This window comes from Nonomuraea sp. NPDC003727 (assembly GCF_053586935.1).
Map to the genome: position 1 here is coordinate 54,947 of NZ_JBSFNE010000005.1, position 57,432 is coordinate 112,378.

At 71.2% G+C, this 57,432-nt stretch carries 49 protein-coding genes (2 of these 49 only partly in view); 25 read left to right on the forward strand and 24 right to left on the reverse strand.

Annotation, left to right across the window (positions count from 1 at the left end):
• Position 1, forward strand: a 1-nt sliver of a protein-coding gene (gene tsaD, locus ACWDLG_RS14505; protein WP_449919825.1) for a tRNA (adenosine(37)-N6)-threonylcarbamoyltransferase complex transferase subunit TsaD. Its footprint begins 1,031 nt before the window's first position; only 1 of the gene's 1,032 nt is visible here; its start codon lies beyond the left edge, outside the window; only part of the stop codon is in view: it crosses the left edge, with 1 base visible at position 1.
• A 540-nt stretch (positions 2-541) separates the two neighbouring features.
• Here tsaD and ACWDLG_RS14510 read toward each other — a convergent pair.
• The 3 genes from ACWDLG_RS14510 to ACWDLG_RS14520 are packed head-to-tail and all read right to left on the reverse strand — an operon-like array spanning position 542 to position 5,376.
• A complete protein-coding gene (locus ACWDLG_RS14510) occupies positions 542-3,067 on the reverse strand; it encodes an endo-beta-N-acetylglucosaminidase (protein ID WP_449919828.1) in 2,526 nt (841 codons plus the stop codon).
• A 14-nt stretch (positions 3,068-3,081) separates the two neighbouring features.
• A complete protein-coding gene (locus ACWDLG_RS14515) occupies positions 3,082-4,299 on the reverse strand; it encodes a glycoside hydrolase 5 family protein (protein WP_449919830.1) in 1,218 nt (405 codons plus the stop codon).
• A 45-nt stretch (positions 4,300-4,344) separates the two neighbouring features.
• Positions 4,345-5,376: a LacI family DNA-binding transcriptional regulator gene (locus ACWDLG_RS14520; protein WP_449919833.1), complete on the reverse strand. Its 1,032-nt coding sequence runs from the start codon at positions 5,374-5,376 to the stop codon at positions 4,345-4,347.
• Between the two features lie 100 nt (positions 5,377-5,476).
• Here ACWDLG_RS14520 and ACWDLG_RS14525 point away from each other — a divergent pair, with 100 nt between their 5' ends.
• Genes ACWDLG_RS14525 through ACWDLG_RS14540 form a run of 4 tightly spaced genes read left to right on the forward strand, consistent with a single transcriptional unit; the run spans position 5,477 to position 11,538 of the window.
• Positions 5,477-6,754, forward strand: coding sequence for an ABC transporter substrate-binding protein (locus ACWDLG_RS14525; RefSeq protein ID WP_449919835.1), 1,278 nt, complete (start codon positions 5,477-5,479; stop codon positions 6,752-6,754).
• Positions 6,755-6,758: 4 nt separating this feature from the next.
• Positions 6,759-7,631, forward strand: coding sequence for a carbohydrate ABC transporter permease (locus tag ACWDLG_RS14530; protein ID WP_354906415.1), 873 nt, complete (start codon positions 6,759-6,761; stop codon positions 7,629-7,631).
• 1 nt (position 7,632) lies between these two features.
• The gene (locus ACWDLG_RS14535; protein WP_449919837.1) at positions 7,633-8,499 is read left to right on the forward strand and encodes a carbohydrate ABC transporter permease; all 867 of its coding nucleotides are present in this window, start codon (positions 7,633-7,635) and stop codon (positions 8,497-8,499) included.
• A gap of 27 nt (positions 8,500-8,526) precedes the next feature.
• On the forward strand, positions 8,527-11,538 hold the full coding sequence (locus tag ACWDLG_RS14540) for an alpha-mannosidase (RefSeq protein WP_449919839.1): 3,012 nt from the start codon (positions 8,527-8,529) through the stop codon (positions 11,536-11,538).
• Between the two features lie 19 nt (positions 11,539-11,557).
• On the opposite strand, the gene ACWDLG_RS14545 is transcribed toward ACWDLG_RS14540, so the two are convergent.
• The 3 genes from ACWDLG_RS14545 to ACWDLG_RS14555 all read right to left on the reverse strand — a co-directional run bounded on the left by ACWDLG_RS14545 (position 11,558) and on the right by ACWDLG_RS14555 (position 15,307).
• A complete protein-coding gene (locus tag ACWDLG_RS14545; RefSeq protein WP_449919842.1) occupies positions 11,558-13,138 on the reverse strand; it encodes a hypothetical protein in 1,581 nt (526 codons plus the stop codon).
• 148 nt (positions 13,139-13,286) lie between these two features.
• Complete coding sequence (locus tag ACWDLG_RS14550) at positions 13,287-14,672, reverse strand: class I SAM-dependent methyltransferase (protein ID WP_449919845.1); 1,386 nt, start codon at positions 14,670-14,672, stop codon at positions 13,287-13,289.
• Positions 14,673-14,683: 11 nt separating this feature from the next.
• Entirely contained in the window at positions 14,684-15,307 is a 624-nt protein-coding gene (locus ACWDLG_RS14555; RefSeq protein WP_449920565.1) for a Uma2 family endonuclease, read from the reverse strand.
• Positions 15,308-15,590: 283 nt separating this feature from the next.
• Between ACWDLG_RS14555 and groES the strand changes: the two genes are divergently transcribed.
• From groES to ACWDLG_RS14570, 3 genes are all read left to right on the forward strand, one after another.
• On the forward strand, positions 15,591-15,902 hold the full coding sequence (gene groES, locus ACWDLG_RS14560) for a co-chaperone GroES (RefSeq protein ID WP_148036826.1): 312 nt from the start codon (positions 15,591-15,593) through the stop codon (positions 15,900-15,902).
• A 151-nt stretch (positions 15,903-16,053) separates the two neighbouring features.
• Entirely contained in the window at positions 16,054-17,676 is a 1,623-nt protein-coding gene (gene groL / locus ACWDLG_RS14565) for a chaperonin GroEL (protein ID WP_449919847.1), read from the forward strand.
• 625 nt (positions 17,677-18,301) lie between these two features.
• Complete coding sequence (locus ACWDLG_RS14570) at positions 18,302-18,940, forward strand: sigma-70 family RNA polymerase sigma factor (RefSeq protein WP_354906501.1); 639 nt, start codon at positions 18,302-18,304, stop codon at positions 18,938-18,940.
• A 106-nt stretch (positions 18,941-19,046) separates the two neighbouring features.
• Here the strand turns inward: ACWDLG_RS14570 and ACWDLG_RS14575 are convergent, their stop codons facing one another.
• Entirely contained in the window at positions 19,047-19,424 is a 378-nt protein-coding gene (locus ACWDLG_RS14575) for a DUF5319 domain-containing protein (protein ID WP_354906407.1), read from the reverse strand.
• 28 nt (positions 19,425-19,452) lie between these two features.
• Entirely contained in the window at positions 19,453-20,463 is a 1,011-nt protein-coding gene (locus tag ACWDLG_RS14580; RefSeq protein WP_354906406.1) for a helix-turn-helix transcriptional regulator, read from the reverse strand.
• Between the two features lie 419 nt (positions 20,464-20,882).
• Between ACWDLG_RS14580 and guaB the strand changes: the two genes are divergently transcribed.
• Both guaB and ACWDLG_RS14590 read left to right on the forward strand, forming a co-directional pair.
• Positions 20,883-22,367 (forward strand): IMP dehydrogenase, encoded by a 1,485-nt coding sequence (gene guaB / locus ACWDLG_RS14585; RefSeq protein WP_449919850.1) that lies wholly within the window; start codon positions 20,883-20,885, stop codon positions 22,365-22,367.
• A 9-nt stretch (positions 22,368-22,376) separates the two neighbouring features.
• Positions 22,377-23,495 carry a GuaB3 family IMP dehydrogenase-related protein gene (locus ACWDLG_RS14590; RefSeq protein WP_449919853.1) on the forward strand — a complete coding sequence of 373 codons (1,119 nt, stop codon included), beginning with the start codon at positions 22,377-22,379 and terminating at the stop codon, positions 23,493-23,495.
• A 123-nt stretch (positions 23,496-23,618) separates the two neighbouring features.
• Here ACWDLG_RS14590 and ACWDLG_RS14595 read toward each other — a convergent pair whose 3' ends face one another.
• A complete protein-coding gene (locus tag ACWDLG_RS14595) occupies positions 23,619-24,188 on the reverse strand; it encodes a dihydrofolate reductase family protein (RefSeq protein WP_449919855.1) in 570 nt (189 codons plus the stop codon).
• Positions 24,189-24,260: 72 nt separating this feature from the next.
• Between ACWDLG_RS14595 and ACWDLG_RS14600 the strand changes: the two genes are divergently transcribed.
• Both ACWDLG_RS14600 and ACWDLG_RS14605 read left to right on the forward strand, forming a co-directional pair.
• Positions 24,261-24,833 carry a TetR/AcrR family transcriptional regulator gene (locus tag ACWDLG_RS14600; protein WP_449919856.1) on the forward strand — a complete coding sequence of 191 codons (573 nt, stop codon included), beginning with the start codon at positions 24,261-24,263 and terminating at the stop codon, positions 24,831-24,833.
• Positions 24,834-24,889: 56 nt separating this feature from the next.
• Entirely contained in the window at positions 24,890-25,669 is a 780-nt protein-coding gene (locus tag ACWDLG_RS14605) for a phosphotransferase family protein (RefSeq protein ID WP_449919859.1), read from the forward strand.
• A gap of 62 nt (positions 25,670-25,731) precedes the next feature.
• On the opposite strand, the gene ACWDLG_RS14610 is transcribed toward ACWDLG_RS14605, so the two are convergent.
• From ACWDLG_RS14610 to ACWDLG_RS14630, 5 genes are read right to left on the reverse strand one after another with little or no spacing between them, the layout of a single operon-like run.
• The gene (locus ACWDLG_RS14610; RefSeq protein ID WP_449919861.1) at positions 25,732-26,436 is read right to left on the reverse strand and encodes a hypothetical protein; all 705 of its coding nucleotides are present in this window, start codon (positions 26,434-26,436) and stop codon (positions 25,732-25,734) included.
• Positions 26,437-26,468: 32 nt separating this feature from the next.
• On the reverse strand, positions 26,469-27,290 hold the full coding sequence (locus tag ACWDLG_RS14615; RefSeq protein WP_449919863.1) for a class II fructose-bisphosphate aldolase: 822 nt from the start codon (positions 27,288-27,290) through the stop codon (positions 26,469-26,471).
• A 10-nt stretch (positions 27,291-27,300) separates the two neighbouring features.
• Positions 27,301-28,179, reverse strand: coding sequence for a 1-phosphofructokinase family hexose kinase (locus tag ACWDLG_RS14620; protein WP_449919865.1), 879 nt, complete (start codon positions 28,177-28,179; stop codon positions 27,301-27,303).
• Positions 28,179-29,312, reverse strand: coding sequence for an N-acetylglucosamine-6-phosphate deacetylase (gene nagA / locus ACWDLG_RS14625; RefSeq protein WP_449919868.1), 1,134 nt, complete (start codon positions 29,310-29,312; stop codon positions 28,179-28,181). Before nagA ends, ACWDLG_RS14620 begins: the two co-directional genes overlap by 1 nt.
• A complete protein-coding gene (locus ACWDLG_RS14630; protein ID WP_449919870.1) occupies positions 29,309-30,181 on the reverse strand; it encodes an SIS domain-containing protein in 873 nt (290 codons plus the stop codon). Before ACWDLG_RS14630 ends, nagA begins: the two co-directional genes overlap by 4 nt.
• A 103-nt stretch (positions 30,182-30,284) precedes the next feature.
• Between ACWDLG_RS14630 and ACWDLG_RS14635 the strand changes: the two genes are divergently transcribed.
• Complete coding sequence (locus ACWDLG_RS14635; RefSeq protein WP_449919872.1) at positions 30,285-31,055, forward strand: DeoR/GlpR family DNA-binding transcription regulator; 771 nt, start codon at positions 30,285-30,287, stop codon at positions 31,053-31,055.
• Between the two features lie 65 nt (positions 31,056-31,120).
• Positions 31,121-32,857, forward strand: a complete 1,737-nt coding sequence (locus ACWDLG_RS14640; protein WP_354906388.1) for a glycerol-3-phosphate dehydrogenase/oxidase — start codon at positions 31,121-31,123, stop codon at positions 32,855-32,857.
• Positions 32,858-32,983: 126 nt separating this feature from the next.
• Here the strand turns inward: ACWDLG_RS14640 and ACWDLG_RS14645 are convergent, their stop codons facing one another.
• From ACWDLG_RS14645 to ACWDLG_RS14655, 3 genes are all read right to left on the reverse strand, one after another.
• Entirely contained in the window at positions 32,984-35,050 is a 2,067-nt protein-coding gene (locus ACWDLG_RS14645) for a beta-propeller domain-containing protein (protein WP_449919874.1), read from the reverse strand.
• Positions 35,051-35,232: 182 nt separating this feature from the next.
• Positions 35,233-37,413 (reverse strand): protein kinase domain-containing protein, encoded by a 2,181-nt coding sequence (locus tag ACWDLG_RS14650; protein WP_449919877.1) that lies wholly within the window; start codon positions 37,411-37,413, stop codon positions 35,233-35,235.
• A gap of 66 nt (positions 37,414-37,479) precedes the next feature.
• Entirely contained in the window at positions 37,480-39,537 is a 2,058-nt protein-coding gene (locus tag ACWDLG_RS14655) for a serine/threonine protein kinase (protein WP_449919879.1), read from the reverse strand.
• Positions 39,538-39,593: 56 nt separating this feature from the next.
• Between ACWDLG_RS14655 and ACWDLG_RS14660 the strand changes: the two genes are divergently transcribed.
• The 4 genes from ACWDLG_RS14660 to ACWDLG_RS14675 all read left to right on the forward strand — a co-directional run bounded on the left by ACWDLG_RS14660 (position 39,594) and on the right by ACWDLG_RS14675 (position 43,741).
• A complete protein-coding gene (locus ACWDLG_RS14660) occupies positions 39,594-41,114 on the forward strand; it encodes a succinic semialdehyde dehydrogenase (protein ID WP_449919881.1) in 1,521 nt (506 codons plus the stop codon).
• On the forward strand, positions 41,111-42,757 hold the full coding sequence (locus tag ACWDLG_RS14665) for an FAD-dependent oxidoreductase (RefSeq protein WP_449919884.1): 1,647 nt from the start codon (positions 41,111-41,113) through the stop codon (positions 42,755-42,757). The genes ACWDLG_RS14660 and ACWDLG_RS14665 overlap by 4 nt, the downstream gene beginning before the upstream one ends.
• Positions 42,758-42,859: 102 nt before the next feature.
• Entirely contained in the window at positions 42,860-42,982 is a 123-nt protein-coding gene (locus tag ACWDLG_RS14670) for a hypothetical protein (protein ID WP_449919886.1), read from the forward strand.
• A 15-nt stretch (positions 42,983-42,997) separates the two neighbouring features.
• Positions 42,998-43,741: an MBL fold metallo-hydrolase gene (locus ACWDLG_RS14675; protein WP_449919888.1), complete on the forward strand. Its 744-nt coding sequence runs from the start codon at positions 42,998-43,000 to the stop codon at positions 43,739-43,741.
• Here the strand turns inward: ACWDLG_RS14675 and ACWDLG_RS14680 are convergent.
• Together ACWDLG_RS14680 and ACWDLG_RS14685 are read right to left on the reverse strand one after the other, a co-directional pair.
• A complete protein-coding gene (locus ACWDLG_RS14680) occupies positions 43,725-44,465 on the reverse strand; it encodes an N-acetyltransferase (protein WP_354906375.1) in 741 nt (246 codons plus the stop codon). The genes ACWDLG_RS14675 and ACWDLG_RS14680 overlap by 17 nt on opposite strands.
• Before the next feature lie 11 nt (positions 44,466-44,476).
• Positions 44,477-44,944 carry an Lrp/AsnC family transcriptional regulator gene (locus ACWDLG_RS14685; protein WP_449919891.1) on the reverse strand — a complete coding sequence of 156 codons (468 nt, stop codon included), beginning with the start codon at positions 44,942-44,944 and terminating at the stop codon, positions 44,477-44,479.
• A gap of 66 nt (positions 44,945-45,010) precedes the next feature.
• Here ACWDLG_RS14685 and ACWDLG_RS14690 point away from each other — a divergent pair, with 66 nt between their 5' ends.
• The gene (locus ACWDLG_RS14690) at positions 45,011-46,372 is read left to right on the forward strand and encodes a pyridoxal phosphate-dependent decarboxylase family protein (protein WP_449919894.1); all 1,362 of its coding nucleotides are present in this window, start codon (positions 45,011-45,013) and stop codon (positions 46,370-46,372) included.
• Here ACWDLG_RS14690 and ACWDLG_RS14695 read toward each other — a convergent pair.
• The gene (locus ACWDLG_RS14695) at positions 46,365-47,597 is read right to left on the reverse strand and encodes an MFS transporter (RefSeq protein ID WP_449919897.1); all 1,233 of its coding nucleotides are present in this window, start codon (positions 47,595-47,597) and stop codon (positions 46,365-46,367) included. The genes ACWDLG_RS14690 and ACWDLG_RS14695 overlap by 8 nt on opposite strands.
• Positions 47,598-47,688: 91 nt before the next feature.
• On the opposite strand from ACWDLG_RS14695, the gene ACWDLG_RS14700 reads away from it, so the two are divergent.
• The 6 genes from ACWDLG_RS14700 to ACWDLG_RS14725 all read left to right on the forward strand — a co-directional run bounded on the left by ACWDLG_RS14700 (position 47,689) and on the right by ACWDLG_RS14725 (position 53,988).
• The gene (locus ACWDLG_RS14700; RefSeq protein WP_449919900.1) at positions 47,689-48,669 is read left to right on the forward strand and encodes a LacI family DNA-binding transcriptional regulator; all 981 of its coding nucleotides are present in this window, start codon (positions 47,689-47,691) and stop codon (positions 48,667-48,669) included.
• Positions 48,666-50,159 carry a DUF885 family protein gene (locus ACWDLG_RS14705; RefSeq protein ID WP_449919902.1) on the forward strand — a complete coding sequence of 498 codons (1,494 nt, stop codon included), beginning with the start codon at positions 48,666-48,668 and terminating at the stop codon, positions 50,157-50,159. Before ACWDLG_RS14700 ends, ACWDLG_RS14705 begins: the two co-directional genes overlap by 4 nt.
• A 113-nt stretch (positions 50,160-50,272) precedes the next feature.
• Positions 50,273-51,103: an SDR family NAD(P)-dependent oxidoreductase gene (locus ACWDLG_RS14710; RefSeq protein ID WP_449919904.1), complete on the forward strand. Its 831-nt coding sequence runs from the start codon at positions 50,273-50,275 to the stop codon at positions 51,101-51,103.
• A gap of 177 nt (positions 51,104-51,280) precedes the next feature.
• Complete coding sequence (gene guaA, locus ACWDLG_RS14715; RefSeq protein WP_449919906.1) at positions 51,281-52,831, forward strand: glutamine-hydrolyzing GMP synthase; 1,551 nt, start codon at positions 51,281-51,283, stop codon at positions 52,829-52,831.
• A gap of 225 nt (positions 52,832-53,056) precedes the next feature.
• Positions 53,057-53,431 (forward strand): hypothetical protein, encoded by a 375-nt coding sequence (locus tag ACWDLG_RS14720; RefSeq protein WP_449919909.1) that lies wholly within the window; start codon positions 53,057-53,059, stop codon positions 53,429-53,431.
• Between the two features lie 251 nt (positions 53,432-53,682).
• Entirely contained in the window at positions 53,683-53,988 is a 306-nt protein-coding gene (locus ACWDLG_RS14725) for a winged helix-turn-helix transcriptional regulator (RefSeq protein ID WP_449920568.1), read from the forward strand.
• Here the strand turns inward: ACWDLG_RS14725 and ACWDLG_RS14730 are convergent.
• The 4 genes from ACWDLG_RS14730 to ACWDLG_RS14745 form a co-directional block, all read right to left on the reverse strand.
• Positions 53,975-55,129 carry an acyltransferase family protein gene (locus ACWDLG_RS14730; protein ID WP_449919911.1) on the reverse strand — a complete coding sequence of 385 codons (1,155 nt, stop codon included), beginning with the start codon at positions 55,127-55,129 and terminating at the stop codon, positions 53,975-53,977. The genes ACWDLG_RS14725 and ACWDLG_RS14730 overlap by 14 nt on opposite strands.
• Positions 55,130-55,139: 10 nt before the next feature.
• On the reverse strand, positions 55,140-56,519 hold the full coding sequence (locus ACWDLG_RS14735) for a hypothetical protein (RefSeq protein ID WP_449919912.1): 1,380 nt from the start codon (positions 56,517-56,519) through the stop codon (positions 55,140-55,142).
• A 42-nt stretch (positions 56,520-56,561) separates the two neighbouring features.
• The gene (locus tag ACWDLG_RS14740; RefSeq protein WP_449919915.1) at positions 56,562-57,290 is read right to left on the reverse strand and encodes a polysaccharide deacetylase family protein; all 729 of its coding nucleotides are present in this window, start codon (positions 57,288-57,290) and stop codon (positions 56,562-56,564) included.
• A gap of 71 nt (positions 57,291-57,361) precedes the next feature.
• Positions 57,362-57,432: the final stretch of an acyl-CoA reductase gene (locus ACWDLG_RS14745; protein WP_449919918.1), read on the reverse strand. The gene runs 1,297 nt beyond the window's last position; only the last 71 of its 1,368 coding nucleotides appear in the window; its start codon lies off the right edge, out of view — the gene reads right to left on this strand; the stop codon is at positions 57,362-57,364.

Consider the following 57,432-nt stretch of genomic DNA (forward strand, 5'->3'; position numbering starts at 1 on the left):
GACGGGATCGGGTCGCGCCGTCGGAGGTCGCTTCGTGCGGGTCGCGGACCCTGCGACGCCCTTACCTCTTGCCCGTCATGTCGTCCACGCGGACGATCCCGGTCGTGGCGTCAGGGCGCGGGCAGGGTGCGTCTTGCTCCTCCAGTAGTGCGCCATGTCGGGCAACGTCGACACGTCGTGGTGCTCCTGCTGACGGGCCGCGACAAGTCGGCGCCGCCGTGGTGGCGGTCCTGACGGGTCGTGGGGTCCGCCGGCCTGGCGCGGCGGTAGGACCGCACATGGTTGATGCGGTCGACCGGCTCACCCTTCATCGGTGGCTGCCGTGCTGCCCCGGGGGCGCCGGTCGCCAGGGCCGAGGCGCCGGGTTCCGAAGGTGCGGGGCCGGGCCCGGGGACGCGAGTGCCGTACACCGGCGTGAGCCGGGGCGCGGGGCCGGTGCGGAGGCGGGCACGCCGCCCGCGACACTGGGGCCGGGTCGCTCTCCAAGGGGCGAGGCGGGCCGCCCGGGGTGGTGGGGGCCCGCCTCAGCTGGGCGGTTCGGTCAGGGGGTGGGGCTCCAGGCTTCGAACTCGTAGATGCGGGCGGCCGGGTCGGAGGTCTGCGTGGGTTTGGTGATGGTCAGCCGGACGTAGCGGGCCGTGGTCGTGACCGGGTGGGTGGTGGTCGCGGCGGTGTTGCCGGTGACGGTCGCGACCGTGGTCCACGGGTCGGACGTGCCGGTGCGTACCTGGATGGTGAAGTCGCGGGTGTTCCAGCTCGACGACTCCCCGCCGGCCTGGGCGTGTTTGACGACGAACCGGGTGAGCGGCGTGGCGGCCCCGAGGTCGACCTCCATCCACTTGCCGGCGGTCAGCGCGCACCACTTGTCGGTGTTTCCGCCGTTCACGCTGCCGTTGACGGCCTTGGCCGGGCCTTCGTTCGCGTTGCACTGGCCGGAGGCGGTGGCGGGGCGGTTGAGCGCGACGTTGGTGTCGGTCGGCGGGGTGCCGCTCCAGGAGACCGTGGTCGTGGCGGCGGCCGACCGGCCGTACTCGGCGCCGACCGCCTCGACCTCGATCGTCGTCGTGGTCTCGGTGCCGCTCCGGTCGAGCTGGGGCACGAAGTAGGCGTCGTTCGGCGTGGCGCCCAGGTAGGTGCGGGTGCCGTCGCCGTTGCGGCGGTAGACGTCGTAGTGGTGGGCCTGGCCGGCGCCGGTCCAGGAGAGGCGGAGCGACTTGCGGGTGGCCGACACGTCGGTGGCGCCGAGCACGGTCAGGCCGGTGGGGGCGGCGACGGCGTCCACGTCACCGTCGTAGACCGCCAGCTGGCCCACCCTGATGTCGTAGGTGTCGGCGGTGCCGGCGGCCTGCAGGCCGAGCTGCGCGATCGTCTTGCCGGCGTGGGCGGACAGGTCGAGCGTCCTGCGCTCCCAGCCGGTGCCGCTGGTCGAGCCGAGGTCGAGCGTGGTGAAGGTGGTGGGCGCGTCGGTGAACGCGATCGCCGCCTTCAGCCTGGTGGCACCCGCGGCGGGGGTCTTGACCACCACGGACAGTTTGGTGTCGGCGGCGACCGGCAGGCGGGTCTGGTAGAGCCGCACCGTGTTGGTGGCGTCGAGGCGGCCGGTGAGGCGCAGCGACGAGCCGCCTTCGTAGGCGTCGCCGTAGTCGATGGAGGGCGTCAGCCTGGTGCTGGTGGAGGAGACGATCCACTGGTAGGTGGGCGGCACGTCCTGGACGGACAGGTTGTTCCAGCCGCCGTCGCGGACGCGGACGCCGCCGACGTTGTAGAAGTCGCCGTGCCCGGTGTTGAAGCCGGTCACGAACGGCTTCGCGCTGACGGCGCTCGACTCGGCGACGTAGTGGGCCAGGCCCTTCCACGCCGACGACGTGGAGGTGTCGGACGGGTCGGTGTTGGCGCCCACCCAGAAGCGCGAGTCCTTGGCCCGGAAGTCGGCCGGTCCCGTCGACGACTTCCACGTCCACTCGGGGCGGTAGATGCCGAGCGAGGTGACGTGCGGCTGCCCGGCGGGGAAGACCGCGTCCCAGGGCACGCCGGTGTTGTAGCCGTTGGCCTCGGTGTCGATGCCCGCGTACAGCTCGTGCTCGTCGCGGCCGAGCGAGCGGGCCAGGTCGCGGGAGGAGTTCTGCCTGGACGCGCTCCAGCCGAAGTCGAGGAACATGGAGTCGGACACCTTGGCGGGGTCGGACAGGAAGGCGTCGTTGGCCGTGGTGAGGCCGTCCTGCCAGCTGATCGAGCCGCTCTCGGTCATGGCGTCGTACCACATGAACTCGACCGGGCCCTTGCCTCTGGCGTACTTCATCAGCGACCGCAGCTCGGTCGCCAGGGCGGCGTCACCGCCCGCGGTCTCCTGGTTGATGAACCAGCCGTCGAAGCCGTAGTGCTGGGCGACCTGGACGAGCTTGTCGGCGACCGGGTAGGAGGAGCCGGTCTTCTTGACGAAGTCGTGGACCCACTGGATCTGCCCGCCGTACGCGGTGGGCGGGAAGAAGACGGTGCCGTAGACCTTGACGCCGTTGCGGTGGGCGGCGTCGATCACGGTGGCGTTCGGGGCCAGGATCAGCCCCTCACTGGCTGAGCCGCCCCAGAACACCAGGGTGTCGACGTACTGCCAGTGGGTGAAGGCGTAGTAGTTGGGGTCGAGGGCGCCCTGGGAGGGGTTGCCCGAGGTGGGGGCGAACGACACCAGCGAGGCGATGCGGCCCTCGCCGGCGCGGGCGTTCGGGTTCGCCTTCAGCGCCGGGTCGGAGACGCGGGGCCGCAGCGGTACCCGCGAGCGGTTGAAGCGGGCGTCGGGGTCGGTCGCGGGGTCCCAAGTGAGGATGGTGCTCGGGTGCCAGTAGGAGGCGTACGGCTGCTCGCCGCCCGCGGCGGTGGCCCGCTTGCGTACGGCCCGCCCGGCGTCGGCGGGGGCGGACGCGGACGGTGTGGGGGTGGCCGGCGCGGTGCCGGCTTCGGCGGAGTCGGCCGACACGGAAGGGGCAGGGGTGGGGTCGGCTTGTGCGGGGGGCGTGACCAGGGCGGTCGCGGCGAGGACCCCGCACAGCAGGGGTAATAATCTCCGACGCATCTGATCTCCTTGTCTCACTGCTGGGTCAGGACGGTGGTGATCCCCCGAGCGTTGAGATGGTCGCTGTCGGCCGCGCGGCCGGCGGTGACGATGGCCAGCGGTCCGGCCTGGCGCAGCCGTACCCAGGCGCGGTGGAAGGCGCTGCCCGGCGCGACCTCGGCCCTGCGCTCAGGCTCGGTGCGCAGGTCGACGTCGCACAGCAGCGCGGGCCTCGCGGCGGCGGTACGGCGCTGCTCCTTGATGAAGGCCGCGAGTTCCTCGGCCGCCGGCTTGGCACGGTGGTCGACGGTGAACAGGCCGAGGTCGTACTCGCGGTCGGGGAAGTCGGCCAGGGCCCGGTCGAGATCGTGGGAGCACCACCAGGTGACGCCCCACAGCGCGGGGTTGGCCGTGACCGCTTCGAGCATCCCGCGGACGAACGCGGGAGCGTCGGCCTCGGGGATGTCGGGGCGCGGGGCGCCGACCTCCTGCAGCCAGACGGGACGGACCGGGTCGAGCGCGGTGGCGGCGGCGAGCTCGACGAGGTAGTCGGCGTGGGTGACGGTGGCGGGGCCGAGCGGGCCGTCGAGCCTGGAGACGCCGTTGAACACCCACGAGTGGACCGTCGTCAGGTCGCCGAGGTCGACGTTGTCGGCGGGATGGAACGGGTGGGCGGGGTCGTACCAGCTGGCGTCGTAGAGGGAGTGCAGGCTCAGCAGGTGGGGGGCGGCGGCGCGGACCACGTCGATCAGGTCGGCGGCCCAGCGGGTGGACGCCTCCGGGGTGGTCGGGTTGGCCGGGTAGAGGTTGTTGACCTCGTTACCGAGCGTCACGGCGAAGACGTTGGGACGGCCGGCCACGGCGCGGGTGAGCCGGTCGGCGTAGGCGGCGATGCCGTCGCGGACGTCGGTGTCGGTGAAGAGGCTGCGCTCGTGCCAGGTCAGCACCCACGACGGCAGGAAGTCGAAGCTGGACAGGTGCCCCTGCAGCAGGTCCACGGCCACGGACAGGTCGAACTCGGCGGCGATGTCGATCAGCCGCAGCAGGTCGTCGATGCCGCGCTGCCTGATCAGGGTGCGGTTCGGCTGGATCCACGGCCAGATGGGGAACACCCGGACGTGGTCGAGCCCGATCCCGGCCAGGTCCTCGAAGTCACGCCGGATGTCGTCGGGGGAGGGCTCGAGCCAGCTGTGGAACCAGCCTGCCGAAGGCACGTAGTTGGCGCCGAAACGGATGGGGTGGGGCAGGGGCACGCGTCCTCCGAACGTGAGTCGATCTCCCCGGGACCCTAAACCGATTTAGTCGCTCTGCCAAGCCCCTGGCGCCGCCGTGCTGCCCCTGACGACCAGCCGCGGGGTGGGCGTCCTGAGGTCCTGCCGCGCCTCGGGGTCGGCGATCACCGCCAGCATGACCTCGGCCACCTGGCCGCCGAGGGCGAAGGTGTCGCGCGAGAGCGCGGTGATGGCCGGGTGCGCGATGCGTGTCAGCACCGAGTCGTCGAAGGCCACGATCGACAGCTCGTCCGGGACCCGTACGCCCATCTCGCCGGCCACGCCCAGGCCCGCCAGGGCCATCACGTCGCTGTCGTAGACGATCGCGGACGGCCTGCGGGAACGCGACAGCAGCGCCCTGGTCGCCGCCGCGCCCTCGGCGTCGCTGAAGTCGGTCGCCAGCGACACCGCCTCGGCCAGTTCCAGCCGCCGGGTGGAGTCGCGCAGCGCGCGGATGCGGCGCTGGGTGTGCCGGAAGGCGGGCAGGCCGGCGACGTGGGCGACGTGCCGGTGGCCGAGCGCGGCCAGGTACTCGACGACCGACACCATCGCCTCCCTGTCGTCGGCCCAGACGCTGGACAGGGAGCCGTGCCGGCCGGGACCGCCGAGCACCACGGTGGGCACGCCGAGCTCCTCGAGCGCGCCGATCCTGGGGTCGCTGACCTTCAGGTCGACCACGATGAACCCGTCGACCCGGTGCGCGGAGGCCCAGTCGCGGTAGATCTCCATCTCGGCCGCGACGTCCTCGACGATCATCAGGTGCGTCGCCACGGACTGCGCCGACAGCCCCGCCTGCAGGCCGGACAGGAGCTGGGCGAAGAACGGCTCCACGCCCAGCGTGCTGGCCGGCCTGGCGATCACCAGGCCGACCGCCTCGGCCCTGGCGCCGCCGAGAGCCCTGGCGGCGCTGTGCGGACGCCAGTTCATCTCCTTGGCCACCTGGAGGATGCGGGCCCTGGTCGCCTCCCCGACGCCGGGGCGCCCGTTGAGCGCGAACGACACCGCGCCCTTGGACACCCCGACCCGCTTCGCGATGTCGGCGATCGTCGGACGGCCCACGACTGGCTCCTTCACGAGTTCATCTCAGCTATTGACACAGGAGTCTAGCCAGGGGGATAGTCCCGCAACTAGAGCGGTTTAGTCCCCGAAGGAGAGCGTCATGCGAAGGTACTGGGCAGGGCTGGCCGTCGTGGCCACGATGGTAGCCGGGGGCTGTGGGCTGGGCGAGGCGGGGCCGGAGGCGGCCGCGCCGAGCGCGGGGGCGACGGGGGAGGTGAAGGGCAAGGTCAGCCTGCAGACGTGGGCGCTGAAGCCCAAGTTCACCGATTACGTGCAGGGCGTCATCGACGCCTTCGAGAAGAAGTACCCGGGCGTCGAGGTCGAGTGGCTCGACCAGCCCGGCGAGGGCTACGCCGACAAGGTGCTGAGCCAGGCCGCCAGCGGCACCCTCCCCGACGTGACCAACCTGCCGCCGGACTTCGCGCTCCCGCTGGTGAAGCAGGGCATGCTGCTCGACGTCTCCCAGGTGGACCAGAAGCTGGCCGACGAGTACGTCGCCGGCGGTCTCGACGCCTACAAGTACGCCGGGGTCCAGGGCACGTACGGGTACCCGTGGTACCTCAACACCGACGTCAACTACTGGAACTCCGAGCTCATGACCCAGTACGGCCTGGACCCGAAGCGGCCGCCGACCACCTTCGACGAGCTCGTCGCCCAGGCCAGGACCGTCAAGGAGAAGTCCGGCGGCAAGGTCTACCTGATGAGCCGCAGGCCCGAGCTCGGCGACCTGGCCAACGCCGGCGTGAAGCTGATGGCCGACGACGGCAAGAGCTTCGTCTTCAACACGCCGGAGGCCGTCGCGGTGCTCGACAAGTACCGCGACGCCTTCAAGGAGGGCCTGCTGCCGCGCGACATCCTGACCGACACCTACGCGGGCAACGCCAAGCTCTTCAGCGAGAAGACCGCGGCCTGGACCACCGGCGGCGGCAACTACATCACCAGCCTGGCCACCGACAACCCGTCGCTGGCGCCCAAGGTGGTGTCCTCGACGGTGATGGGCACGCCGCCGCTGTACGTGCAGGGCCTGTCGGTCGCCAAGCAGACCAAGAACGCGCCCGCGGCGATCGCCCTGGCCCGCTGGGTGACCAGCCCGGAGAACCAGGCCGCCTTCGCCCACCTGGTGAGCATCTTCCCGAGCACCAAGGCGTCGGCCGGCGACCCGTTCTTCAGCAAGAGCGACGGCACCAACGCCGGCGACGCCAAGGTCATCGCGTTCACCTCGCTCGCGCAGGCCAAGCTGCTCCAGCCGGTCGAGGTCACCGAGGCGATGAGCAAGTTCATCCGGCAGCAGTTCGCGCTCGCGATCAGCGGTGAGACCACCTCCAAGGAGGCCCTCGACGCCGCTGTGGCCAAGTGCAACGAGCTCCTCAAGAACTGATCCGATGACCCATCGCCGCTGGTTCACGCCGTGGCTGCTGGTGGCACCCGCCGCGCTCTGGCTGTTCGTGTTCAACGTCTGGCCGTCGATCAACACGGTGGTCCTGGCGTTCACCAACGCCAAGCCGCTGGGCGGCGGGCGCTTCACCGGCCTGGAGAACTTCGCACGGGTGCTGGACGACGACCAGCTCGCCGACGCGCTGCTCAACAGCATCGTGTTCATGCTGGTCTGCCTGCCGCTGCTCACCATGCTGCCGCTGCTGATCGCGATCCTGGTGGAGAAGAAGCTGCCCGGCATCATGTTCTTCCGCACCGCCTTCTACACCCCCGTGGTCGCCTCGGCCGTCGTCGTGGCGCTGATCTGGGGCTGGGTGCTGGACGACCGGGGCCTGGTGAACGGCTTCGCGCAGTGGCTCGGCGTCGTCGCCGCGCCGGTCCCGTTCCTGACCGACCGCTGGCTGCTGCTGTTCAGCGCGATCAGCCTGACCGTCTGGAAGGGGCTCGGCTACTACATGATCATCTATCTCTCGGCCCTCGGGAACGTCAGGCGCGAGCTCCACGAGGCCGCAGCGGTCGACGGCGCCGGCCCGGTGCGCCGGTTCTGGAGCGTCACCGTGCCCGGCGTGCGCAACACGATGCTGCTGGTCTCCGTGCTCGTCTCGGTCTCCGCGCTACGCGTGTTCTCGGAGCTGTACGTGCTGTCCAACGGCACCGGCGGGCCCGGCGGGCGGGACATGTCGGTGGTCATGCTCATCCAGCTCTACAGCCGTGGCTTCACCGGCCACCTCGGCTACGCCTCCGCGCTCAGCATCGTCCTGCTCCTCATCACCATCGGGCCGATGCTCCTGCTCCTGCGGCTCAACAGGAAGGCGGCCTGACGTGGCGGCGCACGCCAAGACCGCACGGCGCGGCGGCTTCAACTCGATCGGCGTGGGCGAGAAGGTGCTGCGCTACGCGCTGCTCCTGCTCGTGCTGGCGCTCACCGTCTCCCCGTTCCTGTGGCAGCTGTCCACCTCGCTCAAGAGCCTGCAGGAGGACATCTACACCCAGACGCCGAGCTTCCTGCCCGAGCAGCCCACGCTCGACAACTACGCCCAGGTCGCCGACACGATCCCCGTCTGGTCCTACGCCGTCAACTCGCTGATCGTGGCCGCCATCGTGGTGATGGGCAACGCCGTCGGCGCCACCATCGCCGGGTACGCCCTGGCCAAGCTCCGCTTCCGGGGCGCGAAGCTGCTGCTGGGCCTGTTCCTGGCCACGCTCGTGCTGCCCGGCGAGGTGACGATCGTCTCCCAGTACGTCACCGTGCGCGGCCTCGGCCTGGCCGACACCCTTCTCGGCGTCGCGCTGCCCGGCGCCATCGGGATGCTCAACGTGCTCCTGATGCGGACCGCGTTCCAGTCGATCCCCCCGGAAATGGACGAGGCGGCCATCATCGACGGCGCGACCGCCTGGCAGCGGCTGCGCCACATCGGCCTGCCGAACGTGCGCGGCATGCTCAGCGTCATCACGATCTTCGCCTTCATCGGCGCGTGGGACGACTTCCTGTGGCCGCTCATCGTCCTGACCGACCCCGAGAACTACACCCTGACCGTCGGCCTGCAGTACCTCAACGGCACATTCAGCGCCAACCCCCGGCTCATCGCGGCCGGCACGATGATCTCCTTCCTGCCGATCGTCATCGTGTTCGCGGCACTCCAGCGCTTCTTCTTCAGAGGCGTGGAGGAAGGCGCGATCAAGGGTTGACCGTCCACATCACCAGGGAGTCCCCCGATGCATGACGACCGCGATCTGGTCGAAGCCCGTCTCAAGCGCGTCCTCGACGAGCGCATCCGCCCTGCGGTCTACCCGGAGTCGGTGCCGCTCGACGTGGCCGTCTGGCACGCGCCCGGCGAGCCGGTGCCCGTCGCCGAGGGACTGTCGGCCGTACCGGAGCCCGTCGCGGTCGGCGACCAGTGGGGTGCGCCGTGGGGCACCAGCTGGTTCACCGTCACCGGCACGGTGCCCGCCGCCTGGGCGGGCAGAAGCGTCGAAGCCGTGCTCGACCTCGGCTTCGACGAGAACATGCCCGGCTTCCAGTGCGAGGGCCTCGTCTACCGCCCCGACGGCACCCCGGTGAAGGGGCTCAACCCGCGTAACCAGTGGGTGCGCATCGGCGCGCCGGTCGAGGGCGGCGAGGAGGTGCGGCTGCACATCGAGGCCGCCGCCAACCCCGTCATCCTCGACTACCACCCGTTCCTGCCGACCACGCTCGGCGACAAGGAGACGGCCGGCAGCGACCCGCAGTACCGGCTGGCCCGGATGGACCTGGCCGTCTTCGACGAGACCGTGTGGCAGCTCGTGATGGACCTCGAGGTGCTGGGCGAGCTGATGCGGGAGCTGCCGGTCGAGGGCGCCCGCCGCTGGGAGATCCTGCGCGCCGTGGAGAAGGCGCTCGACGCGGTCGACCTGCAGGACGTGAACGGCACCGCGGCCGCGGCGCGCGAGCAGCTGGCCGGCGTACTGGCCACGCCCGCGGCGCCGTCCGCGCACCGGATCAGCGCCGTCGGCCACGCGCACATCGACTCGGCCTGGCTGTGGCCGCTGCGCGAGACCGTCCGCAAGGTGGCCAGGACGACCTCCAACATGACCGCGCTGCTGGAGGACGAGCCCGCGTTCGTCTTCGCCATGTCGCAGGCGCAGCAGTGGGCCTGGGTGAAGGAGCACCGGCCCGAGGTCTGGGCCAAGGTGACCAAGGCGGTGGCGGCCGGGCGGTTCGTCCCGACGGGCGGCATGTGGGTGGAGTCCGACACCAACATGCCGGGCTCGGAGGCCATGGCCCGGCAGTTCGTGCACGGCAAGCGGTTCTTCCTCGACGAGTTCGGCATCGAGAACGACGAGGTGTGGCTGCCCGACACGTTCGGCTTCGCGGCGGGCCTGCCCCAGATCATCAAGGCCGCCGGGTCGAAGCGGCTGCTCACCCAGAAGATCTCGTGGAGCCAGACCAACACCTTCCCGCACCACACCTTCCTGTGGGAGGGCATCGACGGCACCCGGATCTTCACCCACTTCCCGCCCGTCGACACCTACAACTGCTCGATGAAGGGCGCCGAGATCGCCCACGCGGCGCGCAACTTCAAGGACAAGGGCGTCGCGCGGCACTCCCTCGCCCCCACCGGCTGGGGCGACGGCGGCGGCGGCACCACCCGCGAGATGGTCGCCAAGGCGGCCAGGATGCGTGACCTGGAGGGCTCGGCCACCGTCACCTGGGAGACGCCCGCCGAGTTCTTCGCCAAGGCCGAGGCCGAGTATCCCAACCCGCCCGTCTGGGTCGGCGAGCTCTACCTCGAACTGCACCGCGCCACGCTCACCAGCCAGGCCAAGACCAAGCAGGGCAACCGGCGCAGCGAGTCGCTGCTGCGCGAGGCCGAGCTGTGGGCCGCCACCGCCGCGGTCAGGGCCGGGCACCCCTACCCCTACGAGCAGCTCGACCGCATCTGGAAGACGGTGCTGCTGCACCAGTTCCACGACATCCTGCCCGGCTCGTCCATCGCCTGGGTGCACCGCGAGGCGGAGCGGACCTACGCGCAGGTCGCCGCCGAGCTGGAGGCGATCATCGACGCCGCCCAGCGCGCCCTGGCCGGCGACCCCGCCGCGGGCACGTCGCTGCTGTTCAACTCCGCCCCGCACGCCCGCCGCGGCGTCGCGGCCGGTGCCGCCGGCACCCCCCTCACCGGCGCCGACACCGGCCTGCGCCCCCGGGACGCGGGCGGATACGTCCTCGACAACGGCCTGCTCCGCGTCGAGATCGACGAGCGGGGCCTGGTCCGCTCGGTCTACGACCTGACCGCCGGACGGGAGACCGTCGCGCCGGGTCAGGCGGCGAACCTGCTGCAGATCCACCCCGACTTCCCCAACATGTGGGACGCCTGGGACGTGGACGAGTTCTACCGCAACACCGTCACCGACCTGGTCGACGCCGACGAGGTGGCGCCGGGCGCCGCTCCCGGCTCGGTCGAGGTGGTCCGCTCGTTCGGCCGGTCGACGGTGCGGCAGGTGCTCAGCCTGCCGTCCGGCGCCAGGCGGCTCGACATCCACACCGAGGTCGACTGGCACGAGACCGAGAAGTTCCTCAAGCTGGCCTTCCCGCTGGACGTGCACGCCGAGCGCTACGCCTCCGAGAGCCAGTACGGCCACGCCTACCGCGCCACCCACACCAACACGAGCTGGGAGGCGGCCAAGTTCGAGGCGTGCAACCACCGCTTCGTCCACCTGGAGGAGCCCGGCTGGGGAGTGGCCGTGGTCAACGACTCCACCTACGGCCACGACGTGACCCGCACGGTGCGCGCCGCCGACTCCGGCACGACCACCACCCTCAGGGTCTCGCTGCTGCGCGCGCCACGCTTCCCCGACCCCGAGACCGACCAGGGCGTGCACCGGTTCCGTCACGCGCTCGTGCCCGGCGCGACGATCGGCGACGCGGTGCGCGAGGGCTACTTCGTCAACCTGCCCGAACGGACGGTCCCCGGCGACGCCGAGGTGGCGCCGCTGGTCGCGATCGACGACGACGCGGTCGTCGTGACCGCCGTCAAGCTGGCCGACGACGGGAGCGGCGACGTGATCGTGCGCTTCCACGAGGCGCGCGGCGGCAGGGCGCGGGCGACGCTGACCGCGGGCTTCCCTGTCACCCGCGTCACGGCGACGGACCTGCTGGAGCGGCCTCTCGCGGAACGGCAGCACGAAGGGGGCGCGGTGCCCCTGACGCTGCGGCCGTTCGAACTGGTCACCCTGCGACTGAGCCGGTAGGGCCCGTGGGCTCGATCGTCTAGTCCTTGGGGTTGCGGCTGGGCCGCAGGAGTGCCTCGGCCAGCGCGAGCATGGTCTCCTCCAGCGCGCCCAGCCGCTTGGTCAGGTCGCTCGTGGCGGGCTCGACGATGCCCGAGACGCTCTCGGCGAGCTCGGCCCGGTCGGGCCTGGCCGCGACGGCGTCGGTGAGGGCGGCGGCCGCGGTGGTCAGCCGCTCGTCGATCGCCTCCAGGCGCTTGACGTGCTCCGTCGTCTGGCTGTCGAGCAACTCGCCGACCCGCTCGCCGATGCCGAGCGTGACGGGCAGCTGGCCCACCCGCTGGTTGACCGCCTCCACCCGGTCGTCGATGGCCTCCAGGTGCTCGCCGGCCTTCTCGGCGGCGCTGGACATGCCGGTGAGCGTGGCGTCGATGCCGTCGAAGCGGCCGACGACGCGCTCCTCGACCTCGGCCAGCCGCTCGTCGAGCGTGTCGAGGTGGGAGTCGAGGTCGTTGAACCGGCCCTCGGTGCGGGTGGCGGTCTCGGCGAGGTGGTTGGCCGCGCCGGCCATGCGCTCGTCGAGCGTGGTGAACCGGCCGTCGACCCGCCCGTCGAGCCCGTCGAAGCGGTCGTCGTGGCGGCCCAGGTGGCCGTCGAGCGCGCCCAGGCGCTGGTCGACGCCGGACAGGCGGGAGTCGAGCCCGCCCAGGCGGGCGTCGACGCCGGACAGGCGGGTGTCGATGTCGGCCAGGCACTCGTCGGCGGTCTCGATGCGCCCGTCGACGGTGGTCAGCCGGTTGTCGACGGCGATGAGCCGGCCGTCGGCCCGGTCGATCCTGCTGTCGACACCGTCGAGGCGGCCCGTCAGGCGGGTCTCGGTGGCGTCGACCCTGGCGCCGACCTCCTCGATGGCGGCCGAGAGCAGCTCGGTGGAGGCGGCCAGCGACCCGTCGACCGCCTTGAGCTTCGTCTCGACCATCTCCGGCAGGCCCTTCACGCCGCTCTCGATGCGGTCGGTGCGGCTGGTGAGCTCGGCCATCGACTTGTCGAGGCGGGTGAAACGGTTGGCGGCGGCGTCCATGCTGGCGCTGAGCTGGCCGAGCTTGCCGGCGAAGTCGCCGAGGCGCTTGGCGATGCCGTCGGTGCTGGCGATGACCGACTCGATCCGCTTGAGCGCCTCGTCGAGGGTCTCGCTGACGGTGCTGATGTCGGCCCACAGGCTGGGCAGTTCCGCCACCGGCTTGACCCGCTCGCCGACGGACTCGACCCGGGCCTCGATGCCGCCCACCTGCTCGCCGACGGCGTCGACGTGGTCGCGTACCGCCTCCACGTGCTGGGCCAGGCCCTCAGCCCAGGACGGCGGCCTGGTGGTGATGTCGTCGAGGCGGCCGCTCACGGTCTCGAGCGTGCCGGTCAGCCCGCCGAGCTCGCGCTCGCGGACCTCCCGCAGCAGCCACTCCATGCCCTCAAGGCGCTGGCGGATCTCGTCGAGCACCGCGCCCTGCGTGCGCTGCTCGTAGACGTGGTCCTGCGCGGCCCGCGCGAGCAGCTCGCGCATCCTGTCGGAGATGGCGGTCTGGCTGCCTGCCTGGAGAAGGGTGGTGTGGTTGGAGTGATCCACCGAAAGCTCCTTCACTCGCCGACGTCTGCCGCGCAGCGGTGGGTAATCGTTAGGGGTGAACTCTCGCCCGGCCACCTTAGTAGCTCGATCAAGATCTTTCGGTGTCGACTTTAAAAGATCGTGATTGTCGATGTATCGCCCTGATTTGTCATTTACCCAGTTCGGGAGGGGTGCAGATAAGCACGGAAGGGCGGTCGGAGATTCGGGTCAGAATGACCACCGCGGATATGTTTCCGGACAGTCGCAAATCACTGCGCAACCGTTCGATGTCGACCGCCGAGGCGCGTTTCTTGATGGTCACGTTTCCGACATTGCGCGCGCGAAGTGCCGCTCTCAGTTTTTTCACCGAGAACGGCATCACTTCATTCACCTCGTACCTGGACGCCCAGACGGTGTCGACGAGATCGTCACCGGTGATGTAGGCGATCAACGGGTCGGCCAGGCGCCCGTTGACCATGGCGGCCACCTCGGCGACCAGGTGCGCGCGGATGGCGGCGCCGTCCGGCTCGTAGACGTAGCGCCCCACCGGGCCGACGGGGGCCTGCGCGCCCGTGGGGGTGAGCGTGCCGCCCTCGGGCAGCAACGTGGCCCTCCTGCCGAACTCCGCGCCGCCCGCCGCCGCCTCGCCGATCCGGGCTCGGGGTACGGCCCGCCCACCCGCGTCCGTCCCCGCCTGGCCCGCGTCCGTCCCCGCTTGACCCACGGACGTCCCTGCCTGGCCCGCGTCCACGGCCATGCCGGACAGGGCGCCCGTCCAGATGGCGGCCTCCTTGACCTCGCCCTTGAACGAGACCCACTCGGCCTCGGCGCCCGGCGGGACGAACTCGTAGGGGATCCCCGGCGCCACCTTCAGGCACGCCGCCGGCGCCCGCTCGAGCAGGTCGAGGATGACCGGCCAGGTGGGGGAGTAGGCGTTCGGGTCGAAGGTCCGCCCCTTCGCGGTACGGCGGGCGGGATCGGCGAACAGGACGTCGTAGGCGGCCGGGTCCACGGAGGCGGCGTCAGCCGTACGGACCGTGACCCTGTCGGACAGCCCCAGCGCGTCGGCGTTGGCCAGCGCGACGGAGACGGTCAGGGGGTCGGTGTCGACGGCGTCCACCTCGCAGCCGGCGCGCGCCAGCGCGACGAGGTCGCCGCCGATGCCGCTGCAGACGTCGACCACCCGCAGGCGCGAGCCGGGCCGGGGCGGTGCCCCCTGGGGCGTGGTGGGGATCTCGTGCGGAGACGCGGGAGCGGCGGGCCTGGCGGTGAGGAGGGCGATCCGGCGGGCACGGTGCTCGGCGACCTCGCGGCGGGTGGCCTGCTCGACCCCGTGCGGAGTGAAGTACATCAGCGCCGCGTCGTCGCCGAACTTCGCCCTGCCCCGCTCCCGCAGCTTCGCCTGGGTGAGGGCGGCGGAGGTGAGGGCGGCGTCGTAGGTCCTGCGCAGCCTGGTCGCGGCCACGACGGGGTCCCCGCTCGCCAGTTCGACGGCCTCGGCGAGGGCCTTCTGGCCGCGAGGTGTCAGGAGTGCGAGGAAGGCGTCGTGGTCCACGCCATACGACGTTAGTGCAGGGCGTCGAGCGTGATGTCGATGGGGAAGGGGACGGAGACGGCGAGCCGGTCGCGGTGGATGCCGGTGGCGACGTAGGCGCCTACGACCTCGTCGAGCTCGTAGGTGTGGATGACGGGCTTGCCGTTCTCGTCTTTCACGATCCAGAAGTGCTCGATGCCGGCCGCGGCGTAGATGCCGGGCTTGACGTGGTTGTCACGATGCTCCGACTCCGGCGAGACCACCTCCACCACCAGGTGGACCTCACGGGGTGTGTAGGCCGTGCGGTCCAGGTCGGCCGCGACCGTGGCGTCGATCACGACGAGATCGGGGCAGGGGCGCTGGCGGGGCGCGATGGTGACGTCCATCTGGGCCGCGATTCCGCGGTCCAGAGGGGCCTGGCCTTCGAGAGCCGTGGCGAGGCGGCGAATGACGAGATCGTGGAAGCGTCTCTGGGGGGACATGAGGAGGAGGGCTCCATCGACGAGTTCGACATGCTTGAAGAGATCCGGTTCGCCATGGGGCCCGTCCTCGGGGAGCAGGTCCAGGTCGTCGGCCGTCCACCCGCCCTCCGGTGGCAACGGCCAGTTGGCGAGGACGTGGCGCACGTCATCCATCGTGCTGGTCACGTCACGCATCGTAGCGTCGTCGTCACCGCCGTTTCTGGTCGTCACGTGGTCCAGTGTTCCCCTTTTCGCGGCTCTGTGTCGTCCGGGAGGGGAGTTTTCCGGCGCCCGAGTATCGCTCTGAGCTGAGCAGAGCGGTTCGTGTTGACGGGCAAGGCCTGCTTGCATACTGTTTCGTGTTGGCACTCTCCCCTTGAGAGTGCCAACGTGCGACGAGGCAGGTCTGACACCCGCGACGGCAGGCCCAGCTGGTCGCCTCTTCTAGATCATCCAAATCTGAAGGGGAGGTCCGATCGTGACGACCGCCACTAAGGTTCCCGTTAAGCCGCTCGGCGACCGCATTGTGGTCCAGCCGCTTGAGGCCGAGCAGACCACCGCTTCCGGCCTGGTCATCCCGGACACCGCGAAGGAGAAGCCGCAGGAGGGCAAGGTCCTCGCGGTGGGCCCGGGCAACTGGGACGAGGACGGCGAGAAGCGCATCCCGCTCGACGTCAGCGAGGGCGACATCGTCCTCTACAGCAAGTACGGCGGCACGGAGGTCAAGTACGGCGGCGAGGAGTACCTCGTGCTCTCCGCCCGTGACGTTCTCGCCATCATCGAGAAGTAAGCCGTGAGAAAGCCCCGGGCCCGCCAAGTGCCCGGGGCTTTCACCGCCAACGGACGTGCCTGATGGACCGCCATCTGCCCGACGCGTCGGCTGAGGCAGGCGACGGCGGCCCTCGTACGTCTCCGGATGGGACGCTGAGAGGACTTTTCCCATGCCGAAGATCCTGGAGTTCGAAGAGGACGCGCGGCGCGCGCTTGAGCGCGGCGTCAACGCCCTCGCGGACGCAGTGAAGGTGACCCTGGGCCCGCGCGGCCGCAACGTGGTCATCGACAAGAAGTTCGGGGCGCCGACCATCACCAACGACGGCGTCACCATCGCTCGCGAGGTCGAGCTCGAGGCGCCGTACGAGAACCTCGGCGCCCAGCTCGCCAAGGAAGTGGCGACCAAGACCAACGACATCGCCGGTGACGGCACCACCACGGCGACCGTCCTCGCCCAGGCGATGGTCCGCGAGGGCCTGCGCAACGTGGCCGCGGGCGCTTCCCCGCTGTCGCTCAAGCGCGGCATCGACCAGGCCGCCAAGGCCGTCAGCGACAAGCTGCTGGCCTCCGCGCGCCCTGTCGAGGACAAGAAGGAGATCGCCAATGTCGCGACGATCTCCGCTCAGGACGCCAAGATCGGCGAGCTGATCGCCGAGGCGTTCGACAAGGTGGGCAAGGACGGTGTCATCACCGTCGAAGAGTCCAACGCCATGGGCATGGAGCTCGAGTTCACCGAGGGCCTGCAGTTCGACAAGGGCTACCTGTCGGCCTACATGGTCACCGACCCCGAGCGCATGGAAGCGGTCCTCGAGGACCCGTACATCCTGATCCACCAGGGCAAGATCGCTTCGATCGCCGACTTCCTGCCGCTGCTGGAGAAGGTCGCCCAGACCAAGAAGGCGCTGCTGGTCATCGCCGAGGACGTCGAGGGCGAGGCCCTGGCCGTCCTGGTGACCAACAAGATCCGCGGCACCTTCACCTCGGTGGCCGTCAAGGCCCCCGGCTTCGGTGACCGCCGCAAGGCCATGCTGCAGGACATCGCGATCCTGACCGCCGGCCAGGTCGTCAGCGAGGAGATCGGCCTCAAGCTCGACCAGGTCGGCCTCGAGGTGCTCGGCACCGCCCGCCGTGTCGTCGTCACCAAGGACGCCACCACGATCGTGGACGGTGCCGGTGACGCGCAGGCGATCGAGGACCGCGTCAAGGAGATCAAGCTCGCCATCGAGCAGTCCGACTCCGACTGGGACCGTGAGAAGCTCCAGGAGCGCCTCGCGAAGCTGTCCGGCGGCGTCTGCGTGCTGCGCGTCGGCGCGGCCACCGAGGTGGAGCTCAAGGAGAAGAAGCACCGCCTCGAGGACGCGATCTCCGCGACCCGCGCCGCGATCGAGGAGGGCATCGTCTCCGGCGGTGGCTCCGCGCTCATCCACGTCTCCAAGGACCTGGACGACCTCGGTCTGTCCGGCGACGAGGCGACCGGTGTGGGCGTCGTCCGCCGCGCGCTGATCGAGCCGGCCCGCTGGATCGCCGAGAACGCCGGTCTCGAGGGCTACGTCGTCACCCACAAGGTCTCCGAGATGTCCGCGGGTCACGGCCTCAACGCCGCGACCGGCGAGTACGGCGACCTGGTGGCGCAGGGCGTCATCGACCCCGTGAAGGTGACGCGCTCGGCCGTCCAGAACGCCGCGTCCATCGCGGGCATGCTGCTCACCACCGAGGCTCTCGTGGTGGACAAGCCCGAGGAGGAGGCCCCGGCCGCCGGTGGTCACGGCCACGGTCACGGCCACGGCCACTGACCTGCGTCGACCTGAGGTCCGCGTCCCGTCCCGGGGCGCGGACCTTTCGCATTCCTGGGACGATCCGCCCCTGCCAGGCGACGTGACGGCCCCCGGGGCGGCAGTCCCTTCCCGCACGGTGAGGGCCGCTCCGGGGTGGCAGTCTCCCGTACGGCAAGCCCCCCACGCCCACCGTGGGCACGGGCCGGGGTCCGTCCTGCCACGCCACTCCAGCGGGACGGGGCGGGCCGCCGTTACGTCACGCCCCCTGAACCGACGTCCTGAACCGCGCACAGAAGGCGGAAGGGGCCACGCCGAGGCGGGAACGCCCGCCGCAACGACCCGTCCTCGCAGGTGGGTGGTCATGCGGTTTCGGCGGTGGGGTGGTGACGGAGAGTTCGCGGAAAGGCGATGGGTGGGCGAGTGCGAAGTTGTCCGGAAAGAGAACTATTTCGCGGTAAACCGAACACGTTCGTAAAGCGTCCCCCCGTCTGACGTGTTTCCTGCATTTCAGCTAATGGCCTGAAATATCGTCACACACCGAAACCCTTAGTGTGGCGGACCGATTACGCCGCGTTATCGTCGCTTCAATGTGACCAATCCGTAGCCGTTCGCTATGACGACAGGCACGATCAGTGCGGGCATCATGCCTAACGTGAGCGAGGGAAGCGTCGCCGACGCCAAAATTGGGGTAAGGCTTGCGTCGAGACTTCCGGCACGAGCGGACGAGTCCGACCTTCGGGAACTGACGAGCCTCGCCGTCCAGGGGGATCGCACCGCGATCGAATCTCTGCTCGGGGAGCTCCGTCCCATGGTGGTGCGCTATTGCCGTGCGCGACTGGGGAGGGTTTCCGGGCAATATCACATCGCCGATGACGTGGCGCAGGAAGTCTGCATCGCCGTGCTGTCCGCGCTGCCCCGCTACCGTGACATGGGCCGGCCGTTCGCCTCCTTCGTGTTCGGGATCGCCTCCCACAAGGTGGCCGACGCGCTGCGCAGTTCGGTGCGCTCCGCCGTACCGACGCAGGATCTGCCCGACGGGCCCGACGAGGGGCCGGGGCCGGAGGAGACGGTCGTCCGCTACATCGAGGTGGAGCACGCCCGCAGGCTGCTGTCGCGGCTGCCGGACAACCAGCGCGAGCTGCTGCTGTTGCGGGTGGTGTCGGGGCTGTCGGCCGAGGAGACAGGTAATGTACTCGGCATGACACCAGGTGCGGTGAGGGTCGCCCAGCATCGGGCGCTGGCCAGGCTCCGGCAGATGGCCGAGCTGGAGTCGATCGCTTGACCGAAGAAGAAAGCGACGCGCTCCTCGACGCGTTGTCACGGGGCGAGCCGCCGCCCCTCGGTGATCCGGCCGCCGCGCTGCTCGCGGCGCTGCTGGAGGACGTCGGTCAGCGTCGCTCTTCGGTGTCGATGACGCCGTCGACGTAGCCTCTGGCGTACTCCCAGCTGACGTAGTCGGACGGGTCCGGATGGAAGGCCGGCTCGTGCACCTGCGGCTGGCCGTTCTCGATCATCTGGCGGAGATTGCCGCGCAGCAGGTCCCAGTCGAAGAAGTGCTGTTCGGAGCATTCCGGGCAGTCGAGGACCAGGCCCAGCACTCCCTGCGGCTCCAGCAGGGAGCGGAAGACCTCGACGTCGGCCAGGTCGGTGATGGCCTCGTCGCGCTCGGCAGCGGTCAGCGGCTCGGCGTCGTCGAGATCGCCCAGGGCCGAGCTGGGATCGTTCGGGTCGTCCGCGAACGGGTCCGGTGGCACATCTTCCAACACCTTCCCACCATAAGACCGATGGGGTCCTTCAGGTGAGCCATCCTCGTCGCGCGGCCTCCACGCCCGCGTGAAAACGTGACTGGGCGCCCAGCTCGGCCATGGCGTCGGCGAACCTGGCGCGGACGGTGCGGACGGACACCCCGAGATGGCGCGCGATGGAGTCGTCGCACATGCCCTGCGCGGCCAGCCGCAGCACCTGCACCATGCCGTCGCCCTTGCGTCCCCAGGGCAGTGGTACGGCCCGCGCCCACAGCTCCTCGAACAGCGAGTGCAGCACCCCCACCACGATCGGCGCCCGGACGACGTAGAAGTTGTAGGCGTGGTCGGGCAGGTTGCCGCCCCACGTGGCGGGCAGCCCCGCCACCCCGGGCCCCGCGGTCATGAACCAGCTCGGCACCCGGTCGAGCGTGCGGACCTGGCCTCCGCTGGCCAGTAAGCGGGTCAGCTGGTCGCGCACGCCCGGCAGCGTGAGCGTCGAGACCGGGATGACCGCGCGCAGCGACAGCAGCTCGCGCTGCTGGGCGTCGACCCACGGGTCGGCGAACTTGCGGGCGAAGTCGAGCATGGTGCGCTCGTCGGGGATGGCGGTGAGCAGGTCCATCGGCGGCGCCTGGACGGCCATGCCGACCACGCTCTCGTAGAGGATGTCGGCGCCGCTGACCAGCTCGACGGGAAAGGGCCCGCTCTGGTAGTCGCGGCCGGCGTCGTAGTCGCGGATCAGGTGGCGGATGGACGACAGGGCGGAGTCGATGCGGCGGCTCTCCTCCGCCAGCAGGTCGAGGCGCTGGGCGATGAGCCTGCCGAGGGCGCCGGCCGGGTGGCGGGCGAGGTAGTGGCCCGACTGCTCGTCGACGACGCCCAGCCGGACGAGGTCGTCGAGCTGCCTGCCGACGGCGTCGGCGGGGCCGTCCATGGCCGCGGCGAGCTCGGTCACCGTGGCCCGGTGCAGTCTCAGCACCGCCGTGTAGAGCGCGGTTTGCCCCGGATCGAGGCCGAGGGTCTCGAGAGGGTCCGACGTGGTGCTGGAGTGGTTGCGCATGTGCGGTGCTCCGTAGGGGGGACACGGGCGTGCCGCGAGGATAACCCGGTCGCAGGGCCGTGTCCCGCCCTTGCGCCGACTGCTTCGCGCCACGTGCAACTTCGTGCAATTGCACGTTTTCACATTGCGATGTGCCATCGCGTAACGCAGCATTAACCCAGCGTCGGCACCAGCAGGACGAACAGCGCCGCCACCTGGACACGGAGGGGGGTCCGGTGGCATTCCGCGCCTCGTCCGAGGCTGCCGGTGGCCGGAGAACCGGGGCGGATCACCGACCGCCCCGGTTCTCCGGCACTTCACGATGCGTGGAGGACGACGGACCGTGGGGGTCATCGTCCTCCATCCCCACCCTGATCCTTTTGGGCCTACCCACTAAACTGGCTGTCACAAGCATGAATGGCAGCTGGAGGGGTCACGGCATGTCCAAGTTCACAGAGACGGGGCTCACGTTCGATGACGTGTTGCTCGTTCCCGCTTATTCGGACATGCAGCCGGGCGATGCCAACACGGCAACCCGGCTCTCGCGCGGCATCACGCTGTCCATCCCGCTGGTCTCGGCCGCGATGGACACCGTGACCGAGGCGCGCATGGCCGTGGCGATGGCCCGCCAGGGCGGCATCGGCATCCTCCACCGCAACCTGTCCATCGAGGAGCAGGCTCAGCAGGCCGACCTGGTCAAGCGCTCCGAGGCCGGCATGGTCACCAATCCGGTGACCTGCTCGCCCGACGACACCCTCGCCGACGTCGAGCGGCTGTGCGCCAACTACCGCATCTCCGGTGCCCCCGTGACCGACGCCGACGGCGTACTGGTCGGCATCGTCACCAACCGTGACATGCGTTACGAGAGCGACCAGAGCCGGACCGTGCGCGAGGTCATGACCCCGATGCCGCTGGTCACCGCGCCGGTCGGGGTGTCGCGCGACGAGGCGTTCGCGCTGCTGAAGGCCAACAAGATCGAGAAGCTGCCGCTGGTCGACGCCCAGGGCAGGCTGCGCGGCCTCATCACCATCAAGGACTTCACCAAGAGCGAGCAGTACCCGCTGTCGACCAAGGACGCCGACGGCCGCCTGGTTGTCGGCGCGGCCATCGGCGTGGCGGGCGACGCCGAGAAGCGCGCCCAGGCCCTCATCGACGCGGGCATCGACGTGATCATCGTCGACACCGCCCACGGCGACTCCAAGGGCGTCGGCGACATGATCGCCAAGGTCAAGGCCAACAGCCACGGCATCGACGTCATCGGCGGCAACATCGCCACCCGGGCGGGCGCGCAGCTGCTCATCGACGCCGGCGCCGACGCGGTCAAGGTGGGTGTGGGCCCCGGCTCGATCTGCACCACCCGGGTGGTGGCGGGCGTCGGCGCGCCGCAGATCACCGCCATCCACGAGGCGTCGCTGGCCTGCGGCCCCGCGGGCGTCCCGCTGATCGGCGACGGCGGCCTGCAGTACTCGGGAGACATCGTCAAGGCCATCGCGGCCGGCGCCGACACCGTCATGCTCGGGTCCCTGCTCGCCGGCTGCGAGGAGTCGCCCGGCGACCTGATCTTCATCAACGGCAAGCAGTTCAAGTCCTACCGGGGGATGGGTTCGCTCGGCGCGGTCCGCAACCGCGAGCGCGGCGGCACCTCCTTCAGCAAGGACCGCTACGGCCAGGACACGGTCGGCTCCGAGGACAAGTACATCCCCGAGGGCATCGAGGGCCAGGTCCCCTACCGCGGGCCGGTCTCGGCGGTCACCTACCAGCTCGTCGGCGGTCTCCACCAGGGCATGTGGTACGCCGGGTGCCGCACGATCGACGAGATGCACGAGCGCAGCCGGCTCATGCCGATCACTTCCGCGGGTCTCAAGGAGAGCCACCCGCACGACATCCAGATGACGGTCGAAGCCCCGAACTATCACAGAAGGTAACTGTTTTTGATGACTCAGGTGGAGATCGGCCGCGGCAAGACCGGCCGCCGTGCCTACGCGCTCGACGAGATCGGCCTGGTGCCCTCGCGGCGCACGCGCGACCCGGAGGAGGTCTCGATCGCCTGGCAGATCGACGCCTACCGGTTCGAGCTGCCCGTGGTGGTCGCGCCGATGGACAGCGTCGTCTCGCCCGCCACGGCGATCATGATCGGCAAGCTGGGCGGCCTCGCGCCGCTCGACCTCGAGGGCCTGTGGACCCGCTACGAGGACCCGAGCCCGCTGCTGGAGGAGTGCGCCGAGCTCGACGCCGAGGCGGCCACGCGCAGGCTCCAGGAGATCTATACGGCGCCGATCAAGGAGGAGCTGGTCGGGCGCAGGATCCGGGAGATCCGCGACGCCGGCGTGACCACCGCGGTCCGCCTGTCGCCGCAGCGCACCGTGCAGTTCCACAAGACGGTCATCGACGCGGGCGTCGACATCTTCGTGATCCGCGGCACGACGGTCTCGGCCGAGCACGTCTCGAGCAAGGCCGAGCCGCTGAACCTCAAGCAGTTCATCTACGAGCTCGACGTGCCGGTGATCGTGGGCGGGTGCGCCACCTACACCGCGGCCCTGCACCTGATGCGCACGGGCGCGGCGGGCGTGCTGGTCGGCTTCGGCGGCGGCGCCTCCCACACCACGCGCAACGTGCTCGGCGTCGCCGTCCCGATGGCCACGGCGATCTCCGACGTGGCGGCGGCGCGGCGCGACTACCTCGACGAGTCAGGTGGCCGCTACGTGCACGTGATCGCCGACGGCGGCATGGGCACCTCGGGCGACATCGCCAAGGCGATCGCCTGCGGGGCCGACGCGGTGATGGTGGGCTCGCCGCTCGCGCGGGCGACGGAGGCTCCCGGTCACGGGTTCCACTGGGGTTCCGAGGCGCACCACCCCGACCTGCCGCGCGGGCGCAGGGTGCAGTTCGGGACGGTGGGCACGCTGGAGCAGATCCTGCACGGGCCGTCCACCGTGGCCGACGGGTCGATGAACCTGATGGGTGCGCTGAAGCGCACGATGGCCTCGACCGGCTACTCCGACATCAAGGAGTTCCAGCGGGTCGAGGTGGTCGTCGCGCCGATCCAGCGCTGACGTCCTGACCTGAGGAGACCCGCGCCCCGTCCGGGGGTGCGGGTCTCCGGCGTCTCCGGCTCGGGGTGCGGTCGGGTCGGCGGGTACGCCGTGGCCCGCCGTCCGGCCTGCCGGTGGACGTCCTCATGCCCTGGCGTACCACGTGACCGTGGCGCCGTTGCTGAACGTCCTGCTCTGCGTGGGCGCGAACCGGGTGGGCCGGAACCCGCCGGCGAAGGCGGGGATCCCGTCGCCCGCGACCACCGGGTAGTGCTTGATGATCAGTTCGTCGATCTCCGGCAGGACGGCGGCCGCGAGCTTGCCGCCGCCGCACAGGTAGATGTCCATGCCGTCCTCCTTCTTGAGCCGCCGCACCAGCTCCAGCGGCTCGCTCCTGACGATCTCGACCAGGGGGTCGGTGCTGTCGGGCAGCGTGGTGGACACGACGTGGTGCCGCAGCGGGGTGTAGGGGCTGGTCATGCCGGCGTCCAGGCCCGGCAGGTAGGTGCCGCGCCCCATGACGACCGTGTCGAAGCGGCGCGCGGGAGCGTCGAGGCCGATCATCGCGCGGACGTGCGCCGGCACGACCTCCGGCAGCTCGGTGTTCATCGAGGCCGCCATGTCGTCGCTCACCGGGTAGAAGTCCCATTCGCCGCCGGGGCCCGCGATGTAGCCATCGATCGAGACGCCCACGTAGTACACGAGCTTTCGCATAAGTAGCAACTCCGTTTGTAGTACTCTGAATGAAGTGGTTAGAACGTAGTACTACATCTGGAGTGGTGTCAAGTGCGCAGGAATCCGGAGCGGCGGGCGGCCCTCGTCGACGCGGCCATCGAGGTGCTGGCCCGCGAGGGCGCCAGGGGTCTGACGTTCAGGGCGGTCGACGCCCAGGCGGCGGTGCCGCCGGGGACCGCGTCAAACTACTTCTCCAGCCGTGACGACCTGCTCACCCAGGCGGGAGGGCGGATCTACGAGCGGCTGGAGCCCGACGAGACGACCATGACGCTCGCTCTGACCGGCCCGCGTGACAAGGACAGGGTCGTCGAGCTGCTCAGGGAGATGGTGGCCAGAATCAGCGCCTACTCCACCGGGTACCTGGCGCTGCTGGAGCTGCGGCTGGAGGCGACACGCAGGCCCGAACTGCGGGCCGTCCTGACCGAGCGGATCCGCGCCGACGTGGAGGGGAACGTGCGCATCCACCTGGGGTCGGGGCTGCCCGGCGACGCGACGGCGGTGAAACTGCTCTATCTCGCGCTGAACTGGCTGATCGTGGAGCGGCTGACGCTGCCGGACGTCTTCTCCGAGGAGGAGGCCGACGAACTCGTGGCCCGGGCGGCCGAGCGACTGATCCTCGGCTGAGAACGACGGCGCCTAGACTGCTCCGCTATGACTGCCTCACCCCCAGGCGCACCGTGATGGCCGATCTCCAGCACACGCACGAGGTGACCTTCGACGGCGACGTGGTCACCAAACGCTACGTCGACGGGAAGACGGGCGCGGACGAGCGCGAGTGGCGCGCGCTCACCCTGCTCGGCGAGCACGCGCCAGGGCTGGCGCCGGCGCCCATCGCCTTCGAGCCCGGCGTGGTGGTCATGTCCAGGGTGGACGGGACACCGGTGCGCGGCGTGCCCTCCGGGGCCGCGCCGCTGGCGGAGCTGGCGGCGACGCTCGGCCGGTTGCACGCGGCGGTGCCCGCACGGGTGCTGCGGGACCTGCCCGAACGGCCGTGGCAGGTCGAACAGCTCGCCGCGCAGGTGCGCGCGTGGTGCGCCGCGTGGCGGCCGCGGGGCACGCGCGCCGATCTGGCGGTGCGGGAGGGCGCCAGGTGGCTGGAGGGATGGCGCCCGGGTACGGCCGGTGTGCGTCCGGCGTTCGGGGCGGGTGACGGCAACCTGTCCAACTTCCTGTGGGACGGCGTCCGCGTGCGGGTGGTCGACTTCGAGGACTCCGGCCGCTCGGACCGGGCCTACGAGCTGGCCGAGCTCGCCGAACACGTGTCGGCGTGGGTCGACGGCGAGGTGGACGTGCTGGCCAGGGTCGAGCTCGATCGCGACGAGGCGGCCAGGGTGCGGGAGTGCCGCAGGCTGCAGGCGCTGACGTGGCTGTTCCTGCTGTCGGGGGAGGGGCCGCGCAACCCGCCGGGGACGTTCGCGAAGCAGGTCGAGCGGGTGCTGCGGGCGCTGGACGGCAGCTGACCGCCGCCTGACCCTCAGCGAGACGGGCCGGGAGGTGCCGGACCCTGGACGGCGGGCGTGCCTCAGCGCCGCCTGGCCAGGAGCCGGGCCAGCCCCACCGCCAGCCCCACCATCAGGACGGTCGCCGCGACGGCGCCTCCGATCAGCCCCCAGGGCGGGCCGCCGGGGGAGGAGCCGGCGGCCGGGACGCTCGCGTGCTCACCCGCGGCCCCCGGCGAGGCGGCCTGGGCGACCGGAGAGCTCATGACGGGCGGGGCCGGGGTGCCGAGGGCGGCGAGCAGCTCCGTGGTGACGGACCGCCCGAAGTCGTCCGGCGAGCCGGCCTCGTCACCCCGCCGCAGCGGTCCGCTGCGGCCCGCTTCGAGCTTCACGTTCCCCGAGCACAGCGACGAGGACAGCGACGTGCCGGGATGCGTCGGGAACATCCCGCCGTCATCCGCCACCGGCGATGCGAACACCAGGTACCGGGCACCCTTGGCGAAGTCGTAGCCGCACGCGGCCGAGTCGGCGTTGGTCGCCACCTCGACCGTCGCCGCGCGTCCGCCCTTGTAGACCTGGTCGACCGCGAACGTGACCACGAAGGGCGGCGGGGGACCGGACAGCGATCCTGGCAGCCGGCGGACGGACTGCACCGTTCCGGTGAACACCGCGGCCGAGTCCTTCACCGCCTCCTTCGGGGTCAGGGAGGCGCAGCTGCAGGCGCATGCCGTACCTGCAGGGGCCAGCAGGAAGGTGGCGACGAGGGCGAGAACGGCGAGCAGGCGCATGCCCACTCACACGGATGCGGCGCGCTCCCGGTTCAGGACAGGACGCCGAGCAGGTGGGTGACCTCGCGAGCCACCGCGTCCCGGGCCGCCTTGAGGTACTTGCGGGAGTCGACGACCTGGGGATCGCGGGCCAGGTAGTCGCGGACGGCCCCGGTGAAGGCCTTGTTGAGGTGCGTGGCGATGTTGATCTTCTTCATGCCGTGCCGTACGGCGTCGCGCAGGTTCTCGTCGGACACCCCCGACGAGCCGTGCAGGACCAGCGGCACAGGCACCGCGGCGTGCAGTTCGGCGATCAGCGCCAGGTCGAGCACGGCGTCCTTGGTCGTCATCGCGTGGGAGGTGCCGACGGCGACGGCGAGGGCGTCGACGCCGGTGCGGGCGACGTAGTCGACCGCCTCGTGCGGCTTGGTGCGCACGCCGGGCGCGTGGACGCCGTCCTTGCCGCCGACCTCGCCGAGCTCGGCCTCCACCCACACGCCGTGGGCGTGGCAGTGGGCGACGACCTGGGCCGTGGCGGCGACGTTCTCCTCGTCGGGCAGCGCGGAGGCGTCGAACATGACCGAGCCGATGCCGAGCGCGACGGCCTCCTCGACCAGCGCCCTGTCGGTGGCGTGGTCGAGATGGACGGCGACGGGCACGGCCGCGCGCCTGGCGACGGCGAGCGCGGCGAGGGCGACGGGTTCGAGCGCGCCGTGGTAGCGGACGGCGTTCTCGCTGATCTGCAGGACCACCGGCGCGCCCGCGGCCTCGGCGCCCGCGACGATCGCGGTCGCGTGCTCCAGCTGGATCACGTTGAACGCGCCGACGCCAGCCTTCGCGCTGTTGACGATCTCTGCGATGCCGACGAGAGGCATGGGGCTCCTTCTAAGAGATGACGATCTCGGGGTGGATGGCGTCGAACACGCCACGATCGAAGTCGCCCGCCACGGGCGCGGCGACGGCGGCGGCGCCGAGAGCGGCCGCCCTGCGCAGCAGGTCGGGCCACGGCAGCTCCTCCACCAGCCCCAGGGCCAGGCCCGCCACCAGCGCGTCGCCCGCCCCCGTCGGGTTGCCCTCCACCCGGTACGGCATGCGCGCGCGGAAGGTCCCCGCCGGCGTGATGGCGTGCAGCCCTTCCTCGCCCATGGACACGACGACCGCCCCCGCGCCTTCGGCCAGGACGGCCTCGGCCCCGCCGTCAGGGAAGGCCCTGGACAGCTCGTCCTTGTTGGGCTTGACGATCGAGGGCCGCCCCTTGGGCGCGTGGCGCAGCGCCTCGCCGTCGGCGTCGACGATCGTCGGCACGCCGGTCATGGCGGACAGCGTGGCGTAGAGGTCGGCGGGGACGCCGCGGGGCAGGCTGCCGGAGATCACGACGGCCTCGGCGTCCGCGGCCAGGCGCTCGAAGTCGGTCAGGAAGCGGTCGAGTTCGGCGCCGGTCACCTGCGGGCCCGGCTCGTTGAACAGCGCCGTGGTGCCCGAGTGGATCACCAGCGTGGTGCGGGAGTCGCCGGAGATCGGGGTGAGCGCGCAGGGCAGGCCAGCGGCGTCGAGGTCGGCGCGGATGGCCGTGCCCGTGGGGCCGCCGGCGAGGCCCGCCACCACGACCTCACGGCCGAAGGCGGCGAGCACCCGCGCGACGTTGACACCCTTGCCACCGGCACGCCTGTGCACCGAGGAGACCCGGTTCACCCCGTCCCAGTCGGCGTCGGGCACCCGGTAGGTGACGTCGAGGGCGGCGTTGAGCGTGACGGTGAGGATCATCAGGGCTCCGTGATCCAGCCGCCGCGCTTCATGACGCCGGCGACCTCGAGGGAATCGTTGAGAACGACCAGGTCGGCGATCTTGCCCGCGGTGATGGACCCCACCTGGTCGGCGATGCCGAGCACGCGGGCGGGGGTCAGCGAGGAGACCTCGACGGCCTCGGCGATGGACAGCCCGACCTGCTGGACGGCACGACGGAAGGCGACGTCCATGGTGAGGGTGCTGCCCGCGATGGAACCGCCCTCGGCCAGGCGGGCCACGCCGTCGCGGACGTCGACCTCCATGGAGCCGAGCACGTAGGTGCCGTCGCCCATGCCGGTGGCGGCCATCGCGTCGGTGATCAGCGCGGTGCGCTCGGGGCCGGCGACGGTGTAGGCGAGGCGGAGCATGGCGGAGTGGACGTGGACGCCGTCGTTGATCAGCTCGATGGTGACGCGCTCGTCCTCCAGGAGGGCGGCGATGGGCCCCGGCGCGCGGTGGCCGAGCGGGGGAAGCGCGTTGTAGAGGTGGGTGGCGACCGTGGCGCCCGCGTCGATGCCCGCGATGGTCTGGTCGTAGGTGGCGTCGCTGTGGCCGAGAGCGGCGATGACGCCTTCGCCGGCCGCCGCGCGGATGGTGTCGAGCGCCCCCGGCAGCTCGGCGGCGATGGTCAGCATGCGCACGTGGCCGCGGCCTGCCTTGACCAGCTCGCCGAACTCCCGCGGGTCGGGCTCGCGCAGCAGCTTGGGGTTGTGCGCGCCGCAGCGGGCCTTGGAGATGTAGGGGCCCTCGAAGTGGATGCCGGCCAGCAGGCCGTCGTCGCACAGGTCGGCCAGGGACGAGGTGGCGGCGGCGATGTCCGCCACCGACCCCGTCACCAGGCTGGCGACCATCGTGGTGGTGCCGTGACTCTCGTGGAGCGCGACGGCGTCGCGCGCCTTGTCCTGCTGACCAGTGGGGAAGGATCCGCCCGCGCCGCCATGGTTGTGGATGTCGACGAAGCCGGGCACGACCAGCCGCCCGGCCAGGCTGTGGCCCGCTCGGGGGGCGGATCCGTGACCGACATGCGTGATGCGGCCGTCTTCGATGGTCAGCCACCCGTCGTGGACTCCCTCGGGAGTCGCGATACGGGCGTCGGCGAGAGTAAGGCTCATGAAGAAAGAATCACAGATCGCGTGAGGTGCATCGGCTCGTCGGGGTCGAGCCCGCGGGCGAAGGCGCGCGCGACGGCGACCCGCTGGGCGCGGATCAGCTCGGCCATCGGGTCGAGCGCGGTCTCGAAGAACGTGCCGCCGGTGGCTTCGACCTGCTCGCGCAGCCCCTGAGGGGCGCTTCCGAGCATCCAGGTGACGCGGCCGGGGCCCGCGATGCTGATCGGGCCGTGGCGGTACTCCATCGCCGGGTACGCCTCGGTCCACGACCGGGACGCCTCGCGCATCTTCAGCGCCGCCTCCTGCGCCAGGCCGACGGACCAGCCGGTGCCGAGGAAGCTGAACTGCTCGGCCTCGACCAGCGCGGCGTCGAGCGGGGCGGAGACGGCCTCGCCCGCGTCGGCTATGGCCTGGGTGAGGTCCTCGCCGAGGCTGGCGCGCAGCAGCGCGAGCTGGGTGGTGGCGAAGCGGGTCTGCACGACGGACCGCTCGTCGGCGTAGTCGAGGACGATGACCTGGTCGGCCAGGTTCATGACCGGCGTGTCGGGGTCTGCGGTGATGGCCGTGGTCCTGGTGCCGACCTTGCCCAGCAGTTCGAGCACCTCGGTGGTGGTGCCGGAGCGCGTCAGCGCCAGCACCCGGTCGTAGGAACGGCCGAGCGGCGCCTCCGACGCGGCGAAGGCGTCGGTCTCGCCCAGGCCGGCCCGCTCGCGGAGCGTGGCGTAGGCCATCGCGATGAACCAGGAGGTGCCACAGCCGACGACGGCGACCCGCTCGCCCGGCTTGGGCAGGGCGTCGGCCGGAATGTTCGCCACGGCACGCCGCCAGCAGTCGGGCTGAGACGCGATCTCGGCCTCGGTGTGGGTGGTCAAGGCTTCCTCCCGATTGTGATTGTTTCTGCTCTTTTTATAGCATAAAAGAGCACAACTGTGCAGTGCTGGTGGGCGGGTCATCGGATGTGCCAGGCTTGCCTCCATGAGCCGTTATGACCGATGGAACTCGATTCTCGAGCTGCTGGCGCAGGAGGGACGGCTCTCGGTCGAGGAGGCCGCCGAATCGCTCGACGTCTCCACCGCGACCATCCGCCGCGACTTCGACCAACTCGCCCAGCAGCAGATGCTCATGCGCACCCGCGGCGGCGCCGTCGCGCAGAGCGTCAGCTACGACCTGCCGCTGCGCTACAAGACCGCGCGCCACGCCGACGAGAAGCACCGCATCGCCGCGGCCGCCGCCGACCTGATCGCGCCGGGCGCCGTGGTCGGCATGAACGGCGGCACCACGACCTCCGAGCTGGCCCGCACCCTGGCCACCCGCTCGACGCTCGAGACCGGGTTCACGATCGTCACCAACGCGCTCAACATCGCCGCCGAGCTCACCGTCCGCCAGCACGTGAAGATCGTGGTGACCGGCGGCGTGGCGCGGCAGCAGTCCTACGAGCTCATCGGACCATTGGCGAGCGGCGTGCTCGACCAGGTGACGCTGGACGTGGCCTTCCTCGGCGTCGACGCCCTCGACGTCGAGCTCGGCGCCTCCGCGCACCACGAGGGCGAGGCCTCGGTCAACAGCCTGCTCATCGGCAGGGCCGCCCAGGTCGTGGTCGTGGCCGACTCCTCCAAGCTGGGCAAGCGGGCCTTCGCCAGGATCTGCCCCGTCAACCAGATCGACACGCTGGTGACCGACGAGCGGCTGTCCGACGAGATGGCGAGCCGCTTCGCGGACGCGGGCGTGAAGGTGATCCGCGCGTGAACGTCGTGGCGTAGCCCGACGTACGTCAACGCTCGACCCGAACGAAAGCGGGTACGTTCGTTGTCATGACGGCCAACATCGGAGCCTCCAGGCTGGGTCCCGTCGAGAGGACGGCCGCGCTGGCCGCGATGGCGGAACGGGAGCTTGACGTAGTCGTCGTCGGTGGCGGCATCGTGGGCGCGGGAGTGGCGCTCGACGCGGCCACCCGCGGCCTGTCCGTCGGCCTCGTGGAGGCGCGCGACTTCGCCTCCGGCACCTCCTCCCGCTCCTCCAAGCTCATCCACGGCGGTCTGCGCTATCTGGAGCAGCTCAACTTCGACCTGGTCAGGGAGGCGCTGCAGGAGCGGGCCCTACTGCTGCAGCGCATCGCGCCCCATCTGGTGCGGCCGGTGCCGTTCCTGTTCCCGATGACCCACTACGGATGGGAACGTCCCTACGTGGGGGCGGGCGTGGCGCTCTACGACACCCTCGGTTTCGCCTCCGGCCTGACCCGCGGCATGCCCGGGCACCGCCACCTGTCCAGGAGCAGGGCGCTGCGGCTGGCGCCCGCGCTCAAGCGCAGTGCCTTCACCGGCGCCGTGCAGTACTGGGACGCCCAGGTCGACGACGCCCGCTACGTGATGACCACGCTGCGCACCGCGGCCGCCTACGGCGCGCACGTCGCCCAGCGGACGCAGGTGGTCGGCTTCCTGCGCGAAGGGGAGCGGGTCACCGGGGTGCGGGTGCTGGACCTGGAGAACTCCACCGAGTTCGAGATCAGGGCGCGCCAGGTGGTCAACGCCACCGGGGTCTGGACCGACGACATCCAGGAGCTGGTCGGCGGCAGGGGCCAGATCCACGTGCGCGCCTCCAAGGGCATCCACCTGGTGGTCCCGCGCGACCGGATCCACTCGATGACCGGCATCATCCTGCGCACGGAGAAGTCCGTGCTGTTCGTGATCCCGTGGGGACGGCACTGGATCATCGGCACCACCGACACCGAGTGGACTCTCGACCGGGCGCACCCCGCCGCCTCGCGGGTCGACATCGACTACCTGCTCGACCATGTCAACGGCGTGCTGTCGGTCCCGCTGACCAGGGACGACGTCGAGGGCGTCTACGCCGGGCTGCGCCCCCTGCTGTCGGGGGAGTCGGAGGAGACCTCCAAGCTGTCCAGGGAGCACGTGGTCGCCCACCCGGTGCCGGGCCTGGTGATGATCGCGGGCGGCAAGTACACCACCTACCGGGTGATGGCCAAGGACGCGGTCGACGCGGTCGCGCACGGCCTCGACCAGCGCGTCCCCCCCTCCTGCACCGACCGCGTCCCGCTGGTGGGCGCCGAGGGCTACCAGGCGCTGTGGAACTCCCGTCACCGGCTCGCGCGCGACTCGGGCCTGCACGTGGCCCGCATCGAGCACCTGCTGCAGCGCTACGGCACGCTCGTCGACGAGGTGCTGGAGCTGATCGAGCAGGACCGCTCGCTGGCCAGGCCGCTCAACGGGGCCGACGACCACCTGCGCGCCGAGGTCGTCTACGCCGCCACCCACGAGGGCGCCAGGCACCTCAACGACGTGCTGACCAGGCGCACCCACATCTCGATCGAGACCTTCCACCGGGGGCTCGCGGTGGCGCAGGAAGCGGCCGAGCTGATGGCCGGGCCCCTGGAGTGGGACGACGACCACGTGAAGAGAGAGGTCGAGTACTACTGCAAGCGGGTGGAGGCAGAGCGGCTCTCCCAGGAGCAGGACACCGACCAGGAGGCGGACGCCATCCGTCTCGGCGCGCCCGAGATCGTGCCGGTCGCCCAGCCGACCCCCCGCTGAGGGCCTGGCCCCGGCCGCACGGCGGCCGCGAACGGCACGCGCCTGAGGCGGCCCCGCCGGTCCGGTCATGAGGATCCCCGGCCCGCCGCCCCCGTGCAGCGGCGGGACCGGGGATGTGACCGCGGGTCAGGCGAGCGGGATCCAGGCCTGCTCGTCCAGCGAGTTCAGGTCGTTGACCTTGATCCCCGACGGCGACACCGTCCACAGCGAGTCGCCGATCACCATCGAGCGCTGGATGTTCGGCTCGTAGGTGTAGTCGCCCTCCTTCACCCGCGGGTGCTTGATCGTCCCGACCGACGTCACCGCCGTGTCGGTGATCTTCAGGACCAGCGCCCCCGAGTCCGACTGCCCGTTCCGGTAGCTGGACACGGGGATGACCGCCGTGCCGCTCTTCGGCCAGTACAGGAAGGCGTGCGGGTCCCACTCGGCCTCGGAGCCCGACTCCTTCTGGAACAGCTGCGACAACCGCCGCGGCGCGGCCGGGTCGCTGACGTCGAACAGCGAGACCTGGGTGCCGAGCGTCCGGCCCTTCTCGCTGGCCTCCTGGCCGAGCCCGATGAGGCGGCCGTCGCCGGCCGGGTGCAGGTACGCGGAGTAGCCAGTGATCTTGAGCTCGCCCGTCACCCTGGGCGCGGCGGGGTCGCGCAGGTCGAGCGTGTAGAGCGGGTCGACCTGGCGGAAGGTCACCACGTAACCGACCGGGCCGATGAAGCGGACCGAGTAGATGCGCTCGTTCCTGCCCAGGCCGCCGACCTCGCCGACCTTGGCCAGGGTGTCGGCGCGCAGCACGTAGACGCTGCTGGAGCTGGTCTTCTGGTCGGCCGTCGTGGTGGCGACGCGCAGGTTGCCCTCGTACTCCGACATGGCGTACTGGTTGAGCAGCCTGCCGGGCACCTTGCCGGAGGCGAGGTAGGCCGGCGCCCCCGGCTTGCTGATGTCGAAGCGGTGGACCTCGGTCTCCTCCGGCGGGACGGCCGGGCTGGGGACCGGCGCGGCGGTCGTCGCGGGAGACGGCCCGTCGATGGGGGCCAGGCCCGCGCCCGAGGAGCTCGTGGACGTGTCGGGCGACGCCGGAGGGGCGGAGGCGCTGACCGAGGGCGCGGCCGGCTCCGAGGAGCTCGTGGAGGAGTTCGGCGTGGGCACGTCCTCCACCGGGCGCGGTTCGATCGGGACAGGGAACCACCAGCGCGGGTTGCTGGTGACGTACAGGCTCGTCCCCGTCCCGTAGACGGTGTCGCCGTCGGCGGCCACGGCGATCGGGTTGGCCGCCGCGGCCGTCAGGTCCTGCGCCAGATCGATGGAGTGCACCGTCAGCAGCGAGGTCCCCGTGTACTCGTCGGGGTGGCTGACCTTCTCGCACGCCACCGACTCCTCGCGCGCGTTGCCGGCCGCGTCGGTGATCGTGAACTTCGGCAGCCAGGCCGAGATCGGCGCCTGCCGTACGACGGCCTGGTTGACCCTGATGCGCTCGGCCTCAGGCACGCTGTCGCGGGGCTGGGGGAAGGTGATGTCGGGCTGGCTGCGCACGACCAGCCGTACCGTGGAGCCCACCAGCCGGGCGTCGACGTGCATGCCGCGCGGCTCGAAGGTGCCGAGCAGCTTGGGCTGCTCGGCCGCGAGGTCCACCAGCACGTACTGCGGGCCGCCGGTCGGGGCGAAGGCGCGCTTGGCGACGGCGCCGAACGGGATGCCGCCGCCGTTGAACAGCACCAGCGCCCGGTCGCCCGACACGAGCAGGTCGCCGGCCACCCAGTTCTCCTTGGCCAGCTCCAGCGTGCCGGTGACCTTCCTGGTCGCGGCGTCGATGACGCGGAGCTTGCCGTGGCTGACGGTGATGACCCGCTTGCCGTCGGTCTTGACCAGGTCGGGCTCGTCGACGCCCTGCTCGTGCACGTTCGTGGTGGAGTGGTCGGCGGCCTGGCCCTGACCCGTCGACTGGGGGACGGCCTTGCCCGCGACGTCGGCGCGCTCCATGTACATGATGGGCGGCCCGCCGAGACCCCAGGAGGAGACGTTCTTGGCGGTGTTCTCGCGCAGCCCGGACAGCATGTCGTCGCAGCTGCTGTAGGAGACCAGCTTCACGTCGCTCAGGTCGAGCGGCGCCGCCGCGCGCGGGGCGACGGACGAGGAGCAGGCGGCGGTCGCCGTCGCGAGGGCGGCGGCGGTGAGTGCCGTCCGGATCAGCGTCTTCATGACCACCTACACGGGTGCGCCCGCCGAACGGTTCACGAGGCCGAGATCACGAGATCGCCCGGGTTCACGAGGCCGAGATCACGAGATCGCCCGGGTTCGCGAGATCGCCCGGGTTCACGAGATCGCCCGGGTTCACGAGATCGCCTGGTTCGCGGGGTCGCCTGGTTCGCGAGATACCGGGTTCACGAGATTCTGGTGAAGGTGGGGCTGTAGCCGGCGCCGTCGGGGATGTCGAGCAGCGTGCGGACCTCCTTGCCGGCGAAGTCGACGACCTGGATGCGGTCCTTGGTGGCGTTGTCGAGCTCCCAGCAGTAGAGGTGGGTCTCGTCGTACCAGCCGAGGAGCTTGTCGCAGGGGGTGGAGACCTTGCGCAGCCGCTCTCCCGACGTGCTGTCCCACACGCACAGCTCGCCCGAGTCGGCGTCGGGGCAGCGGGTGGCGAACGACCGGCCGGATGGGGAGAAGATGTCCTGCGTGCCCACGGGCAGCTCGCCGATGTCGGTGGCGTCGCGCAGCCGGTTGCCTGCGGCGTCGAAGAAGCGCAGGTCGGAGCCGTGGACGGCGACCACGCCCGAGGTCTCGCCGTCCCAGCCGAAGGAGCTCTTGCCGGTGATCCTGACCACCTTCGCCTTCTCCGTGGCCACGTCGACGATGGCGAAGCCCAGGTAGAGCCAGTCGTCGCCCTTGGACTGCTCGATGTTGAGCAGGATCTTCGAGCCGTCGTTCGACCAGGCGCGGATGCTGCTGATCAGCGGCTCCTTGACGGTCTTGACGGAGGTCTTGCTGCCGGTCGTCCGGTCGGTGATCTCGACGGAGTCGTAGCGGTCGGAGGTGTAGTTCTTGCTGCGTCCGGCGATGTAGCGGCCGTCGGGGGAGAGCAGGGTCTCCCAGTTGCCGCCGTAGCGGCGGAAGGGGCCCGTCAGCGCTCCTCTGGCGTAGTTGACCCACTCCTTGGAGTTCTTGTTGTAGATCTCGTAGGAGGTGAGCTTGATCGGGTCGTCGGGGTGCTCGTAGGCCAGGGCCTGCGTGCCGAGCAGCCGCTGCTTGGCCAGCCCCTGCGTCGGCACGGCCGTATGGGAAGGGGCGGCCGACGGGGTGTTCGTGCGCCGCTGCGCGTCGACCGAGGGTGACGGCGAGGACTCGGCGCGGCCGGAGAGTTTTCCCCAGGGCACCGCGACGACCGCGACCACGACGAGCAGCGCGACGGCTCCCGCCACGAGGCCGGCCACCAGCCCGGCCCTGCTCTTCTTCGGCGGCGGGTAGGCCCCCAGCGGATAGGAGGGCTGTGCCCACGCGTTCGGCGCCCACTGTCCCTGCGGCGGCGGGCCGGAGGGGACGTGCGAGGGCGGGCCGGAGGGGACGTGCGAGGGCGGGCCCGAAGGACCGTGCGGGTGCGCGGCGGGATGGGGGACGGGTTGAGGGGCGGCGTGCGGGGCGGCGTGCGGGGCACTGTGGGGGGAGCCGTGGGGCGAGCCGTGCGGGGCGCCGTGGGCGGGCACGGCCTGCGGCGCGCCGGCCATGGAGGCGGCCGCCGCGGCCTCCCGCAGCATGCCGCCGGGCGCCACGGGGTGCTGGAGCAGCCGCATGATGACCTGTTCGGCGGTGGGCCGCAGGGCCGGGTCCTTGGACAGGCAGGCGTGCACCACCCCGCGCAGCGGCTCGTCGAGGCCGGACACCTCGGGCGGCGCGTTGAGCACCCTGTTGATCACCGCGGGCATGGTGTCGCTGCCGAAGGGCGCCCTGCCGGAGGCGGCGTAGGCGATCGTGCTGGCCCAGGTGAACATGTCGGCCGCGGGCCCCACCTGGTGGCCGAGGAGCTGCTCGGGCGCCATGAACGACGGTGTCCCCACGGGGGCCGAGCTGATGGTGGAGGTGGCGTTCAGCGCCCTGGCGATGCCGAAGTCGATCACACGCGGGCCGTCGGGGGCGATGATGACGTTGGCGGGCTTGAAGTCGCGGTGCACGATGCCCGCCTGGTGGATGGCGGCCAGCGCGGTGGCGGTGCCGATCGCGAGGCGGTGCAGGGCCGGGCCCGAGCGCGGGCCCTGCTCCTGGACGACGCGTTGCAGGGACGGGCCCTCGACGTACTCGCTGACGATGTACGGCCTGCCGTCCGCGGCGCCGGTGGACAGCACCTGGGCCGTGCAGAACGGCGCGACCTGCTGGGCGACCTGGACCTCGCGCAGGAACCGCTCGGCGCTGACGGTGTCGCCCGGACGCAGCCACTTGATCGCGACACGCGCGCCCGTGGGGTCGGCGGCGAGGTAGACGACGCCCTGGCCGCCCTCGCCGAGCCTGCCGAGGAGGGTGTAGTCACCGAGTCTGGCGGGATCGCCAGATCTGAGCTGATCGTAGGGCGGCATACCCGGAATTCTCGCGTGTCGCCATAACGGTTGAGCCACCGAACATTCTTCCACCCCGGAAACCCCTCAGGTGGTCCTGGTGAAGGTGGGGCTGATGTCCTCGCCGTCCGGGACGTCGAGCAGGGTGCGGATCTCCGCGCCGGCGAAGTCGACGACCTCCACGCGGTCCTTGGCGGCGTTGTCGTTCTCCCAGCAGTACAGGTGGGTCTCGTCGTACCAGCCGAGCAGCTTGTCGCAGAAGGTCGTGACGTTGCGCAGCCGGGCTCCGGACTCGCTGTCCCACAGGCACAGTTCGCCGTCGTCGCCCTCGGGGCATTTCGTGGCGAACGACCGGCCCGACGGGGAGAAGAGGTCCTGCGTGTCGACGGGAAGCGTGCCGATGTTGACGGCGTCGTGCAGCCGGTTGCCCGCGGCGTCGAAGAAGCGCAGGTCGGGGCCGTAGACGCGGACCACGCCGGCGGTCTGGCCGTCCCATCCGAACCCGGCGTCGTTCTCGCCCGCCATCCTGACCACGTTCGCCTTCCGCGCCGGTACGTCGACGATGACGAAGCCCATGTTGCGCGTGCTCTCGCCCTTGGGGTGCTCGATGTTGAGCAGGATCTTCGAGCCGTCGTTCGACCAGGCGTGGATGGGGCTGATCAGCGGGCTCTTGACGGTCTTGATGGAAGCGATCTTGCTACGGGTCCTCGTGTCGGTGATCTCGACGGAGTCGTAGTCGTCGGAGGTGTAGTTCTTGCTGCGTCCGGCGATGTAGCGGCCGTCGGGGGAGAGCGCGGTCTCCCAGTAGCCGCCGTAGCGGCGGAACGGGCCTGTCAACGCGTCCCTGGCGTAGTTCGTCCAGTCCTTGGTGGGTTTGTCGTAGGCGCTGTAGGACGTGAGCGTGATCGGATCGCCGGGGCGCTCGTAGATGGCGGCCTGCGTGCCGGGCAACGGCCGCGCCGCCTGGGCCCGCGGGGTCGCGGCCGGCCGGGACGGCGGGGCCGGCGCGTTCGTCGGTACGGCCGGCGAGGCCGAGGGCGTCTCCCGGCCCAGGAACCGTCCCCACGGCACGGCGACGGCCACCACGACGAGGAGCAGCGCGGTGATCCCCGCCGCGAGCCCGGCGGCCAGCCGTCTCCCGGGCTTGCCGGACCGCGCCGGGGCCCGCGGCTGGGCGGGCGGCGCCCCGCCCTCCGCGTGTCCCGGCGGCGGTGCGGTGGGACCGCGCGGCGGAGGACCGCCGGCCCCGCCGCTCCAGTGACGCGGGGCGCCGTGGGCGGGGGAGAGGCGGGTGGAGCCCACCATGGAGGCGGCGGCGGCCTCGCGCAGCATGCCGCCAGGGGTCACGGGGTGCTGGAGCAGCCGCATGATGACCTGTTCGGCGGTGGGCCGCAGGGTCGGGTCCTTGGACAGGCAGGCGTGCACGACCCCGGACAGCGGCTCGTCGAGGTTCGAGACGTCGGGTCGCCCGTGGAGGATCCTGTTGATGACCGCCGGCATGGTGTCGCTGCCGAAGGGCGCCCTGCCGGAGGCGGCGTAGGCGATGGTGCTGGCCCAGGCGAACAGGTCGGCGGCGGCGCCGACGGGGTGGCCGAGGAACTGTTCGGGCGCCATGAACGACGGTGTTCCCACCGGCGTGGAGCTGATCGTGGCCGTGGTGTCGAGCGCCCTGGCGATGCCGAAGTCGATCACGCGGGGGCCGTCGGGGGCGATGATGACGTTGGCCGGTTTGAAGTCGCGGTGGACGATGCCCGCCTGGTGGATGGCGGCCAGCGCGGTGGCGGTGCCGATCGCGAGGCGGTACAGCGCCGGCCCGGCGCGTGGCCCCTGTTCCCGGACGACGTGCTGCAGGGTGGGGCCCTCGACGTACTCGCTGACGATGTAGGGCCGGTCGTGCTCGGCGCCGGTGGCCAGCACCTGGGCCGTGCAGAACGGCGCGACCTGCTGGGCGACCTGGACCTCGCGCAGGAACCGCTCGGCGGCGACGGCGTCGCCGAAACGCAGCCACTTGATCGCGACACGCGCGCCCGTGGGGTCGGTGGCGAGGTAGACGACACCCTGGCCGCCCTCGCCGAGCCGGCCGGCGATCGTGTAGCCACCGAGACTGATCGGGTCTCCTGACCTGCGCGGATCGTAGGACCGCATATCTGAGATTGTCGCGCGCCGCCATAACGGTTGAGCGACCGAATATTCTTCCAGGTATGCCGCAAAGCCTCAGCCACGTGGTCTCCAGCGGAAGGACGCAGGAGATCATCGTCCCGTTCACCGGCGAACCACTGGCCGCGATGCCGATCTCCACCTCCGACGACGTCCGCGCGGCCTATGAACGGGCACGCGCCGCGCAGGAGGCGTGGGCCGCCCGGCCCGCGGCCGACCGCGCCAAGCCGTTCCTGCGGTTGCACGACGCGATCCTCGACCGCCGCGCCGAGATCCTCGACATCATCCAGCAGGAGACGGGCAAGGCCCGCAGGCACGCCCTCGAGGAGGTGCTCGACGTCGCGGGCTGCGCGCTCTACTACGCCCGCCGTACCCCGGGGCTGCTCGCGCCGAAGGCGCGCAAGGGCGTCTTCCCCGTGGCCACCCGCGTGATGGAGCTGCGCCATCCCAAGGGTGTGGTCGCGCTGATCTCGCCGTGGAACTATCCGCTGACGCTCGGCGCGGGCGACGTGGTGCCCGCGCTGCTGGCCGGCAACGCGGTCGTGCACAAACCCGACACGCAGACCTCCCAGTCGACGCTGTGGACCATCGACCTGCTGACCGAGCTCGGCATGCCGCGCGACATCTGGCAGGTCGTGCTGGGCGATCCCGCCGACATCGGCGACGCGCTCATGGACGGCGCCGACTACGTCGCCTTCACCGGCTCGACCCGCGCCGGACGCAGGATCGCCGAGGAGGCGGCCAAGCGGCTCGTCGGCTGCTCGCTCGAACTCGGCGGCAAGAACCCGATGATCGTGCTGGACGACGCCGACCTCGACGTCGCCGCCCAGGGGGCGATCCGCGCCTGCTTCACCAACGCCGGCCAGCTGTGCATCTCGATCGAGCGCCTCTACGTGCACGAGAAGGTCTTCGACGCCTTCGCCGACCGCCTGGTGCGCCAGGTCGAGGGCATGAAGCTCGGCGCCGGCCTCGACTGGTCGGTCCAGATGGGCTCGCTGACCTTCCAGCGGCAGCTTGACGGCGTGATAGCCCACGTCACCGACGCGGTGGACAAGGGCGCCAAGGTGCTGACGGGCGGCCGGGCCCGCCCCGACCTCGGGCCGCTGTTCTACGAGCCGACCGTGCTGACCGGCGTCACCGAGGAGATGGCGCTCTGCCGCGACGAGACCTTCGGCCCCGTCGTCAGCCTCTACCCCTACTCCACAGAGGAAGAGGTCCTGGCGCTGGCCAACGACACGATCTACGGCCTTAACGCCTCCATCTGGACCGGTGACCCGGCCCGCGGGCGGGCGCTGGCCGCGCGGGTGAAGGCGGGCACGGTCAACATCAACGAGGGGTACGGCTCGGCCTACGCCTCCTACGACGCGCCGATGGGCGGCATGAAGGCCTCGGGTCTCGGCCGCAGGCACGGCGTCGAGGGCCTGCTGAAGTTCACCGAGGTGCAGACCGTGGCCAGCCAGGCGTCGTGGCTGGGCTTCGACCCGCCCGCGGGCATGCCGTACGACAAGTACGCCGCTCTGCTGGCCGGCCTGCTCAAGACGATGAAGAAACTGCGGCTGAAGTGAGCTTCGACGTCATCGTGATCGGCTCGGGCTTCGGCGGCAGCGTCGCCGCGCTGCGCCTGACCGAGAAGGGCTACAAGGTCGGCGTCCTGGAGGCGGGCCGCAGGTTCGACGAGTCGACGCTGCCCGCGACCTCGTGGCGGGCGCGCGACTTCCTCTGGGCGCCCTGGCTCGGGCTCAAGGGCATCCAGCGCATCCACGTGCTCGGCGGCGCGAAGGGCACCCGCGTCATGGTGCTGGCGGGCGCGGGGGTGGGCGGCGGCTCGCTCGTCTACGCCAACACCCTCTACGAGCCGCTCGACCCGTTCTTCCGCGACCCGCAGTGGGCGGCGATCACCGACTGGAAGGCGGAGCTCGCCCCCTACTACGACCAGGCCAGACGCATGCTCGGCGTGGTGGTCAACCCGACGCTCACCCGCGCCGACGAGGTCATGAGGAAGGTCGCGGAAAGGATGGGCGTCGAGGAGAGCTTCCGCCTGGCGCCCGTCGGCGTGTACTTCGGGCCGTCGGGAGTGGATCCGTACTTCGGCGGCGCGGGCCCGGCCCGCCAGGGGTGCGTCGAGTGCGGCGAGTGCATGACCGGCTGCCGCCACGGCGCCAAGAACATGCTGACCAAGAACTACCTCTACCTGGCCGAGCGGGCGGGCGCGAAGGTCTATCCCGAGTGCACGGCGGTCTCGGTCCGGCCCGACGGCGACGGCTACCTGGTCACCGCGCACCGGACCGGCGCGCCATGGCAGCGCCGTACCTTCCGGGCCCGGCAGGTGGTCTTCGCGGCGGGCGCCTACGGCACGCAGCGGCTGCTGCACCGGCTCAGGGCCACCACGCTGCCGCGGCTGTCGCCCAGGCTGGGCGCGCTGACCCGCACCAACTCCGAGGCGCTGCTCGGCTTCGAACGGCTGTCGGGCGACGGCGAGAAGCTCAACCGCGGCGTGGCGATCACCTCCTCGATCCACCCCGACGCCGAGACCCACATCGAGCCGGTCCGCTACGGCGACGGCTCCAACGCGATGGGCCTGCTGCGCACCCTCCTCGTCGACGGCGACGGCTCCCGGTGGCGCGGCTTCGTGCGCCAGATCGCCGCCGACCCGCTGACCGCGCTGCGCCTGCTGAACCTGCGCCGCTGGTCGGAGCGGACCATCATCGCGCTGGTCATGCAGGCCAACCACAACGCCATCACCACCCGCAGGTCGCTGTTCGGCCTGCGCAGCCAGGGCGGCAGCAACCCGACCTGGATCCCGGCCGGCCACGAGGCGGTACGGCACGCGGCCGAGGAGATCGGCGGCGTGCCAGGCGGGACGTGGCTCGACCTGTTCGACACCCCGGCGACCGCGCACTTCCTCGGCGGCTGCGCCATCGGCGAGTCCCGCGAGAGCGGGGTCATCGACCCCTACCACCGGGTCCACGGCTACGAGGGTCTGCACGTCGTGGACGGCTCGGCCATCTCGGCCAACCTCGGCGTCAACCCCTCGCTCACCATCACCGCGCAGGCCGAGCGCGCCATGGCGTTCTGGCCGAACGCGGGCGAGGCCGATCCGCGCCCGGCGACGGGCTCGGCCTACCGGAAGCTCGCGCCGGTGGCGCCCGCGCGGCCCGCCGTACCGGAGGCGGCGCCGGGGGCGCTGCGCCTGACGGTCGTGTCGTGAGCTGGAGGGAGTGGGCGCTCGCGCTGCTGGACGAGCCGGACGGGCCGACCCCGCTCATCGAGTTCCCGACCGGCGGGTCAGGGCGCGGCACGCATCCGCGAGGTGACCGGCATCGCGGCCGGTGACGCGTCGGGTGCCGCCCTGGCCGCAGGGCTCATGCTCGCCGAGCGCATGAGCGGTGGCCTGATCGTGACCGTGCTGGGCGGAATAGCCGCCGGGCGCTGAGCGTCGAAGCACACCATGGAGATTCGTTACGCGGGCGGTCCGACGGCCGTCATCGAGCTCGGCGGTGTGCGGCTGGTCGTCGATCCGACGTTCGACCCGCCGGGTGACTACCCGATCGGCCAGCGGGTGCTCACCAAGACGGCGGGGCCGGCCTTCGGGCCCGAGCCGGCCGACCTGGTCCTGCTCTCGCACGACCAGCATCCCGACAACCTCGACACGGCGGGCCGCGCCTACCTGGAGACCGTGCCCCTGGTGCTGTCCACCGGGCAGGCGGCCGGACGGCTCGGCGGCGCCGTCAGGGCCCTGCCGAACTGGGAGAGCGTCGAGGTGGGCGCGCTGCGCGTCACCGGCGTGCCCGCCCAGCACGGCCCTGACGGCAGCGAGCACGTGGTCGGCGAGGTCACCGGTTTCGTGCTGTCGGGCGACGGCCTGCCCACCGTCTACGTCAGCGGTGACAACGCCTCGCTCGACGTGGTCAGGCGGATCAGGGAGCGGGTCGGCGCGGTCGACGTGGCCGTGCTGTTCGCGGGCGGCGCCCAGACGCCGCTCCTGGGCGACGCCTATCTGACCCTGCCGAGCGACGGCGCCGCCGAGGCCGCGGCGATCCTCGAGGCGCGCCACGTCGTGCCCCTGCACTTCGAGCACTGGCGGCACTTCTCCCAGGGGCCCGACACCCTGGTGGCGGCCTTCGAGCGGGCCGGCCTGTCCGACCGGCTGCACCTGCTGAAGCCCGGCGAGCAGGTCACAGTGGGTGGCTGACCCAGACGTTCGGCTCGACGTAGACGGCGTGGTCCTGGTCGAGGTCGCAGTGGACGGGCACCAGCCCCTTCGGCACCTCGACCGGGCCGGTACGGTCGAACGGCAGCCCCGTCCACGCGCGCCACTCGGCGAGCGTGCCGGGCACCACCATCGACCGGGACGCGACCTTCATGATCTTCGCTCCCGCCCGTACGTGCACCCGCAGCCACGCGTCGTACGGCAGGCCGTCCTCACGCGTGCGGAAGGCGTAGTCGGCCATCGGCGTGCGCGGCTCGAGATGCTTCTGGTTCGGCCGTACCGGCGCCAGCAGCTCGCCGAACCCCATCCTGGCCGCGTTGGCCCGCATGGCGCCGAGCATCTGCCCCGACAGGCCGCCGCCCTGGAGGTCCTCCCTGATGGTGATCTCGAGTGCCGAGATCGCGTTCGGCCGGTCGCCCCTCCTGCGGGTGGCCGCCCCCCAGCGCACGACCGCGTCCCACCCGTCGTCGGGCAGGTCGCCGTCCGGCCGCTGGAAGGGCACCGAGCACGCCCGGGCCACGATGGTGTCGGGGGCGTCCGGGTGGACGGCGACCAGCACGTAGTCGGCGAACTCGGTCTCGGCGACCGTGTAGTACAACCCCGCGATGGGGTCGTTGAGCATGAACGTGGGCCAGGGGTTCGGCATGTCCCACAAGGCGTCCGCGAGATCCGGTCGCTCGGCCAGCGTGGTGATCTGCAGGGTCATGGCCGACATCCTCACACAGCGGGCCGCTGCACGGGCTGGTCGTACGTCCTGAAGATCAACGTGGTCTGGAGGTGCACGATCTCGGGACGCACCAGGTACTTGTCCAGCACCAGCCGGTGCAGGCTCTCCGCGTCGGCCACCGCCACGTGCACGAGGAAGTCGTCGGGCCCGGCGACGGCGTAGAAGGCGATCGTCTCCGGCAGCCCCAGGATGAACACGCGCAGCGGATCGACCAGCTGGCTGGTGTGCGGGCGCACCTTCAACGCGAGGAAGGCCTGCAGCGGCCGGCCCAGCGCCGAGGTGTCGATGGTCGCCCTGAACCCGGTGATCACGCCACGGCGGCGCAGCGACCTGACGCGTTCGAGCGCGGTCGAGGGGGCCACGCCGAGCCGTCCGGCCAGCTCCTTGTTCGGCAGCCGCGCGTCGTTCTGCAGCTCCTTCAGAATCGCGAGGTCGATCGAATCCAGTTCGGCACTCATGGTCAATCGGCTCCTTCGATTCGGGTGCTCTGGCCTCTCGCCGCACGCTGACCCGATTATGGCCCTATGTGGGACATCAAGGAGTTCGAGAGCGCGGCCCAGGTCGCGGTCGAGGAGCTGGCGCGCTACGTCGACGACAGCCAGCGCGGGGCGGCCAGGGTGCTCACCCGCACCCCGCCGCGTGAGCTGGCCGAGCGCCTGCACCTCGCGAACCTGATCGAGAAGGGCGGTCTCACCCCCGAGACCTTCCGCGGCTTCCTGCGGGCCTTCCTCGAGGAGGGCACCAGGCTGCACCACCCGGCCTACCTCGCCCACCAGGTCGCCTCGCCGGACTTCCCCTCGGCGCTGGCCGACTTCGTGCACGGCGCCACCAACAACCCCATGGCGATCTACGAGATGGGCGCCTCGGCGGCCACCGTGGAGTTCGAGGTACTGCGGTGGATGCTGGACAAGGTCGGCTTCCCCGAGGGCGGCGGCGTGCTCACCCACGGCGGCTCGCTGGCCAACCTGACCGCGCTGCTGGCCGCCAGGGCGCGCGTGGCGCCCTCGGCGTGGGAGGACGGGGTGCCCGGCGACCTGGCGATCCTCGCCCCGCCGTCCGCGCACTACTCGGTGGCCAGGGCGGCGAGCATCCTCGGGCTCGGCAGCCACGCGGTGATCCCGCTGCCGACCGACCCGCTGGGCCGCATCGACGTCTCCCGCCTGCCGTCCTCCTTCGACCGGCGGCCGATGGCGCTGGTGGCGGGCGCGTGCGCCACGGGCACCGGACTGTACGACGACCTGCGCGCCATCGGGCAGTGGTGCCGCGAGCACGACGTCTGGTTCCACGTGGACGGCGCGCACGGCGCGTCGGCGCTGCTCAGCGAGCGGCACGCGCACCTGCTGGACGGCATCTCGCTGGCCGACTCGGTGATCTGGGACGCGCACAAGATGCTGCGCACGTCGGGGCTGTCGGCGGCGGTCCTGGTGCGGCGGGAGGCCGATCTCGACGCGGCCTTCCAGCAGCAGGCCAGCTACCTGTTCTACGGCGACCAGGGCTTCGACCTCATCAGCAGGACCGTGGAGTGCACCAAGGCCGCGCTCGGCCTCAAGGTCTTCCTCAACCTGGCGTGGCGGGGGGAGCGGGGGCTCGGCGACTACGTGGCCAGGCAGTACGACACCGCGCACAGGTTCTGGGAGCTGGCGCGGCGGCGGCCCGGCTTCGTCCTGCCGTACGAGCCGGAGAGCAACATCGTCTGCTTCAGGTACGGCGACGGCGACCAGGCGGCGATCCGCGAGCGGTTGATGGCCGACGGCGCCTTCCACCTGACCTCGACCGAGCTGGACGGCGTGCGCCACCTGCGCGTCACCGTCATGGCGCCCGCGACGGACGAGCAGCACCTGGAGGCGCTGCTCGACGCCGTCGCGGGCGGCCGGATCACTACCTGACCCCCTTGACGGGCAGGACGGCGACCGCTCCGACGAGCGAGATGACGATGGCCGCCAGCCAGAGCGAGGGGTAGCCGCCCAGGTTCGCGATGATCGTCGCCGCCAGGAACGGGGCGATCATCTGCGGTCCTGCGTTGGCGATGTTGAGGATGCCCATGTCGCGGGCGGCGTCCTTCTTGCTGGGCAGGACGAGCGTGACGATGGCGATGTCGACCGCGCTGTACGCGCCGAACGCGGCCCCCTGCACGGCGGAGAACACCAGCATCGACGTCCAGGTCGGCCACAGCAGGGGCAGCAGCATGGACAGCGCCGCCGCGACGCCCGAGACCGTCACGAACAGCTTGCGGCGGTCGAGCCGGTCCGACAGCGGCCCGCAGACCACGGTGGCGAGGATGCCGGTCAGCGTGGAGACGATCGTGATGGTGGCGACGGCCTGCGGCGCCTGGTCCTTGGGGATGCCGATGTTGTCCTGGAGGATGAAGAGGGTGAACATCAGCGGCATGAAGTAGCCGAGGATCATCATCGCGCGGCCCAGGAAGACCCACAGGAAGTCGCGGTGCCGCAGGGCGGAGACGAAGTCGGCGAGCGACCGCCTCGGGGTGGTGACCACCTCGTACTCGCCGGGCCGAGGGTCGTGCGTGAGCGTCACGATGAGCAGCGCGCCGAGGACGACGGCAGAGCCGAACACGAGGTAGCCGAGCGAGATGTCGCCGACGAAGAAGACCGCGACCTGCGTGCCGGCGATGGTGCCGATCGACAGGGCGACGCCGAGGACGGCGGAGGCGGTGCCGCGGCGCTCCTCCGGCACCCTGTCGGGGACGATCGCGGTGATCGCGGCCTGGTAGATGTTCATCATGGCCTGGGCCAGCGACCAGGCGAGCAGGATCATCGGGATGGTCGAGACCTGGCTCATCAGGAGCATGGTGGCCAGGGCGGCGAGCGCGCCGCCGATGATCCACGGGTTGCGCCTGCCCCAGCGGGAGCGGGTGGTCCTGTCGGACAGCGTGCCGCCGATCGGGTTGAACACCGTGGCGAAGATCGCGCTGACGCCCGCGACGAGGCCGACGTTGGCGACCTTGTCGGCGGGGTCGATCTCGGCGATCTGGACCTGCACGAGCAGGCCGCCGACGCCCAAGTAGAGCGCGTACATGACGGCGTTGCCCGCGCCGAGGACGGTGAGCAGCTTCGGCAGGCCGTCCCGCCGGACGCCAGTGGTGGGGACCATGGCGACTCCTGACTTGTGGGGGGTGGTTATACGTATAAGCACTGGATAGCATCGAGTGACGACTTCTGACAAGAGGAATGTTCTGAACGTGATGAGCGGCAACAGGCCCGCCACCAGCATGGACGTGGCCAGGGCGGCGGGCGTCTCCCAGGCCACCGTCTCGTACGTGCTCAACGATCGGCCCGGCAGCCGGATCAGCGAGGAGACCAGGGCCCGCGTGCGCGACGCGGCCGAGCGGCTGGGGTACGTCCCGCACGCCGGCGCCCGCACCCTGCGCACCGGCAGCAGCGGCCTGGTGCTGGTCGCGCTGCCGGACATCCCCCAGGGCCCGCTGGCCACCGGCCTCATCGAGGGGCTCGACAAGGAGCTGGGCGGACGCGGCTACACGATGGTCCAGTACGGCGGCGCGCGCCACGTGAAAGGCGTCGCCGCCGCGAAGGCGTGGGCCGAGCTGCGGCCCGCCGCCGTGCTGGCCGACGGGGCCAGACTGACCGGCGCGGGCATCGAGGTGCTGCGCGCGGCGGGGGTCAAGGCGGTCGTCGCGATGGGGTTGAAGGCGGTGCCCGGCATCCCCTCCGTGCTCGCCGACCACGAGGGCGTGGGCGCGCTCGCCGTACGGCATCTGGTGGACAGGGGCCGCGACGGGATCGTGGCGATCGTGCCGCGCGAGGAGGGCATCCGGCCCATGGGCCTCGAACGGCTGCGCGGCGCGCGGTCGGTCGGCGTCCCCGTCAAGGCCGTCGACCTGGCCTTCGACGAGGGCGAGGCGGCCGCGTTCGTGGCCGGCCTGTCGGGCGGCGAGGGCGTGTTCGCCTACAACGACGACTACGCGATGCTGCTGCTGGCCGCGCTCCACGACGCGGGCCTCGGCGTGCCGGGCGACGTGGCGGTGGTGGGCTGCGACGACCTGCCGCTCTCGCGGCTGACCAGGCCCAGGCTGACCACCGTGCGGCCCGACCTGTCGGTGGCGCCTGCCACTATTGCCACGGTGATCGACCGGCTGGTCCGTGGCGAGAGCTGCGGCGACGTCGGCATCTGGACACTCGAGCTCATCGGAAGGGACTCCACATGACCGACCTCGACGCGCGGCTGCGCGCCGTCCTCGACCTGGCGCAGGCCGACGCCCGGGAGACGGGCGGCCGGCACGAGTACGACGGCAGCGTCCAGGACCTGTCGCCCGAGGGCGTGCGGGCCGGGCTGGCGCGGGTCGGCGTGGGCCCCGCGCCGGCCGACGCCTACGACGCCGCCCACCTGGAGGTGTTCGAGGAGGCGGCGCGGGTCACCTTCGGCGAGCTCGAGCTCCACCGCCGCAACCCGCTGTTCCACCTGTCCAACCTCGACGTGGCCTGCTACGACCGCGACTACGCCCCCGAGCAGGAGCGGGCCGCCGCCAAGGCCGCGCACCTGAGCCTGTGGCCCGAGGCGGCCGACCACGCCATCGCCTCCCTCGACCGGGTGCCGGCGCCGGTCGCCACCGCGCTGCTCGGCGCGGTCAAGGGGCTGGCGGCGGGCGTCACCGACGAGGCGGCGCTGAAGGCGCACGCCAGGCTGGTGGCGCACGTCGAGCGGGCCGCCGCCGAGGGCGAGCCCGACGCCGCGCTCGGCGGGCAGGCGCTGGCCCGGTTGATGGGCGGCGGTGAGGGCCTGCCCGTCGATCTCGGCAGGCTCGCCGAGCGCGCCGACGCCGAGCGCGACCGGCTGATGGCCCGGCTCGCCGACGCGTGCGCCAGGCTCGGCGAGCCGGGCAGGCCGCCGCTGGAGGTGGCGCGCGAGCTGGTCAAGCAGCACCCCGACGCCGACGGCGTGATCGAGGCGGCCAGGGTCGGCACCGAGAAGGCCATCGCGTTCACCCGCGAGAAGGACCTCGTCCCCTACCACGACGGCGAGTGCCTGGTCGGGCTCGCGCCCGAGTCGCGCCGCTGGGCGATGGCCATGATGGCGTGGAACGCGCCGGGCGAGCCCGAAGGCCCCTCCTGGTACCACATCACCCCGCCCGACGCCTCCTGGCCGCGCGAGGAGCAGGAGGAGTGGCTCGAGGTCTTCAGCGACACCACGCTGCCGGCGATCAACGTGCACGAGGTGGCGCCGGGCCACTTCTCCCACGGCCGTGCCCTGCGGCACGTGAGCTCCGACATCCGGCGCCACCTGCTGTCGATGTCGTTCGCCGAGGGCTGGGCCCACTACGGCGAGGAGCTGTGCGTGGAGGAGGGCTTCGAAGCCCACGACCCGCGCTTCGAGATCGGCGTCTGGCTGGAGGCGCTGATCCGCGTCACCCGGCTGGCCTGCGCGATCGGCGTCCACACCGGGCAGATGACGGTCGAGGACGGCGCGCGCCGCTTCGAGTCCGACACCCAGCTCGCCGGGCCCGCCGCGCTGTCGGAGGCGCGCAGGGCCACCTTCGACCCCACCTACGGCCGCTACACCTGGGGCAAGCTGCTCATCCAGGACCTGAGGGACCGGGCGCGCGCCGACTGGGGCGCGGAGTTCACGCTGCAGCGCTTCCACAAGGCGATGCTCGACCTGGGCTCGCCGCCGCTCGGCCTGCTCGACCGGGCGCTCTGAACCGACCGGCACTCCGGGCGGGCGTGGGTAACGCTTACCGCGCCCCCTGGTGTCCTTTCCTCACGCCTGAGATCACGCTAACGTCTCTTGCAAGCGAGCGCTAGGGAGGGGCGGTGCGGGAGCTCTCCGGCAAGGTCGCGGTGGTGACAGGGGCGTCGAGCGGGATCGGCAGGGCGCTGGCGGTACGGTTCGCGGCCGAAGGCATGGCGTTGATGCTGGCCGACGTCGATCCACGGGGTCTGGCGCGGACGGCCGCGATGATCTCGGGGGTCAAGGTGCTCACCCAGATCACCGACGTCTCCGACGCGCCGGCCGTCCAGCATCTGGCCAACCGGGCCTTCAACGAGCTCGGCGGGGTCCACGTGCTGTGCAACAACGCGGGCGTCTTCCAGGGCGGGCGCATGTGGACCCGCACCGAGGAGGACTTCGCCTGGCTGCTGGGCGTCAACGTCTGGGGCGTGCTCCACGGCATCCGCGAGTTCGTGCCCCGCATGATCGAGCAGGACACCGAGGGGCACATCGTCAACAGCGTGTCCGTCGCGGGCCTGTTCGCCGGGCCCAACCTCGGCGGGCAGGCGGTCAGCAAGTACGCCGCCCTGGCCGCCTCCCAGGCGCTGGCCCACGACCTGCGCCAGGTCGGCTCGAAGCTGCGCGTCACCGCCCTGTGCCCGGGCGGGGTGCGCACCGGCATCAGCCGCTCCGAACGGGTCAGGCCCGCCGACCTGGCGGTGGCCCGCACCCGCGACGACCTCGCCTCCCAGGAATGGCTCGACACCCTGGTGGAGAAGGGCAAGGAGCCGGCCGAGGTCGCCGACGCGACCGTCGAGGCCATCAGGAACGAGCGTTTCCTGGTCCTGACCCACCCCGGCTACGACCGGAACCTGCGCGAGCAGACCGCCGCCCTGCTGGACGGCGACGTGCCCGAGCCGCCCGACTACGCGTGACGCGGGCGCGAGCCCGGCCGGTCGTCCTGACGGCATTCAGGTAGCCGGCCCCCACAACGCCCATGTCACGCCTGCCCCGACAAGATCCGCGTACTGGTCATGACACGTCCTGCCGGGTGTCCGTCGGCCTGCGGATACACTGGGAGCACCGCATTCACCTGGTTGGGGGTTCTTTCGGTGTCTGAATTCGACACAGTGCTCGTGGTCGACTTCGGTGCGCAGTACGCACAGCTCATCGCCAGGCGGGTGCGCGAATGCCACGTCTACTCCGAGATCGTCCCTTCGACGATGTCGGTCGACGAGATGCTGGCGAAGAAGCCGAAGGCGATCATCCTGTCCGGCGGCCCCTCCTCGGTCTACGCCGAGGGCGCGCCCGCCGTTCCTGTCGGCCTGTTCGAGACCGGCGTGCCGACCTTCGGCATCTGCTACGGCTTCCAGGCCATGGCCCAGACGCTGGGCGGCGAGGTGGCCCGCACCGGCGTCGCCGAATACGGCGGCACCGAGCTGCGCGTCAGCCGCGAGGGCGTGCTCTTCTCGGGGCTGCCCGCCAAGCAGACCGTCTGGATGTCCCACGGCGACAGCGTCGCCGCGGCGCCCGTCGGCTTCACCGTCACCGCCGCGACCGACGAGACGCCGGTCGCCGCCTTCGAGCACCCCGGCCGCGGCCTGTACGGCGTGCAGTTCCACCCCGAGGTGCTCCACTCCGAGCACGGCCAGGCCGTCCTCAAGCACTTCCTCGACGCGGCGGGATGCCGTCCGTCGTGGACGATGCTCAACATCGTCGAGGACGCGGTGGCCGCCGTCCAGCAGCAGATCGGCCCCGAGGGCCGCGCCATCTGCGCGCTGTCGGGCGGCGTCGACTCCGCGGTGGCCGCCGCCATCGTGCAGCGCGCCATCGGCGACCGCCTCACCTGCGTGTTCGTCGACCACGGCCTGCTGCGCAAGGGCGAGGCCGAGCAGGTCGAGCGCGACTTCGTGGCCGTGACGGGCGTCAAGCTCCGCGTGGTCGACGCCGCCGAACGCTTCCTGAAGGCGCTCGACGGGGTCACCGATCCGGAGGAGAAGCGCAAGATCATCGGCCGCGAGTTCATCCGCGTCTTCGAGGACGAGCAGCGCGCCATCATGTCGGAGGGGCCGGTCGACTTCCTGGTCCAGGGCACCCTCTACCCCGACGTGGTGGAGTCAGGCGGCGGCACCGGCACGGCCAACATCAAGTCGCACCACAACGTCGGCGGCCTGCCGGAGGACCTGCAGTTCTCGCTCGTGGAGCCGCTGCGCACGCTGTTCAAGGACGAGGTGCGCAGGGCGGGCGAGGAGCTCGGCCTGCCGGCCGCGATGGTGTGGCGCCAGCCGTTCCCCGGCCCGGGGCTCGGCATCCGCATCATCGGCTCGGTCACCCAGGAGCGGCTCGACCTCCTGCGCGAGGCCGACGCCATCGCCAGGGAGGAGCTGTCCAGGGCGGGTCTCGACCGCGACATCTGGCAGTGCCCCGTGGTGCTGCTGGCCGACGTCCGCTCGGTCGGCGTCCAGGGCGACGGCCGCACCTACGGTCACCCGGTGGTGCTGCGCCCGGTGACCTCGGAGGACGCCATGACGGCCGACTGGGCGCGGGTGCCCTACGACGTGCTGTCGCGGATCTCGACGCGCATCACCAACGAGGTGCGGGAGGTCAACCGGGTCGTGGTCGACGTGACCAGCAAGCCTCCGGGCACCATCGAGTGGGAGTAGGCATCGCGTAGCGGGGAGTCACGGAATAATCGCCTTCCGTGACTCCCCCTTTGCGTTTCGGATACATCGACGAATCGATCCATGACAGGCAGGGGCTGTACCTCCTGGCCGTGGTGCGTGCCGAGCCGTCGCTCGACGACGAGGTGCGCCACCTGCTGACCGACTGTGTCCCCACCGGCCGGCCGCCGCACTGGTGCAAGGAAGGCGAGGCGGTGCGATGCCCTCGTGCGGGCGGTCGCGTCGCTGGATGTCGAGGCGAGCGTCTATGCCTGCCGGTTCTCCGGCCCGCAGCGCCAGGAGGCCGCGCGGGCGCGGGCGCTGGGCTGGGCGGTGCTGAGTCTGGCTCCCTGCGTCGGCCACCTGGTCATCGACCGTCGCGAGGATCGGCAGAACCAGATCGACCGCAAGGTGCTCTCGGCGCTCGTGGGGCGCCCACGGCAGTTCACGTTCGTGCACGCCTCGGCGAGGTGGACGCCGCTGCTGTGGGTGGCCGACATCGTGGTGGGCGCCGCGGCGGCGCAGCTCGCGCGCGGAGAGGAGCGGCACCTCAAGGCGTTGGACGGGCTGGTGGAACTCTCGTGCGAGGCGACCGCGTCCTGACAGCGCAAAGGCCGGGCGCCCGCCATCCGGCGGAAAACCCGGCCCCACTTCACCGCCCTAGTGGGCGGTGCATCACCTATGGTAATCGAGTGACTGCGATCGTCAAGCCAGTTGCCGTGCCCGCTCCTCGCCCACCTCGGCCGTCCGGTGGCGCGGCAGCATGATCAGGGCTGCTGCGAGCGCGGCCCCCAGGATGGCGACGGCCGCCCAGACGGCCGCCCCCGATCCCGCCCAGGGAGATCCTCGACCGGATCGCGGGCAAGTGGGCCATCCAGATCATCGTCGCGGCGGCGGGCGAGCCGATCAGGTTCACCGAGCTGGAGCGGCTCATCCAGGGCATCTCCCGGCGCATGCTGACGCTGACCCTGCGCAACCTGGAGCGCGACGGGATGCTGACCCGCACCGTCTACCCGACCGTGCCGCCCAAGGTGGAGTACCAGGCGACGCCGATGGCGCTGGAGCTGTACGAGGCGATGCTCACGCTCACCGACTGGTCACGGCGGCACAGCTCGTGCATCGCCAGGTCGCGGGAGCTCTACGACGCTAGACAGCAGTGACGAGACCGCGGCCGGCGGCCCGCCGTTCGATCAGCCGCCTGCCGTAGCGCTGGGCGGGCAGCTCGACGAAACGGTAGGTGACCCAGCTCGTGGCCAGGATCGCCCCGAACAACGCCAGGCCGAGACCGAACTGCGCGGGCCACGGGAAGCGTCCGGGGTCGCCGACGACGAGCAGCGCCAGCTTGATCAGCGGGACGTGCACGAGATAGATCGAGTAGCTGATCAGGCCCAGCCAGGCCAGCACGCGCGGCAGCGACCGCCCGCGCAGCGCGAAGAACAGCGCGAACGTCGCCGCGGCCAGGCCCATCGTGGCCAGGTTCGTCAGGCCGTTGAACGTCACCGGCCGCAGGAACGGCACCAGCACGATCAGCGCCGCGACCCCGGCCACCGGCCACAGCCCCGAACTCCGGCCGTGCTCCCAGCGGTGGATCGCGGTGCCGGTGAACATCACCGACAGGACCATCGCCCCCTGCCACGACTCCCTGCTGCCGATCCAGACCAGCGTCACGGCCAGAACGGCGAGCACGACCGCGCCCGCCGTACGGGCCGGGCGGGAGCCGGACAGCACGCCGGCCAGGCCGGCCGCGGCCACGACCAGCACGGCGACGGGCGCCCACGGGCCGTCGAGCAGATGCCCCTCGCGGGGCAGGGTGAAGGCCACCAGCGTCGCCAGCAGCGCGAAGGCGAGCGCGAACCACCCGCTGCGCCGGTGCACGCCCGCCACGAACAACCCGGTGACCAGCAGGTAGAAGACCATCTCGTAGGAGAGTGTCCACATCGGCTCGACGAGACCCGCCGAGCCCGTGACCTCCATCAGCATCGTGAGGTGCGCGAACACGTTGGTGTCGCCGCGTAGCGGCAGCAGTGGCGAGAGCACCAGCGTGACGGCGATGAGCAGCAGGTAGAGCGGGTAGAGGCGGAAGACCCTGCTGATCCAGAACGCCCGCACGTCACCCCTGCGCTCCAGCGAGGCCGGGATGATGTAGCCGCTGACCAGGAAGAAGACCAGGACGCCGTAGATCCCGAGGTTCATCCAGCGCGGCCGCAGCTGGTCGAGGACGTGGTAGTTGAGATGCTCGACGAGGACGGCTGTCGCGCCCAGGCCCCGCAGAGCGTCGAGCCACGCCAGCCGTCTTGTCATTTGACCGAGCTTACCGGCGCCCCGCTCGCCAGAAGCGCACAAGCAGAGGAAGCATGAGGAAGCCGATGAAGATCGGCGAGGCCATGTAGCGGAAGTCCTGGGCGGAGATGTTGGCGAGCACCGCGAGCTGCTGGCCGAGGATCGCCGCCGCGATGCCGAGCACCCACCGGTTGCCGCGCAGCCATGCCGCCGCGGCGAGCGCCACGTACGCGGCGTAGCACCAGATCGGCCCCCGCCACACCAGCCAGTCGAGATCGGGCTCGAAGGAGGCCGACAGCCACCCGTCGGCCAGGTCGTGCAGCGGCCACGACAGCGGGCTCAGGTTGAAGCTCTCGAGCTCGGGATGCCGCTCGATCATGTCGGGCCCGACGTACTCCCAGGCGAACCACCGGCGAGAGAAGTGGTAGGTCTCGCCGCCCTCCGACCAGCGGTCGGCCCCCGGCCGCCACGCGATCGCGCCCCTGCACAACCTGGTCTTGACCACCTGGTCCGGCGCCTGCAGGAGGATGCGTTTCCACAGCTCCATCACCTGCGGGCTGAGCTCGTCGGAGCGCCGCCAGTCGAAGTCGCCGCGCCAGATCAGCGGATTGATCGTGTTGCAGTTGCCGCCTCTCCACCAGCGTTCGAGCGGCGCGATCTGGGCCATGAGCGCCACGTCCCGCGTGGTGAACAGGTCCGTCCGCTCCTTCCAGGCCACCGCGATGTCGCCGTAGGCGGTGTGGTAGACGAACGTGCGCGACGGCGGCACGATGCCGACCTGGGGCAGGACGAGGTTGGTGAGCAGGACGGGCACGCCCGCGGCGAGCAGCCCCACCGCCGCCAGCCGCTTCCTGAACCCCTTGCCGATGACCAGCAGCACCGCCACCACGATGCCCACGACCAGGAACCCGTTGGCCCTGAACAGCCCCGCGCCCAGCATCACGGCGCCGAGCGCGAGCAGTGTCCCTCGGGTCGGGCCCTTGTTCCTGGCGATCCGCGCGCAGACGGCCGTGATGCCGATGATGCAGGCGGTGAACGGCACGTCCTTCCAGAACGTCACCGAGAAGGCCCCGAACGGCGGCGCGAACGGCAGCAGGACCGCGGCCACGGTCGTCGGGATCCTCGGCGCGCCGAGCCCCTTGAGCTCCTGCGCGAGGAGCGAGACCGCCAGCGCCATCGCCGTGGTCTGCAGCAGCGTCACCGGGCTGACGGCGCCCGTGAGCTTCACGCTCAGCCACAGCATCGCGTCGTAGAGGACGGAGTGGTCGCTCACCCATGGGCCCACGATGGTGTGGCTCAGGTAGAGGACGGAGTCGCGGCTGAACAGACCGGGGTAGTACGCGGCCCACCACAGCAGGAGCACTGCCTGAACACTGAGGAAGATCCGTGCCGTGGAGCGTTCGACGATCATCGAGGTTATTGTCCGGAGGGAAGTGGATCAGCGCAAAACGGGCTAGGGGTAGGTCTCACCCGGTGCGAGCCTGCGCCCCTGGAGCAGCGCCGACACCGTCACGAGATGGTAGCCGCGTTTCTTCAGCTCCTTGACCAGCGCCGGCATCACCCGCACGGTCTGCGGGACCACGTCGTGCATCAGGATGACGCCGTCGCGCCTGGCCAGCTTGAGCACCACCGCCCTGATCTTCTTCTCGTCGCGCAGCTTCCAGTCGAGCGTGGTGCCGGTCCACAGCACCTGCGCCATCCCCTCGTCGCCGGCCAGCGCCGCCACCCGGTCGTCGGTCTGCCCGTACGGCGGGCGGAACAGCCTCGGCGCCCTGCCGGTCACCTGGGCGACGGCGTCCTGGGTCGCCTTCAGCTCCGTGGTGATCTCCTCGTCGAACAGCGTGGGAAGGCTCGGGTGCGACCAGGTGTGGTTGCCGATCTCGTGACCTTCCGCCGCCATGCGTTTCACCAGTGCGGGCCGCTCCTCGACGTGCTTGCCCATGAGGAAGAACGTGGCCTTGACGCCCGACTTCCGCAGGGTGGTCAGCAGCGTGCCGGTCGCGGCTCCCGGCCCGTCGTCGAAGGTCAGCGCCAGGCACTTGACCTTGGCGCAGTCGACCGTGGCCGCCGCACCACCGTGGAGGGCGGCCCGCGCGGATGGCGTCGGGAGGGTCGCGTGCGCGGGGAAGGCCGGCAGGAGCGTGGCGGTCATGGCGGCTGTGACGAGACCGCGCGAGAACATCGGGCACCTCCATCGACGGGGGATCAACGGACCTCGTCTATCGTGCCCCATCGCGAGTGCCCTCGCGCGTGTCACTGCCCGCGGCTGCCCCCACGCGGGTCACTGATCCCGCGCGGGTCACTGAGCCCACGCGGGTCACTGC

Coding starts and splice junctions, on each gene's coding strand:
- ACWDLG_RS14695 (WP_449919897.1), bottom strand. CDS start 47,597: ATGGTCCCCACCACTGGCGTCCGGCGGGACGGCCTGCCGAAGCTGCTC.
- ACWDLG_RS14595 (WP_449919855.1), bottom strand. CDS start 24,188: ATGCGAAAGCTCGTGTACTACGTGGGCGTCTCGATCGATGGCTACATC.
- ACWDLG_RS14685 (WP_449919891.1), bottom strand. CDS start 44,944: ATGAGTGCCGAACTGGATTCGATCGACCTCGCGATTCTGAAGGAGCTG.
- guaB (WP_449919850.1), top strand. CDS start 20,883: ATGTCCAAGTTCACAGAGACGGGGCTCACGTTCGATGACGTGTTGCTC.
- ACWDLG_RS14620 (WP_449919865.1), bottom strand. CDS start 28,179: ATGATCCTCACCGTCACGCTCAACGCCGCCCTCGACGTCACCTACCGG.
- ACWDLG_RS14645 (WP_449919874.1), bottom strand. CDS start 35,050: ATGAAGACGCTGATCCGGACGGCACTCACCGCCGCCGCCCTCGCGACG.
- ACWDLG_RS14690 (WP_449919894.1), top strand. CDS start 45,011: ATGTGGGACATCAAGGAGTTCGAGAGCGCGGCCCAGGTCGCGGTCGAG.
- ACWDLG_RS14610 (WP_449919861.1), bottom strand. CDS start 26,436: ATGCGCCTGCTCGCCGTTCTCGCCCTCGTCGCCACCTTCCTGCTGGCC.
- ACWDLG_RS14555 (WP_449920565.1), bottom strand. CDS start 15,307: ATGCGTGACGTGACCAGCACGATGGATGACGTGCGCCACGTCCTCGCC.
- ACWDLG_RS14675 (WP_449919888.1), top strand. CDS start 42,998: ATGGAGATTCGTTACGCGGGCGGTCCGACGGCCGTCATCGAGCTCGGC.
- ACWDLG_RS14570 (WP_354906501.1), top strand. CDS start 18,302: ATGCCTAACGTGAGCGAGGGAAGCGTCGCCGACGCCAAAATTGGGGTA.
- ACWDLG_RS14530 (WP_354906415.1), top strand. CDS start 6,759: ATGACCCATCGCCGCTGGTTCACGCCGTGGCTGCTGGTGGCACCCGCC.
- ACWDLG_RS14680 (WP_354906375.1), bottom strand. CDS start 44,465: ATGACCCTGCAGATCACCACGCTGGCCGAGCGACCGGATCTCGCGGAC.
- ACWDLG_RS14635 (WP_449919872.1), top strand. CDS start 30,285: ATGAGCCGTTATGACCGATGGAACTCGATTCTCGAGCTGCTGGCGCAG.
- ACWDLG_RS14580 (WP_354906406.1), bottom strand. CDS start 20,463: ATGCGCAACCACTCCAGCACCACGTCGGACCCTCTCGAGACCCTCGGC.
- ACWDLG_RS14640 (WP_354906388.1), top strand. CDS start 31,121: ATGACGGCCAACATCGGAGCCTCCAGGCTGGGTCCCGTCGAGAGGACG.
- ACWDLG_RS14740 (WP_449919915.1), bottom strand. CDS start 57,290: ATGTTCTCGCGCGGTCTCGTCACAGCCGCCATGACCGCCACGCTCCTG.
- ACWDLG_RS14700 (WP_449919900.1), top strand. CDS start 47,689: ATGAGCGGCAACAGGCCCGCCACCAGCATGGACGTGGCCAGGGCGGCG.
- ACWDLG_RS14510 (WP_449919828.1), bottom strand. CDS start 3,067: ATGCGTCGGAGATTATTACCCCTGCTGTGCGGGGTCCTCGCCGCGACC.
- groL (WP_449919847.1), top strand. CDS start 16,054: ATGCCGAAGATCCTGGAGTTCGAAGAGGACGCGCGGCGCGCGCTTGAG.
- ACWDLG_RS14660 (WP_449919881.1), top strand. CDS start 39,594: ATGCCGCAAAGCCTCAGCCACGTGGTCTCCAGCGGAAGGACGCAGGAG.
- ACWDLG_RS14705 (WP_449919902.1), top strand. CDS start 48,666: ATGACCGACCTCGACGCGCGGCTGCGCGCCGTCCTCGACCTGGCGCAG.
- ACWDLG_RS14525 (WP_449919835.1), top strand. CDS start 5,477: ATGCGAAGGTACTGGGCAGGGCTGGCCGTCGTGGCCACGATGGTAGCC.
- ACWDLG_RS14730 (WP_449919911.1), bottom strand. CDS start 55,129: ATGACAAGACGGCTGGCGTGGCTCGACGCTCTGCGGGGCCTGGGCGCG.
- nagA (WP_449919868.1), bottom strand. CDS start 29,312: ATGAGCCTTACTCTCGCCGACGCCCGTATCGCGACTCCCGAGGGAGTC.
- ACWDLG_RS14735 (WP_449919912.1), bottom strand. CDS start 56,519: ATGATCGTCGAACGCTCCACGGCACGGATCTTCCTCAGTGTTCAGGCA.
- ACWDLG_RS14540 (WP_449919839.1), top strand. CDS start 8,527: ATGCATGACGACCGCGATCTGGTCGAAGCCCGTCTCAAGCGCGTCCTC.
- ACWDLG_RS14650 (WP_449919877.1), bottom strand. CDS start 37,413: ATGCCGCCCTACGATCAGCTCAGATCTGGCGATCCCGCCAGACTCGGT.
- ACWDLG_RS14615 (WP_449919863.1), bottom strand. CDS start 27,290: ATGCCTCTCGTCGGCATCGCAGAGATCGTCAACAGCGCGAAGGCTGGC.
- ACWDLG_RS14655 (WP_449919879.1), bottom strand. CDS start 39,537: ATGCGGTCCTACGATCCGCGCAGGTCAGGAGACCCGATCAGTCTCGGT.
- ACWDLG_RS14590 (WP_449919853.1), top strand. CDS start 22,377: ATGACTCAGGTGGAGATCGGCCGCGGCAAGACCGGCCGCCGTGCCTAC.
- ACWDLG_RS14605 (WP_449919859.1), top strand. CDS start 24,890: ATGGCCGATCTCCAGCACACGCACGAGGTGACCTTCGACGGCGACGTG.